The sequence below is a fragment of the Micromonospora sp. NPDC049139 genome, assembly GCF_055586845.1.
This window is the reverse complement of record NZ_JBVJHK010000020.1, coordinates 53788-110324: the sequence shown is the minus strand read 5'-3', so window position 1 is coordinate 110324 and position 56537 is coordinate 53788. Positions and strand designations below refer to the sequence as shown.

At 74.2% G+C, this 56537-nt stretch carries 52 protein-coding genes and 1 tRNA gene (1 of these 53 running past the window's edge); 23 read left to right on the top strand and 30 right to left on the bottom strand.

Features of this window, described 5'->3' with window-relative positions; all coding sequences use genetic code 11:
* Positions 1–504 carry the 3' portion of a DsbA family protein gene (locus tag ACZ6Q9_RS27850; RefSeq protein ID WP_393259122.1) on the top strand. 213 nt of this gene lie to the left of the window's left edge, so only the last 504 of its 717 coding nucleotides appear in the window; its start codon lies beyond the left edge, outside the window; the stop codon is at positions 502–504.
* Entirely contained in the window at positions 501–1601 is a 1101-nt protein-coding gene (locus ACZ6Q9_RS27845) for a hypothetical protein (protein WP_393456128.1), read from the top strand. The genes ACZ6Q9_RS27850 and ACZ6Q9_RS27845 overlap by 4 nt, the downstream gene beginning before the upstream one ends.
* Before the next feature lie 95 nt (positions 1602–1696).
* On the opposite strand, the gene ACZ6Q9_RS27840 is transcribed toward ACZ6Q9_RS27845, so the two are convergent.
* The 4 genes from ACZ6Q9_RS27840 to ACZ6Q9_RS27825 are packed head-to-tail and all read right to left on the bottom strand — an operon-like array spanning position 1697 to position 4360.
* Complete coding sequence (locus ACZ6Q9_RS27840) at positions 1697–2467, bottom strand: energy-coupling factor ABC transporter ATP-binding protein (protein ID WP_393259119.1); 771 nt, start codon at positions 2465–2467, stop codon at positions 1697–1699.
* A complete protein-coding gene (cbiQ, locus tag ACZ6Q9_RS27835; RefSeq protein WP_396830169.1) occupies positions 2464–3234 on the bottom strand; it encodes a cobalt ECF transporter T component CbiQ in 771 nt (256 codons plus the stop codon). Before cbiQ ends, ACZ6Q9_RS27840 begins: the two co-directional genes overlap by 4 nt.
* Positions 3235–3239: 5 nt before the next feature.
* Complete coding sequence (locus tag ACZ6Q9_RS27830; RefSeq protein ID WP_396830168.1) at positions 3240–3647, bottom strand: PDGLE domain-containing protein; 408 nt, start codon at positions 3645–3647, stop codon at positions 3240–3242.
* Complete coding sequence (locus tag ACZ6Q9_RS27825) at positions 3644–4360, bottom strand: energy-coupling factor ABC transporter permease (protein WP_393259115.1); 717 nt, start codon at positions 4358–4360, stop codon at positions 3644–3646. The genes ACZ6Q9_RS27830 and ACZ6Q9_RS27825 overlap by 4 nt, the downstream gene beginning before the upstream one ends.
* 213 nt (positions 4361–4573) lie before the next feature.
* Between ACZ6Q9_RS27825 and bcp the strand changes: the two genes are divergently transcribed.
* From bcp to ACZ6Q9_RS27810, 3 genes are all read left to right on the top strand, one after another.
* Positions 4574–5050 (top strand): thioredoxin-dependent thiol peroxidase, encoded by a 477-nt coding sequence (gene bcp, locus ACZ6Q9_RS27820; RefSeq protein ID WP_350676747.1) that lies wholly within the window; start codon positions 4574–4576, stop codon positions 5048–5050.
* A 100-nt stretch (positions 5051–5150) separates the two neighbouring features.
* Positions 5151–5233 (top strand) — tRNA-Leu (locus ACZ6Q9_RS27815).
* Between the two features lie 94 nt (positions 5234–5327).
* A complete protein-coding gene (locus ACZ6Q9_RS27810) occupies positions 5328–5867 on the top strand; it encodes a GNAT family N-acetyltransferase (RefSeq protein ID WP_393259113.1) in 540 nt (179 codons plus the stop codon).
* 43 nt (positions 5868–5910) lie between these two features.
* Here ACZ6Q9_RS27810 and ACZ6Q9_RS27805 read toward each other — a convergent pair whose 3' ends face one another.
* Positions 5911–6744 (bottom strand): class I SAM-dependent methyltransferase, encoded by an 834-nt coding sequence (locus ACZ6Q9_RS27805; protein ID WP_393259111.1) that lies wholly within the window; start codon positions 6742–6744, stop codon positions 5911–5913.
* 159 nt (positions 6745–6903) lie between these two features.
* On the opposite strand from ACZ6Q9_RS27805, the gene ACZ6Q9_RS27800 reads away from it, so the two are divergent.
* The gene (locus ACZ6Q9_RS27800) at positions 6904–7959 is read left to right on the top strand and encodes an LCP family protein (protein ID WP_466021443.1); all 1056 of its coding nucleotides are present in this window, start codon (positions 6904–6906) and stop codon (positions 7957–7959) included.
* A 60-nt stretch (positions 7960–8019) separates the two neighbouring features.
* On the opposite strand, the gene ACZ6Q9_RS27795 is transcribed toward ACZ6Q9_RS27800, so the two are convergent.
* The 6 genes from ACZ6Q9_RS27795 to ACZ6Q9_RS27770 form a co-directional block, all read right to left on the bottom strand.
* Positions 8020–9483 (bottom strand): sugar transferase, encoded by a 1464-nt coding sequence (locus ACZ6Q9_RS27795; RefSeq protein ID WP_393259234.1) that lies wholly within the window; start codon positions 9481–9483, stop codon positions 8020–8022.
* A 178-nt stretch (positions 9484–9661) separates the two neighbouring features.
* Complete coding sequence (locus tag ACZ6Q9_RS27790; RefSeq protein ID WP_393259109.1) at positions 9662–10909, bottom strand: endo-1,4-beta-xylanase; 1248 nt, start codon at positions 10907–10909, stop codon at positions 9662–9664.
* Entirely contained in the window at positions 10906–12081 is a 1176-nt protein-coding gene (locus ACZ6Q9_RS27785; protein WP_396830167.1) for a polysaccharide pyruvyl transferase family protein, read from the bottom strand. The genes ACZ6Q9_RS27790 and ACZ6Q9_RS27785 overlap by 4 nt, the downstream gene beginning before the upstream one ends.
* Entirely contained in the window at positions 12071–13492 is a 1422-nt protein-coding gene (locus tag ACZ6Q9_RS27780; protein WP_396830166.1) for a lipopolysaccharide biosynthesis protein, read from the bottom strand. Before ACZ6Q9_RS27780 ends, ACZ6Q9_RS27785 begins: the two co-directional genes overlap by 11 nt.
* Positions 13473–14360: a glycosyltransferase family 2 protein gene (locus tag ACZ6Q9_RS27775; RefSeq protein ID WP_393259104.1), complete on the bottom strand. Its 888-nt coding sequence runs from the start codon at positions 14358–14360 to the stop codon at positions 13473–13475. Before ACZ6Q9_RS27775 ends, ACZ6Q9_RS27780 begins: the two co-directional genes overlap by 20 nt.
* Entirely contained in the window at positions 14357–15778 is a 1422-nt protein-coding gene (locus ACZ6Q9_RS27770; protein WP_396830165.1) for a hypothetical protein, read from the bottom strand. The genes ACZ6Q9_RS27775 and ACZ6Q9_RS27770 overlap by 4 nt, the downstream gene beginning before the upstream one ends.
* A gap of 415 nt (positions 15779–16193) precedes the next feature.
* Here ACZ6Q9_RS27770 and ACZ6Q9_RS27765 point away from each other — a divergent pair, with 415 nt between their 5' ends.
* A complete protein-coding gene (locus tag ACZ6Q9_RS27765) occupies positions 16194–17012 on the top strand; it encodes a glycosyltransferase (protein WP_393259101.1) in 819 nt (272 codons plus the stop codon).
* Between the two features lie 59 nt (positions 17013–17071).
* Here the strand turns inward: ACZ6Q9_RS27765 and ACZ6Q9_RS27760 are convergent, their stop codons facing one another.
* Complete coding sequence (locus tag ACZ6Q9_RS27760; protein ID WP_396830164.1) at positions 17072–19033, bottom strand: trypsin-like peptidase domain-containing protein; 1962 nt, start codon at positions 19031–19033, stop codon at positions 17072–17074.
* 197 nt (positions 19034–19230) lie between these two features.
* Between ACZ6Q9_RS27760 and ACZ6Q9_RS27755 the strand changes: the two genes are divergently transcribed.
* The 6 genes from ACZ6Q9_RS27755 to hutH all read left to right on the top strand — a co-directional run bounded on the left by ACZ6Q9_RS27755 (position 19231) and on the right by hutH (position 27176).
* The gene (locus ACZ6Q9_RS27755) at positions 19231–20082 is read left to right on the top strand and encodes a MurR/RpiR family transcriptional regulator (RefSeq protein WP_396830163.1); all 852 of its coding nucleotides are present in this window, start codon (positions 19231–19233) and stop codon (positions 20080–20082) included.
* Positions 20083–20095: 13 nt separating this feature from the next.
* The gene (gene hutU / locus ACZ6Q9_RS27750) at positions 20096–21745 is read left to right on the top strand and encodes a urocanate hydratase (RefSeq protein WP_396830162.1); all 1650 of its coding nucleotides are present in this window, start codon (positions 20096–20098) and stop codon (positions 21743–21745) included.
* 11 nt (positions 21746–21756) lie between these two features.
* Positions 21757–22977: an allantoate amidohydrolase gene (locus ACZ6Q9_RS27745; RefSeq protein WP_396830161.1), complete on the top strand. Its 1221-nt coding sequence runs from the start codon at positions 21757–21759 to the stop codon at positions 22975–22977.
* Between the two features lie 106 nt (positions 22978–23083).
* A complete protein-coding gene (locus tag ACZ6Q9_RS27740) occupies positions 23084–24442 on the top strand; it encodes a formimidoylglutamate deiminase (RefSeq protein WP_396830160.1) in 1359 nt (452 codons plus the stop codon).
* Positions 24439–25641, top strand: coding sequence for an imidazolonepropionase (gene hutI, locus ACZ6Q9_RS27735; protein WP_393259093.1), 1203 nt, complete (start codon positions 24439–24441; stop codon positions 25639–25641). Before ACZ6Q9_RS27740 ends, hutI begins: the two co-directional genes overlap by 4 nt.
* Positions 25638–27176 carry a histidine ammonia-lyase gene (hutH, locus tag ACZ6Q9_RS27730; RefSeq protein ID WP_393259092.1) on the top strand — a complete coding sequence of 513 codons (1539 nt, stop codon included), beginning with the start codon at positions 25638–25640 and terminating at the stop codon, positions 27174–27176. The genes hutI and hutH overlap by 4 nt, the downstream gene beginning before the upstream one ends.
* Positions 27177–27224: 48 nt before the next feature.
* On the opposite strand, the gene rdgB is transcribed toward hutH, so the two are convergent.
* The 10 genes from rdgB to ACZ6Q9_RS27680 all read right to left on the bottom strand — a co-directional run bounded on the left by rdgB (position 27225) and on the right by ACZ6Q9_RS27680 (position 34996).
* Positions 27225–27845: an RdgB/HAM1 family non-canonical purine NTP pyrophosphatase gene (rdgB, locus tag ACZ6Q9_RS27725; protein ID WP_393259091.1), complete on the bottom strand. Its 621-nt coding sequence runs from the start codon at positions 27843–27845 to the stop codon at positions 27225–27227.
* A gap of 108 nt (positions 27846–27953) precedes the next feature.
* The gene (rph, locus tag ACZ6Q9_RS27720; protein ID WP_396830159.1) at positions 27954–28682 is read right to left on the bottom strand and encodes a ribonuclease PH; all 729 of its coding nucleotides are present in this window, start codon (positions 28680–28682) and stop codon (positions 27954–27956) included.
* Between the two features lie 72 nt (positions 28683–28754).
* Positions 28755–29477, bottom strand: coding sequence for a hypothetical protein (locus tag ACZ6Q9_RS27715; protein WP_396830158.1), 723 nt, complete (start codon positions 29475–29477; stop codon positions 28755–28757).
* A 57-nt stretch (positions 29478–29534) separates the two neighbouring features.
* A complete protein-coding gene (locus ACZ6Q9_RS27710; protein ID WP_393456074.1) occupies positions 29535–30281 on the bottom strand; it encodes an MBL fold metallo-hydrolase in 747 nt (248 codons plus the stop codon).
* A 292-nt stretch (positions 30282–30573) separates the two neighbouring features.
* The gene (locus ACZ6Q9_RS27705) at positions 30574–31539 is read right to left on the bottom strand and encodes a PLP-dependent cysteine synthase family protein (protein ID WP_357698468.1); all 966 of its coding nucleotides are present in this window, start codon (positions 31537–31539) and stop codon (positions 30574–30576) included.
* A gap of 10 nt (positions 31540–31549) precedes the next feature.
* Positions 31550–31885 carry a MoaD family protein gene (locus ACZ6Q9_RS27700; RefSeq protein ID WP_350702868.1) on the bottom strand — a complete coding sequence of 112 codons (336 nt, stop codon included), beginning with the start codon at positions 31883–31885 and terminating at the stop codon, positions 31550–31552.
* Positions 31886–31958: 73 nt separating this feature from the next.
* Complete coding sequence (locus ACZ6Q9_RS27695; RefSeq protein WP_350676806.1) at positions 31959–32447, bottom strand: M67 family metallopeptidase; 489 nt, start codon at positions 32445–32447, stop codon at positions 31959–31961.
* Between the two features lie 53 nt (positions 32448–32500).
* Positions 32501–32995 carry a DUF2017 domain-containing protein gene (locus ACZ6Q9_RS27690; protein ID WP_393259232.1) on the bottom strand — a complete coding sequence of 165 codons (495 nt, stop codon included), beginning with the start codon at positions 32993–32995 and terminating at the stop codon, positions 32501–32503.
* A gap of 2 nt (positions 32996–32997) precedes the next feature.
* Positions 32998–33288 (bottom strand): ATP-dependent Clp protease adapter ClpS, encoded by a 291-nt coding sequence (gene clpS / locus ACZ6Q9_RS27685; RefSeq protein ID WP_350702872.1) that lies wholly within the window; start codon positions 33286–33288, stop codon positions 32998–33000.
* Positions 33289–33436: 148 nt separating this feature from the next.
* On the bottom strand, positions 33437–34996 hold the full coding sequence (locus ACZ6Q9_RS27680) for a hypothetical protein (RefSeq protein WP_396830157.1): 1560 nt from the start codon (positions 34994–34996) through the stop codon (positions 33437–33439).
* A 205-nt stretch (positions 34997–35201) separates the two neighbouring features.
* Between ACZ6Q9_RS27680 and ACZ6Q9_RS27675 the strand changes: the two genes are divergently transcribed.
* From ACZ6Q9_RS27675 to ACZ6Q9_RS27660, 4 genes are all read left to right on the top strand, one after another.
* Positions 35202–37877 carry a helix-turn-helix transcriptional regulator gene (locus ACZ6Q9_RS27675; protein WP_396830156.1) on the top strand — a complete coding sequence of 892 codons (2676 nt, stop codon included), beginning with the start codon at positions 35202–35204 and terminating at the stop codon, positions 37875–37877.
* 16 nt (positions 37878–37893) lie between these two features.
* Positions 37894–39180 (top strand): nicotinate phosphoribosyltransferase, encoded by a 1287-nt coding sequence (locus ACZ6Q9_RS27670; protein WP_393456065.1) that lies wholly within the window; start codon positions 37894–37896, stop codon positions 39178–39180.
* Between the two features lie 13 nt (positions 39181–39193).
* A complete protein-coding gene (locus ACZ6Q9_RS27665) occupies positions 39194–39775 on the top strand; it encodes an isochorismatase family protein (protein ID WP_396830155.1) in 582 nt (193 codons plus the stop codon).
* A 65-nt stretch (positions 39776–39840) separates the two neighbouring features.
* Positions 39841–41058: an MFS transporter gene (locus ACZ6Q9_RS27660; RefSeq protein WP_396830154.1), complete on the top strand. Its 1218-nt coding sequence runs from the start codon at positions 39841–39843 to the stop codon at positions 41056–41058.
* 495 nt (positions 41059–41553) lie between these two features.
* Here the strand turns inward: ACZ6Q9_RS27660 and ctaD are convergent, their stop codons facing one another.
* The 5 genes from ctaD to ACZ6Q9_RS27635 all read right to left on the bottom strand — a co-directional run bounded on the left by ctaD (position 41554) and on the right by ACZ6Q9_RS27635 (position 46991).
* The gene (ctaD, locus tag ACZ6Q9_RS27655) at positions 41554–43311 is read right to left on the bottom strand and encodes an aa3-type cytochrome oxidase subunit I (protein ID WP_393259076.1); all 1758 of its coding nucleotides are present in this window, start codon (positions 43309–43311) and stop codon (positions 41554–41556) included.
* 153 nt (positions 43312–43464) lie between these two features.
* Complete coding sequence (locus tag ACZ6Q9_RS27650; RefSeq protein ID WP_393259075.1) at positions 43465–44571, bottom strand: FAD-dependent monooxygenase; 1107 nt, start codon at positions 44569–44571, stop codon at positions 43465–43467.
* A gap of 318 nt (positions 44572–44889) precedes the next feature.
* Positions 44890–45852 carry a golvesin C-terminal-like domain-containing protein gene (locus ACZ6Q9_RS27645; protein WP_396830153.1) on the bottom strand — a complete coding sequence of 321 codons (963 nt, stop codon included), beginning with the start codon at positions 45850–45852 and terminating at the stop codon, positions 44890–44892.
* Positions 45852–46016, bottom strand: coding sequence for a hypothetical protein (locus ACZ6Q9_RS27640; RefSeq protein WP_396830152.1), 165 nt, complete (start codon positions 46014–46016; stop codon positions 45852–45854). Before ACZ6Q9_RS27640 ends, ACZ6Q9_RS27645 begins: the two co-directional genes overlap by 1 nt.
* A 186-nt stretch (positions 46017–46202) precedes the next feature.
* Positions 46203–46991 carry an aldo/keto reductase gene (locus ACZ6Q9_RS27635; RefSeq protein WP_393259071.1) on the bottom strand — a complete coding sequence of 263 codons (789 nt, stop codon included), beginning with the start codon at positions 46989–46991 and terminating at the stop codon, positions 46203–46205.
* A 96-nt stretch (positions 46992–47087) separates the two neighbouring features.
* Here ACZ6Q9_RS27635 and ACZ6Q9_RS27630 point away from each other — a divergent pair, with 96 nt between their 5' ends.
* Both ACZ6Q9_RS27630 and ACZ6Q9_RS27625 read left to right on the top strand, forming a co-directional pair.
* Positions 47088–48137 (top strand): DNA polymerase ligase N-terminal domain-containing protein, encoded by a 1050-nt coding sequence (locus ACZ6Q9_RS27630; protein ID WP_396830151.1) that lies wholly within the window; start codon positions 47088–47090, stop codon positions 48135–48137.
* A 75-nt stretch (positions 48138–48212) separates the two neighbouring features.
* The gene (locus ACZ6Q9_RS27625; protein ID WP_396830150.1) at positions 48213–49406 is read left to right on the top strand and encodes a threonine synthase; all 1194 of its coding nucleotides are present in this window, start codon (positions 48213–48215) and stop codon (positions 49404–49406) included.
* A 65-nt stretch (positions 49407–49471) separates the two neighbouring features.
* Here ACZ6Q9_RS27625 and ACZ6Q9_RS27620 read toward each other — a convergent pair whose 3' ends face one another.
* From ACZ6Q9_RS27620 to ACZ6Q9_RS27610, 3 genes are all read right to left on the bottom strand, one after another.
* On the bottom strand, positions 49472–51268 hold the full coding sequence (locus tag ACZ6Q9_RS27620) for a glycoside hydrolase family 15 protein (protein ID WP_396830149.1): 1797 nt from the start codon (positions 51266–51268) through the stop codon (positions 49472–49474).
* A gap of 165 nt (positions 51269–51433) precedes the next feature.
* The gene (locus tag ACZ6Q9_RS27615; protein ID WP_387038605.1) at positions 51434–51838 is read right to left on the bottom strand and encodes a cupin domain-containing protein; all 405 of its coding nucleotides are present in this window, start codon (positions 51836–51838) and stop codon (positions 51434–51436) included.
* Between the two features lie 286 nt (positions 51839–52124).
* Positions 52125–52577 carry a septum formation initiator gene (locus ACZ6Q9_RS27610; protein WP_393259065.1) on the bottom strand — a complete coding sequence of 151 codons (453 nt, stop codon included), beginning with the start codon at positions 52575–52577 and terminating at the stop codon, positions 52125–52127.
* 103 nt (positions 52578–52680) lie between these two features.
* On the opposite strand from ACZ6Q9_RS27610, the gene ACZ6Q9_RS27605 reads away from it, so the two are divergent.
* From ACZ6Q9_RS27605 to ACZ6Q9_RS27590, 4 genes are all read left to right on the top strand, one after another.
* Complete coding sequence (locus ACZ6Q9_RS27605) at positions 52681–53373, top strand: response regulator transcription factor (RefSeq protein WP_350676845.1); 693 nt, start codon at positions 52681–52683, stop codon at positions 53371–53373.
* Positions 53370–54644 carry a sensor histidine kinase gene (locus ACZ6Q9_RS27600; RefSeq protein WP_396830148.1) on the top strand — a complete coding sequence of 425 codons (1275 nt, stop codon included), beginning with the start codon at positions 53370–53372 and terminating at the stop codon, positions 54642–54644. The genes ACZ6Q9_RS27605 and ACZ6Q9_RS27600 overlap by 4 nt, the downstream gene beginning before the upstream one ends.
* A gap of 188 nt (positions 54645–54832) precedes the next feature.
* Positions 54833–55324, top strand: coding sequence for a PepSY domain-containing protein (locus tag ACZ6Q9_RS27595; protein WP_396830147.1), 492 nt, complete (start codon positions 54833–54835; stop codon positions 55322–55324).
* 69 nt (positions 55325–55393) lie between these two features.
* Positions 55394–56530, top strand: coding sequence for a beta family protein (locus ACZ6Q9_RS27590; protein WP_466021442.1), 1137 nt, complete (start codon positions 55394–55396; stop codon positions 56528–56530).
* Positions 56531–56537 lie beyond the last annotated feature (7 nt).

The window sequence follows — 56537 nt, the reverse complement described above, 5'->3', positions numbered from 1 at the left end:
GCCGGCTCGGGCCCGGTCACGGTGGACATCTACGAGGACTTCCTCTGCCCGGCCTGCAAGCAGTTCGAGCAGGTCAGCGGACCGACGATCGACCAGCTCATCAGCGAGGGCAAGGTCCGGGTCGTCTACCACCCGGTGGCCTACCTCAACCGCTTCTCCACCACCCAGTACTCGACCCGCTCCTCGGCGGCCTCCGGCTGCGCGGCGGAGGGCGGCCGGTACCGGGAGTACGCCAAGGCACTGTTCGACCGGCAGCCGCCGGAGGGCGGCGCCGGGCTCAGCGACGACGAGCTGGTGGACATCGCGGCGGGCGCCGGCATCGACCGGGACGGGTTCGCCTCCTGCCTGCGGGAGGGCACCTTCAAGCCGTGGACGGAGCACGTGACCGACGAGGCCAGCAAGGCCGGCATCACCGGTACCCCGACCATCGTGGTCGACGGCCAGGAGGTCGCCGACCGCAGCCCGGAGGGGATCAAGGCGGCGGTGGAGGCGGCCGGCAAGTGATCCGTGACCTGCTGGCCCGCGCCGGCCTGGTGCTCGCCGCCGCGCTGGCCGCGACGCTCGCGCTCGCCGGGCCGGCGGCCGCGCACGGGGCGGACGCCCCCGACGGCACCGACTACCGCACCGAGGTGACGGCGGTCACCCCGGCGCGGGCGGGGCTGAGCGTACGGGTGGTGGAGGCGGGTGCCCGGCTGGAGCTGACCAACACCGGCGACCACGCCGTCGAGGTGGTCGGCTACTCCGGCGAGCCGTACCTGCGGGTGGGTCCCGACGGGGTGTACGAGAACGTCCGCTCCCCCGCGACGTACCTGAACCGGACCATCGCCGGGGACACCCGGCTGCCGGCCGAGGCGGACCCGGCCGCGCCGCCGGACTGGCGGCGGGTCGACGACTCGTCCACGGTGCGCTGGCACGACCAGCGGGTGCTCTGGCGCGAGTCGGCGCCGCCGCCGCAGGTGCGGGCCGCCGCAGACCGGGAGCACCGGGTGCGGGACTGGGTGGTGCCGCTGCGCGCCGGTGACGAGCCGATGGAGATCCGCGGCACCCTGGACTGGGTGCCGCCGCCGGACGCGTACGCCTGGTGGGTGGTCGCCACGGTCGGGCTGCTCGCGGTGGGCGCGCTGGGGCTGCTGCCGGCCGGGTCGGCGCCGGGCGCGCGGGCGCTGGCCGGGCTCGGCGGGCTGCTGGTGCTCGGCGGGGTGGCCGCGGTGGCGTTCACCGTGGGCCGGGAGTTCGATGCCGGGGCGCGGGGCGTCGGCGGCCTGCTGACCGGCCTGCTCGGCGGGCAGGTGTGGGCGCTGCTGACCGGGCTCGGCGCGATCGCCGCCGGGGTGTACGCGCTGGCCCGACGGCCGGCCGCCGACTTCGCGCTGGCGCTGGCCGGCGCCTGCCTGGCGCTCTTCGCCGGGGTGGCGAACGCCGCGGTCTTCGCCCGCGCCGTCGCCCCCGTCCCGTGGCCGGCGACGGCGGCCCGGATCCTGGTCGCCGTAGTCCTGATCGCGGGCGTCGGCGCTGCGGCGGCCGGCGCCCTCCGCCTCCACGCCACCTCCCGCCGCCCCTCTCCCTCTCCCACCCCCGCCCCCACGGCGCCCCGCCCCTGACACCTCCGCGATCTTGCATTTTCGGCCCTCCACATGAGAGGAAAGCCCCTTTTGCCGGGGCGGCAAGTGCAAGATCGCCGGGGGCAGGGTGGGGGTCAGTGGGGGGTGCGGGCTGTCGGGGTAAAGCCGTACGGGAGCTCGAGGCGGTGACGGGACAGGAGGTCCTGGTCGGCCAGGAGGTCCGGCGTCGCACCGTCGGCGACGATCCGGCCGGCGTCCAGGATCACCGAGCGGGCGCAGAGTTCCAGGGCGTACGGCAGGTCGTGGGTCACCATGAGCAGCGTCACCGGCAGCCCGCGCAGGATCTCGGCCAGCTCGCGGCGGGCCGCCGGGTCGAGGTTCGACGACGGCTCGTCGAGGACCAGGATCTCCGGGTGCATGGCGAGCACGGTGGCCACCGCCACCCGGCGCCGCTGCCCGAAGGAGAGGTGGTGCGGCGCGCGGTCCCGGTGTGCGCCCATCCCGACCGCGGCGAGCGCCTCGTCCACCCGGGCGGCCAGCTCCGCCCCGCGTAACCCCAGGTTGGCCGGCCCGAACGCCACGTCCTCGGCGACCGTGGGCAGGAAGAGCTGGTCGTCCGGGTCCTGGAAGACGATCCCCACCCGGCGGCGCACCTCGGCCAGCGTGGCCCGGTCCTGGCTGACGGTCAGGCCGCCGACGCTCACGCTCCCCTCGGTCGGGGTGAGGATGCCGTTGAGGTGCAGCACCAGGGTGGTCTTCCCGGCACCGTTGGGGCCGAGCAGCGCCACCCGGTCGCCGCGCGGCACGGTCAGGTCCACCCCGTGCAGGGCGACGTGCCCGTCCGGGTACGCGTACCGGACGCCACGGACGTCCAGCGAGGCAGCGGTCTGCACGTCTCCGATCATGTCAGCACGACGGCGGTGGCGGCGATGGTGGCCGCCAGGACCGGCACGGTGGCCGCGACCAGCCACTGCCCGGCCGTCGCCGCGCCCGCGCCCTGCCACACCGCCGGCATCCGGCCGGCGTAGCCGCGCGACAGCATCGCCAGGTAGACCCGCTCGCCGCGTTCGAACGCGCGCAGGAAGAGCGCGCCGATGCCGGCGGCGAAGCCGCGCAGCTGCCACAGGAAGCGCGGGTCGTCGCCGCGGGAGACCCGGGCCACCCGCATCCGGCGGGCCTCGCCGACCAGCACGTCGAGGTAGCGCAGCATGAACGTGGCGATCTGGGTGAGGATCTGCGGGCAGCGCAGCCGGTCCAGGCCGACGATCAGGTCGCGGGTCGTCGTGGTCGCGGCCAGCAGGAGCGACGCGAGCACCCCGAGGGTGCCCTTCGCGACGATGTTCCAGGCCCCGAGCAGTCCGTCGGACGACAGGCTGAGGCCGAGCACGTCGACGCGCTCGCCGGCGCCGAGGAACGGCAGGGCGACGGCGAAGAGCACGAACGGCAGCTCGATCAATGACCGGCCGAGCAGCCAGCCCGGGCCGACCCGGGCCATCGCGGCGACCACCGCGACCAGCAGGGCGTACCCGCCGAAGGCCCAGAACGCCTCGCGCGGGGTGGCCACCACGGCGAGGGTGAAGACCACCATCGCCGCGATCTTGACCTCGGGCGGGAGCCGGTGCACCGGCGAGGCGCCCTCCCGGTACAGCACGTGCGCGTGCCCGGCGCCCATCCCGGCTAGCCCCGGCCCGTCGCGCCGGTGGTGGCGCGCTCGCCGTCGACCGCCTCGCGGTCGGCCGCCTGGCCGTCTCGCGGGCCTCGGCGGCGGACCAGCCAGAAGGCCCCGCCGGCCACGGCGAAGGTGAGCAGCACGCCGAGGACGCCGGACAGGCCGGTGGAGAGGAAGTCGTTGTCGATCCCCGCGATGCCGTAGTCGGCCAGCGGGCCGCCGATCTCGTGTTCCTTCTCCTGCTGCGCCGGGCAACTGCCGCCGGTGATGTTGTCGTCGGCGTCGAACGTGCAGCCCTCGCGCAGCGACGAGTCCAGCCCGTCGGGGTGCGACGAGGCGAAGTTGCTCACCACCCCGGCGAGCAGCAGGGCCACCAGCAGCCCGCCGACGAGGAACCCCCAGGAACGCTTCCTCACCGGACACCTCCGACGGCCGGGACGGTGGGCGCGGACGCGGGCCGCAGCCCGCGCAGCGCGTAGACGAGGTCGGGCCGGACCTTGGCGACGGTGACCACCGTGGTCGCGGTGATCAGGCCCTCGCCGATGCCGATCAGCAGGTGGGCGCCGGCCATCGTGCCGGCCAGGCCGCCCAGGTTGCCGCCCAGGTCGGTGGTGCCGCCGAGCCAGTACTGGAACACGAAGCCCATCGACGCGACCACCACGCTGACCAGGGCGGAGACGAAGGCGGTCACGCCGAGGCCGGTCGGGGTGCGGGGCAGCACCCGCAGCAGCAGCGCGATCAGCAGGTACGCGGCGGCGGTGCCGATCACCGCCATGTTGGTGATGTTGAGCCCGAGCATCGCGACGCCCCCGTCACCGAAGACGAGCGCCTGCACGACGAGCACCACGGCCACGCAGAGCGCGCCGACCCACGGGCCGACCAGCATCGCGGCGAGCGCGCCGCCGAGCAGGTGGCCGCTGACGCCGGCGGTGAAGATCGGGAAGTTGAGCATCTGCACGGCGAAGATGAAGGCCGCGACGAGACCCGCCATCGGCGCCAGCCGGTCGTCCAGGTCGCGCCGGCCGCGCAGGACGCCGAGGGTCATCGCGGCCACCGCGACGGCCGCGAAGACCGCGGCGACGGGACCGTCGATGATCCCGTTCGAGATGTGCATCGCCAGCGTTTCCACACGACCTCCCACGCGTCGGCGGTCCGTCCGCGCCCCGCGGGGGTCAGCGTATTTCCCGTACATCGCTGTTGCCAATATCTGGCAACAGCGCATGGCATCGATCACCGTCCGCCGCACGGACGCCGGGCCGGCGCGCACCGGACGCCGGGCCGGTGCCGATGCCGGCGCGTCGCCCGGGGCCGGCGGGCCGGCGCCGGCGGTAGGGTCGTGGCCATGACCGCGCCCGACCGCCTCTCCCCCGGTGACCCCGCGCCCGACTTCCGCCTGCCCACCGACACCGGCGAGACGCTCTCGCTGGCCGACCTGCGCGGCCGCAAGGTCGTGCTGTACGCCTACCCGGCGGCCATGACGCCCGGCTGCACCAAGCAGGCCTGCGACTTCCGCGACTCGCTCGCCTCGCTCCAGGCGGCCGGCTACGAGGTCGTCGGCATCTCGCCGGACAAACCGGAGAAGCTGGCGAAGTTCCGCGAGCGCGACGCCATCACCTTCCCGCTGGTCGCCGACACCGACAAGTCGGTGCTGACCGCGTACGGCGCGTACGGCGAGAAGCAGTCGTACGGCCGGACGGTGACCGGCGTGATCCGCTCGACCTTCGTGATCGACGCCGACGGGAAGATCGAGCGCGCGCTCTACAACGTCAAGGCGACGGGCCACGTCGCCAAGCTGCGCCGCGACCTCGGGCTCGACTGAGGCCGGCCGCCCTCGACCGGTCGCGGGACCCGTCTCGCCGCCCGGCCGGCGAGACGGGCTCGGCACCGTCGTGACCCGACGCTCTAGACTCAGCGGGTCGGCGGGAGTGGCGTAACGGCAGCCGCGGTAGGTTTAGGTCCTATTGTCCGAAAGGACGTGGGGGTTCGAATCCCCCCTCCCGCACCTTCGGGGTCCACCCTGCCCGTGCCACCGGCTGCGCTGTCGGACGCGTCACGATCGCGGGTCGGCGCGGACCCCGCGCGGTCAGGATTGGCCGGTGACCCTGCGCTTCGTCCTCGACCCCGAACTGACCCCCGAGTTGCGCGAGGCGATCGTCGCGCTCTGGGTCGACGTCACCAACGCCGGCGGGGCGGTCGGCTTCGTGCCGCCGGTCACCGCCGCCGACGTCCGGCGCACCGCGGACCCGACGTTCACCGGCATCGCCGAGGGCCCGGACCGCCTCCTGCTCGGGTACGCGGGCGACCGCCTCGTCGCGGCGCTGATCTTCTGCGACAACCGGTTCAACCTGAAGGCGCACTGGTGCGTACTGAAGCGGGTGATGGTCCACCCGGACACCCAGGGCCACGGGTACGGCCTGACGCTGATGCGCGAGGCCGAGCGCCTCGGCCGCGAGCTGGGCCGGGAGGCGCTGCACGTGACGGTCCGGGACGGGCTGGGGCTGGACCGCTTCTACCGGCGGCTCGGTTACCGGGAGGTCGGGCGCCTGCCCGGCGCTCTGCGGGTCGCGCCCGGCGACGACCGCGACGAGATCCTCATGTGGCTCGACCTGACCGCCCCGCACGCGCCCGCGCGCTGACCGACCGCCCCGCGCGCCGAGCCGACGGCTCAGCCGCGCCCGGTCACCATGCCACGCCGATGCCGTCCCCCGGGTACCAGTGGTTGGCCGGGGTCTCCCGGTAGGCGAGGAACTTCCGGCCGGTGCGCTCGGCGTGCTCGGCGAGGACGTTGGTGGCGGTCACGTTGTCGGTGAGCAGGACCGCGCCCGGCGCGAGCTTGCCCTCGACCGCCTCGAACTCGCGCTTCTCGTGGGCCCGGCTGTGGTCGCTGTCGTGCAGGAAGAGGTCGACCGGCCGGTCCAGCGCGGCGATGGAGGCGATGGAGTCGCCGATCACCAGGTCGACCACCTCGGACCAGGGCGCGGTCCGGGCGAGGTAGCCGGCCTCGGGGTTGATGTCCAGCGAGGTGACCCGGCCGGGGTGCCCGTCGGCGGCGTTGCGCAGCAGCGCGGCGGCCAGGACGCAACTGCCGAGCCCCTTGTCGACGCCGGTCTCCACGACGTGCTGCGGTCGTGTGGCGCGGACGATCGCGTACCAGCCGATCCGGCGGGCATAGCGGACGTGCCGGTCGGCGAGGCCCCGGCGGGCCGCGCCGGCGGTGGCGGACTCGATGTGCCGGCGCAGCACGTCGTCCGACTCGATCTCGCCGAAGTACGCGCGGACCTGCTTGACGGGCACGTCGCAGACCACGCTGACGAACCAGGCGAGGTGGTGCCGGCTCAGCTTGGTCAGGTCGTACGTGTAGTTGTGGTGCTCCCGGGAGGTGACCAGCCACCGGGCCGACGTGCGCAGCACCTTGGCGTCGTGGCGGGCGACCCGGGCCAGGCGCTTGGGGAAGGCGGCGACGGGGGCGAAGGGAGTGCGGGCGATGGCTCGCCGGAGCTTCGTTGCGTCCACGAGAGGGTTCTACCAGGCGAAGGGAAACAGATGTGAGAAAAGTTTCCCCGCAACCGGGCCGCGCGGGCCGGAACCTCAGGCGAAACGGGACGAGCGGCGCGTCACCGCCGACCGGACGAGGGTACGCGGGCGCACCGCCGGGTCAGTAGCATCGCCGCCATGCCAACTCCGCAGCAGTCCGTCGAGCCGGAGCCGACGACCGACACCCCCGCGCCCGGGGAACAGGGGACGATCGCCCGGCCCCGTCGCCGCTGGCGGCGGATCGTCCTGGTCAGCATCCTGGTGGTGGCGTTGCTCGGGGTGGGCGGCGTGGTGGCCGGTGGGCTCTATCTGCGCTCGGTGGAGTCGGACATCGAACGGGTCGACGCCTTCACCGACGTGCCGGAGGAGAGCCGACCGCAGCCGGCGACCGCGGGCGCGATGAACATCCTGATCCTGGGCAGCGACACCCGTGACCCGGAGAGCACGTCGGGCTCGCGCACCGACACCATCATCCTGGCCCACCTGCCGAAGGACCGGTCGAGCGCCCAGCTCATCTCGATCCCCCGGGACACCTGGGTGGCGGTGCCACGGTCCAGGGACGGCAACCACGGCGGCCGGGACGCCAAGGTCAACGCCGCCTACGCGTGGGGCGGCGTGCCGCTGATGGTGCAGACCGTGGAGAAGTTCACCGGGGTTCGCATCGACCACGTGGCGATGGTCGACTTCGCCGGGTTCAAGGAGATCATCGACGCGCTGGGCGGCATCGAGATCGACTCGGAGAAGTCCTTCACCTCCATCCACCCGCCGTTCCGGACCTTCCCTCAGGGCCCCCAGGAGATGGACGGGGAGGCGGCGCTCGACTACGCCCGCCAGCGCAAGCAGTTCGCGGACGGGGACTTCGCCCGGATCCGCCACCAGCAGCAGGTGATCAAGGCGATCCTGGACAAGGTCTCGTCGGGCGGCATCCTGACCAATCCCGGGAAGCTGAACTCGTTCCTCCAGGCGACGTCGGACTCGGTCGCGGTGGACAAGAACCTGTCCCTGCTGGACATGGCGACGGAGATGCGGGGCCTGCGCAGCGGCAACCTCTTCTTCCTCACCAGCCCGACGAAGGGCACCGGGCGGGTCGGCAGCGAGAGCGTCGTCTTCGCCGACACCGACCGGGCGCGGTCGTTCTACGACTCCGTACGCCGGGATGCGGTCAAGGAGATCCTCAGCCGCGGCAGGACGTAGGCGCCGTACCCGGACGGGCGGTGCGCCGGTCGGCACCGCCCGTCCGGTCCGGGGCAGGGATCAGTACGCGCCCCGCCGGGCGAGCACCACGCTGACCGTGCGCCACAGGATGCCCAGGTCGTAGACGAGCGACCAGTTGTCCACGTAGTGCAGGTCGAGCCGGACCGCGTCGTCCCAGGTCAGGTCGGAGCGGCCGGAGATCTGCCAGAGCCCGGTGATGCCGGGACGCACGAGCAGGCGGCGCCGGACGTCGCCGCGGTAGTCGTCGTCCTCGGTGGGCAGCGGGCGCGGGCCGACCAGCGACATCTGCCCCATCAGCACGTTGATCAGCTGGGGCAGCTCGTCCAGCGAGAGCGCGCGCAGATGCCGGCCGATCGGCGTGACCCGGGGGTCGTCCTTGATCTTGAACAGCAGGCCGTCGCTCTCGTTCCGGTCCCGCAACGCCTCCAGCCGCTGCTCGGCGTCGGTGTACATGGTGCGGAACTTCCAGACCTTGAACGCCCGCCCCTGGTGGCCGATCCGGGTCTGCCGGAACATGACCGGCCCACGGTCCGTCAGCTTGATGGCCAGCGCGATACCGGCCAGCAGCGGGCTCAGCAGCACCAGCCCGACCAGTGCGGTGACCCGGTCGAGCACGCTCTTGACCAGCAGCGAGAGGCCGGAGATGGTCGGCTCCTCGACGTTGAGCAGGGGCAGGCCCTCGATCGGACGGACGTGGATGCGCGGACCGGTGACGTCGGTGACCTGCGGCACCACCACGAGGTCCAAGCCCGTCCCCTCCAGTTGCCAGGCCAGCTTGCGCAGCTCGTACGACTCCAGGCTGGCCGGGCCGCAGACGGCGATGGTGTCGGCGCCGAGCTGCTGGACCAGGGGCACCAGGTCCCAGCCGACGTAGACCGGCACCGGCGCGGTGACCCGCTCCCCCGGCCTGGGGTGGTGCGGCAGGTGGATGGCGATCGGACGCAGGCCGGCCCCCGGGTTCCGGGTCACCACCTCGTGCACGGCCAGCGCGTCGGAGAGCCGCCCGACGAGCAGCACCTTCTGCGACGCCCGCTGGCTGACCCGGCGGATCCGACGGAGCACGACCCGGGCGACGAACCGCGTCACCAGGGTGTAGAACAGCAGCGCCAGGATGATGGCCGCGACCGTCGCGCGGGACAGGTCCTTCTTGAAGCCGAGCGCCAGGAACGACACGGTGGCGGCCATCGCGACATTGGCCCGCACCACCCGCTTGAGCTCCTCCGTGCCGCGCCCGAGGGCACGCCGGTCGTACGCGCCAGCGCCGACGAGAATCGTCATCCACATCAGGGGCACCACGACGTTGGCCACCAGGGCGAAGGCGCTGACCGTCCCGCCGAGCACCCGCTGGTCCCAGAAGCCGGCGTCGGCCTCGTCGAGCAGGGCCACCACGCTCCGGCTGGCCGCCAGGGCGGCGACGAAGTCGATGACCACGAGGCAGGCCAGGTAGCGCCGACGCCATCGCGCCCGCGGGGCGACCGGCCGGCCGAAGACCGACCGCGGCATGCCGTTGGACGGGGGTGTGATCACCCCGAGATCGGGATCGAACCTCGGCAACTGTTGCGACGCGACAGCCGAGAGGAACTGAGTCTGCCCGGACACGGCCTTCCTTTCACCTGTGCTACTCGTCGTCACCGGAGGACGGATAGCGGGTCCCGAGAGATGCCCGCGCCGTCGCCGGTGTTCAGCCGGGGCTCGGCGTGACCCCGCGGGTCGGTCGTCGACGCAACTCGTCCAGCAGCGCGGCGTGCGCCGGCTTGGGAGCCAGGCTGCTGTCGAAGAGGCAGGCCGCCCCGTAACCGCGGTGGTAGCCCGGGATCCAGCTACGTGCGTCCGTGAAGCCCCAGACGGTGAACGACACGCAGGCGGGCAGGCCGAGGCAGGCCTGGAGCACCTGCCGGTAGAGCGTGGCCTGCCGCGCCAACCTCTCGGGCGTGGCCGGCAGCGGGACCCGCACGTCCAGTTCGGTGATGGCCACCGAGACGCCCAGTTGCGCGAACCGGCCCAGGTTCCCGGTGAGGTCCCGGGGCGGCTGGTCCCACCGCAGGTGGCTCTGGAAGCCGACGCCGTCCACCGGGACACCGGCCCGGCGCAGGTCCCGGACGAGCCTCCACAGCGCGTCGGCCTTCCGGGTCCGGCCCTCCACGCCGTAGTCGTTGATGAACAGCCGCGCGCCCGGGTCGGCCGCGTGGGCCCAACGGAAGGCGTCGGCGACATAGCCCGGGCCGAGCTTGCGCAGCCAGAGGGTGTCGCGCAGCGTCCCGTCCTCGTCCAGCACCTCGTTGACCACGTCCCAGGCCCAGACACGTCCCCGGTACCGGGAGACCACCGTGGTCACGTGCTCCTGGAGCACGGCACGGACGCGTTCCGCCGGCCAGTCCGGGGAGACCCACTTCGGCACGTCGCTGTGCCACACCAGGGTGTGGCCGTACACCTCCTGGCCGTGCTGCTGCGCGAAGTCGACGATCTGGTCGGCGCCGGTCCAGGCGTACACCCCGGGCAGCGGTTCGAGGTTCCGCCACTTCATGGCGTTCTCGGCCGTCATCGCGTTGAACTCGCTGCCGAGGAGGGCGCGGTAGGCAGGATCCAGGCTCAGCCCCCGGCCGTCCACGGCCGATCCGATCCGCACCCCCGGCGGCATCAGGTCGCGCAGGGTCTCCCGCCCCGGCGTGGCGGAAGCCGACAACGCGGGAGCCGGCCCGGCGTGGCCGCCCGCGGGCGGAGACTCGGGGGTGGACCGGACCAGCGCCATGCCGGCGGCGAGCAACGCCGCGACGACCAGCGCGACCGACACCAGCAGCGCCGGCGGACTGAGCCGACCGAAGCGGGCGCGCGGGGTGGCGTGCCACGCGGCGGCGCCGCTCCCGGCCGGGCCGGAGGCTTGCGGCAGCGACGGCGCGTCACTGTCCCGGCTGGGCAAGTCGACGATCACCGCGCCGGCTGGCCCGGTCCGTCCCGCAGCGCCCACGGCGCCCGGGTGAAGTTCCACCGGGCACGCTCGGCGAACTCCTCGCGCGGCAGCCGTGGCACCGCCTCGTCGGTGAGCAGGCCGGCGAGCGCCCGGGTCACCTCCGCCGGGTCCTCCGGGACCCGGCCGAGTCGCGAAGACTCCGGCTGGCCGATTTCGGCGAGGAAGTCGTCGCACTTCTTCTGGTACGGCACCAGCGCGAACGGGACACCCGCCAGATACGCGAAGATCGCGCCGTGCAGCCGCATGTGCAGGCCGATGTCGCAGCGCTTCATCTCGTCCCAGCACGCTCGCACGCCGTCGCGCGCGGTCACCACGCGGATGTCGCAGAGCCCGTCCAGGGAGGCCCGGAGACGGTCGCTGACCCGTTCGTCGCCGTGCACGGGGTGGGTGTTGAACACGAAGACGGTGACGTCCACCGGCTCCTTCAGGACCAGACGGCGGACGCCCTCGATCAGGGCCTCCTCCCGTTGCCGCATCTGTGGGGCCGCCGCCTCGTAGTCGACGCCGAGCAGGGTCACGCCGAGCCGGGCCCGCCCCCCGCCGGGCCGGGGCCGACGCTCCGGGACCGGTTCGCCGAGCGCCTCGGGGAGCAGCCCGGCGAGGTCGCCGGCGCGGACGAGCACCCCGGGATAGCCGGCACGTTCCAGGATCTCGGCGGAGGCGAGGTCGCGTACGCCGATGAAGTCGATCCGCCGGAGCACCTCGACGAGCCGCCGCTCCGCCGCCGGGGAGAGGAACGGGCCGACGGAGACGCCGACGGCGGCCATGGGGTGCCCGGATGCCCGGGAGAAGAGCGAGAAGAGCTTCTTCTCGCTCACCGGGCCCATGTCGCGGAAGACCGAGCCGCCGCCGAAGACGAGCATCGAGGAGCGGCCCAGCAACGCCGCCTTGTTCAGCACCCAGCCGACCCGGTCGGGCACGCTGCGCGAACGGTACCAGCGGGGATTCATGCCGGTGCTCTCCACCGGAAGGTCGACGATGGGCGGCGCGGCGAAGACGGGTTCCTGGGCACCCCAGTAGGTACGGGCGGCCCAGTCCATGACGACGCAGAAGGCGTTGTCCCCGACGTTCTCCATGCCGTAGTAGCCCACCACCAGTGGGCGGCGGGCGGCGGGACTCGGTTCAGGATGCACGCGGGGTCTCCCTCGTCAGGCGCCGACGCAGATCGTGCCACGACGGCAGGGGCGCGTCCCCGACCACCCGCCTGCGCACCGCGGTCCAGAACAGCGTGCACAGGATGACCTCGGCGACGACGGTGGCCACGGCGGTGCCCCTGACGCCCCACAGCGGGGTGGCCACCGCCAGGGCCACGAGGAACACCAGGGCTCCCACGCCCTGGTACGCCACCTTCCGGCGCAGCAGGCCGCCGCTGGTGAGCAGCGAGGCGACGGCCGCGCCCGCGAAGCGGAACGGGATGGCCAGCGCCAGCAGGGCCATGACGGTGGCGGATTCGCGGTATTCGGGGCCGAGCAGGAAGGGGAGCACCGGGAGACCGCCCAGCGCGACCAGCGCCGCCAGGACGGTGCCGAGCGCCAGCATCCCGAGACCGCCCCAGCGGTACGCGATCAGGACGGCGTCGCGGTCGGTACCGGACCACCGGTGCAACCGTGCCAGGAAGTACTGCTGGTAGACGACCCGGGGGACGAGGTAGACGGCGGTCAGCACGGACATCGGGACGGCCAGGACGGCCGCCGCCGACGGGCTGAGGAACTCGGCGGCAACCACCGTGCCCAGGTACATGCCGAGCAGATAGAAGAGGTTGCCCAGCACGAACGGTGTGGCGGCACCCGTCACCCGCGCCGCCCCGACCCGGGACGGGGATCCCGGCGGCAGGTCACGGGGATGGCCTTCGAGGGGCGCCTCACCCCGGAGGAAGGGCAGCATCACCGGCACGCAGGCAAGCACGGTCAGGACCGCCACGACGGCGTAGCCGGCCGCCGCCGCCAGCACGGACGCCCCGAACGCCCACACGGCGAGCACCACGAGCACCCGGGCCAGGTGCGGCGCGACCTGGAGCGCGGAGAGGCCCTGGTAGTCGCCGCGCAGCTGCTGCACCGTGCCGACCAGTGCCAGTGCGGCCTGCGCGACGACGACGGTCGCCAACAGCGCCCGTACGCCGGCTGCCACCGGGTCGGACCACTCGACGAGGCTCCAGGCCAGGATGCCGGCGACGGTCAGGCCGCTGCCGGCCGCCGCAACCCGCAGCGACGGGCCCACCCACCGACGCGCCCGCTCGCCCTCCCGGCCGAACCGTTGCAGCCACAGCTCGGGTACGCCGAAGACCGCCAGCGGCGCGGTCAGCGACACCACCGCCAGTGCGGCGGTGAAGGTGCCGAACGCCTCCTGGGGAAGGCTGCGGGCGAGGAGGATCTGCGTCCCGAACGCGGCCAGGGTGACTCCGACCTGGCTCAGGCCCAACATGCCGAGGTGCACCAGGACCGTGGCGACCCGCCCTCTGGCCGCCCTCGGCCGGGCCCCGCCGCCGTCACCGGCATCCCGGCCGGCACCGTTGCCGGTGTCGAGATCAGCGACCGAGGGTGACAAGCCACTTACCCGTCTCGCTCAGGGTCCGCAGTGCCTTGATGGCCGTGGCCACCCCCGGCCACCTCGAGGGCCGGTACATGTCGATCAGCCGGAACCAGAAGACCAGCCCACCGAGCCGGCCCCGGGTGACGTTCCCGTCGTGTCGTTGGAACAGCACGATCGGGTGGGCCAGATGGCACGGGTGGACGCCGGCGCGCAGGGCACGCAGCATCAACTCCACGTCCTCGAAGAGGCGGAAACTCTCGTCGTACCCCCCGAGCCGGTCGAGCAGCGTGCGGTCGATCGTGGTGCCGGAGTGCTTGAAGGGCAGGCGCGGGCGGGTCAGCACCCCGAGCAGCATGCGCCGCGCCGAGGCGTACTCGGGCAGCCGGATGATGGTGGAGGCCCCCCGGCGGATCTCCGTGTAGTCGGCGTACACCCACGATCCACCGGTGGTGGTCAGCAGGTGGTGCAGCCGGGCGAGCGCGTCGACGGTGAGTTCGTCGTCGGAGTCCAGCACGGTGACGTAGCTGCCCATGGCGGACCGCAGGCCCCGGTTGCGCGCCTCGGCGATGCCGGTCGGCGGTTGGGCGAGCACCCGCACCCGACGGTCCGCCGAGAGATGCGCATCCGCCATCACCTGAGCGACCGGTACCCGCGACCCGTCGTCGACGATGACCACCTCGAAGTCCTCGAAGGTGTTCGCCAGGACGCTGCGCACCGCGTTGACGAGCAGGACGGGACGGTCGCGCACCACGATGCAGACCGAGAAGGTCGGCCGGACGACCGGCATCGTGGGCGCGTCGCTGGCGGCGCTCGCGGTCGGGCCGGAGGACCCGTCGGCCTGCGCGGGCAGGCCGTGCAGCGACGCGGGGAACGACGAGTTCACGGTGTCGACCTGCTCTCCACGGACGGGGCCTCACCCGGGTTCTTCCCGTCGACGGCGAGGACCACCATCTGGCCGAAGAAGAAGAGCCAGAGGAAGTACGGGTAGGCCAGTGGCTTCTGCGTGAGACCGAAGACGACGAGGGTCACGAAGAGCAGCGCCAGGGCGACCCGACCCGACCGGTCGATCCGTCCCCTCACGGTCCGGTAGAGGCCCACGATGACGGCGCCGGTCACGACGACGCCGACGATCCCCCAGATGACCAGCACCCGGAGCAGGTCGTTGTGCATGTCCCACGGCTCGTAGCCGAACCCGAAGAGCCAGACGTCCACCGGGGAACGACCGAGGATCTCCGCCACGTCGTTCCAGATGGCGCCCCGACCGTGCATGAAGGTGTCGGACCGCACGTCCAGCGACCCCACCTCGGTGAGGGTGACCTCGGCCCGCCTCCAGATGGCGCCGCCCCAGAGCACCCCGACGACCGTGCCGACGACCGCCAGCGCGCCGCCGACCGCCACCGCCGCCCGGCGGTTCGTTCCGCCGGAGCGCCGCGCCGCCACCATCCCGAAGAGCCGCCGCGTCTCGAACGCGGCCACGATCAGGCCCAGGCAGAGGATCGTGAAGCGGTGCAGGGAGACCACGCCCGTGGCGACGAAGAGACCGATCAGCGCGTACCGAACGAGAGTGGGCACCCGCAGCCGGTCGCCCAGGGCATAGACCAGGAACACCGAGAACATCAGCAGCCGGCCCAGCGACATCGGGTGGTAGTAGCCACCGGAGGCCCGCCCGATCTTCTCCCAGTTGGCCAGCTCGAAGTAGAACGAGTACGGGAACAACCCGGCGACCTGGAGCCACGCCAGCAGACAGTGCACGACCGCGCCGGCCACCACCGCCCCGGCGACGAGGCCGAGCACGCGTACCGGGAACCAGTCGCGGCGCATCAGCATCAGCCCGAGCAGGGCGATCGGGGCGAAACCCACGACGAGCCGCATCGCCTCCGCCGGGATGGCGCTGGTCGCCTCCTGCAGCGGACCGTAGATCGAGTAGCGACGGACGTCGAACAGGTTCAACAGGTCCTCGCGGGCCGGGACGGCGAGGTAGCTGACCGCGGAGAGCACGAGCAGCAGCGTCAGCCCACCCGCCACAAGGAGGATGGATCGGGGCGGCAGCCGCCGGGCGCCGATCGCCACGACACCGAGCGCGACGACCATGCACGCCGCACCGAGCGCGGTGAGCAGCACCCCCAGGTCGAACCCGCCCCCGGCGTCCTTCTCACCGATGTCGAGCAGCGGCTTCACCGCGACCAGCACCAGCGCGGCGGTGGCCAGGAAGCGCGCCACCTGCTCGTGACGGGCCGGTGGCGCGGCCCGGTGCCCTCGCCGGAGGGGCGGTCGCCGCTCCGGGGTGGTCAAGGTCTCCATCGCGGGTGCGTCTCTCCCATCAGTGTCCGCCGCGGCAGCAGCCGACAACGCGGGCAGGTCGGCCGGCCGGCGGCCCCCACTGCCATTTCCTCGCCGATCCACGGGTCGGCTGTCGTGCCTGTGGCGACCGGCGGGTTGCGGAATGTCCACAGGCGCTGCCCGGCCCCGCCCCAGAAACATGAGGACGATACCAGCGGCGCAGGCCGCGCCGGTGTCCGGTTTCCGCACGACAAGGAACGACCGGAGCGGGTGTTGCGGCAGGACGTGCGGTCCGGCAAGCTGTACCGCCGTACCCGGGCCCGGTCCGAGGCGGGGTGCTGCGTGAGGTGAACCGTCCGGTCGGCCGCGGTGGGAGACACGATCCCGACCACCGCGCGGAAGTGTGGAACTGGTGTGACTGCCCCGTGAACTACCGATGATCAGCGTGGTGATGGCCGCGCACAACGAGGCCCGCGTCATCGGTGACTGCCTCGACGCGCTGCTCGCCGACGCCGCCCCCGGCGAGCTCGACATCGTGGTGGTCGCCAACGGCTGCACCGACGACACCGCCCGGATCGCCGCTGCCCGGCCCGGCGTCCGGGTCATCGAGGTGGCGCAGGCCGGCAAGTCCAACGCCCTGAACGTGGGCGACGCGGCAGCCCGCGGCTTTCCCAGGGTCTACCTGGACGCGGACGTGGTGTTGAGCCGCGGCGCGCTGCGCGCGATGGCCGCGGCGCTCGGAGCCGAGGGTGGGCCGCTGGCCGTGATGCCTCGCCGGCACATGGTGACGACGGGCCGGTCCCTGGCGGTTCGGGCCTACTACACGATCAACACCCGACTGCCGATCTTCGCGGACGCGCTCTTCGGCCGTGGCGCGATGGGCATCTCCGCGGCAGGGCGGGAACGGTTCGACCGTTTCCCGGAGCAGATCGCCGACGACCTCTTCCTGGACTCGATGTTCTCGTCGGACGAGAAGCAGGAGGTGGCCGACGCCACGTCCTACGTGCAGGCCCCTCGACGCACCCGGGACCTGGTCCGGACCTTGGCGCGGGTGCGTGCGGGCAACACCATGCTGCGGGCCAGCCACGCCGGTATTCGCGCCTCGGCGCCGTCCTCCTGGTTGCGGGACGTGGTCCTGCCCCGACCGTGGCTCGCGCCGACGGCGGCGGTGTACGTGGCCATCACCGTGGCGGCCGCGCTCAAGGCCCGCCGTCACCCGCGCGACGCCTGGGGACGGGACCACTCCACCCGTTGACCGCCCGGCGGCACGCCGAGCAGGGCGCCGCCGGGCCCGTCAACTGCCGGCGCCGACCTTCAGTAGCTGGTGCGGCGCCGCCGCACCAGCAGCACCACGGCGACGACGAGCCCGACCATCAGGGCGACCCCCGCTCCGGCGAACAGCGCGACCGGCAGCCGCGAGGACTCCGTCGAATCCCCTTCCAGCCTGGCCCGGTCCATGGCGTTCTGCCGGTAGGCCTGGGCGAGCAGGTTGGTGGGCGACGCCGTCGCCACGGTGTCGAACAGGCTGATGGCCTCCGCGTTCCGGCCGGCGAAGAAGGCGTCGAGACCGTCACGGTACGTCCGGTCCGATTCGGCCAGACCGGCCTGGACGCCACCCTCGCCGAGCAGCCCGGCGACCACCGACACCGGCACGAGGGCACGGTTGGCCCCGCCGTTGGCGGCCCGGTCGTTGTCCACCACGCCGACGACCCGACCGCTGGTGTCGATGGCGATCCCGCCGTGCGAGTAGATGCCGACATCGCCGTTGACCCGCGCGACGGTCACCGCACCCTGGTTGGCCGTGCCGGACACCTGCACCGGCTTCGCGTTCAGGGTGTAGGTGGCGGCGCGGAAGTCGGCGTCGGTCGTGCCGTAGCCGATCACGAGCAGCGACGTGCCGGAGGCGAGCGCAGCCTCCGCGTTCAGCTCGACCGTGGCGAGGTTCGTCTGGGCAAGCTTCACCAACGCCAGGTTGCCGTTGTCGGCGGGGAGGACACGCACCACCTCGACCGGCACGGCCGGGCTGGCGGTCAGGTCACCGCGCGCGACGTTGAACTGCCCGAACACCTGGTTGGTGGGTGCCGAGCCGGGCTCGCTGCCGGTGAAGCTCGTGGTGGCCATCTTCGTCCGGACGTACTGGTCGAGGGCCGACGAGCTGAGCTTCTTCTGCTCGATGAGGATCCGGCCCAGGGTGTAGAGGGCCCGCTCGCGGGCGGCCTCGGCCTCCGGCCGTACGCACTGGCCGTTGGTGAGCACGTGGCCGTCCGCGTTGACCACGAACCCGCTGCACCGCCGCTTGAAGGTGATCGGGGTGGCGCTGAGCGGGACGTTGGACTTCGTCTCCCGCAGCACGCCGGTGAAGACCGCCTCGATGAAGACCACGGAGGGCGCGGCGATGGCCAGCGCACGCTCCTCGGGGCTGTACGGAGCCGCCTGCGCCCACGGCTTGAGGCCCGGGTTCACCGGGGCCGCGCTGGGGAACGCGGAGGGTGCCACGGTCGGCGTCGCCGTGGGTTCGGCGGGCTCACCCGGGGCGAGCACCCAGACGGCGGCGCCGACGCCCAGGGCGACCACCAGGACGAGGGCGGCGAGACCCACCCACAGACCGGTCCGGCCCTTGGACGGCTTCGAGGGCTTGATCCGGGGCGCCGACGGCGCGAACGGGTCGTACGCCGGGGCGGCGCTTGTCTGGGCGGCCGGCGACAGGGGCGCGGCCGGCTGTGCGGGCGTCATGGTGGTCGGCGCGTCCCAGGACGGCGCGGGCGTGGCGGAGACCGGGTGCGGCGCCGATGCCTCGGGCTGGGTGGGCATCGGTCCGGCCTGCGCCGCCCACGGCGTGTGTGGCGGCGCCGACGTGGGCACCGGCCCGCCCGAGACCGGATACGGGGGCGCGGAAGCGGGCTGGGGCGGGGCGGACACCTGCTGGGGCGGCGCGGACACGGGTGGCGTCGCCGCCGGCCCCGCCGCCACCGGCTGGTACTCGACGCCGAGCGCGCGCAGGAGCTTCTCCGCGCCCGGACCGGCCTCCGCCGGGTACGCGACCCAGGGAGAGGGCGCGGAGAAGTCGGCGTACGTGTAGGCCTGGCCGTCCGGCGCCTGGGCGAGCGCGTCCGCCATCGCCGAGTATGCCTCCCGCCAGCGCGGATCGTTCGCCACGATCGCGTCCAGCACGGCCACTGTCACGAACCGGCCCTGCGCGTCGATGGCCGCCCATGCCTTCCCGACCGGGCAGGTGCCCAGGATGTGGGTGAACCTGTACGGGCCATCCGGCTGCATGCCAACTCCTCCGCTCAACCGCCCTGCGGATCCTACAGAGGGCACGCTCACGCGGCCGTCGGCCGGTCGGCGGACGGGCCGCGGCCCACACCGGTCGGCCCCGGCTCCGGGTGCCCGGGTCGGCGACCGGTTTGTCCAGGTTGGAGGCGGCGACGTGGGTGTTGCTTTGTGAAAGTTTTCATGCATAGAGTCAGCGTGTGAATGACGGAGCTGTCGCAGAACCCACCGAGCAGGTGCTGGACCTGTTCCAGGGGGTCCGGCTCACACCGACCCAGCGCCGGATCGCGCACTGCCTGGTGCAGCACGCGCCGACGGCGGCGTACCTGTCGGCGGCCGAGGTGGCCGAGCTGGCGGGGGTCAGCCAGCCGTCGGTGACCCGCTTCGCGGTGGCGCTCGGCCACGACGGCTACCCCGCGCTGCGCCGCCGGCTCCGCGAGCTGACCGCCGGCACGCCGGGCGGCCCCGCCAACGCGGGCAACGAACTCCAGCAGGCCGTACGCGCCGAGATCGGCAACCTCGACCGGCTCGCCGGGCAGTTGGCCGACCGGGACCGGCTCGCCGAGACCGGGAGGCTGCTGGCCGCCAGCCGCCCCCTGCCGGTGCTCGGCCTGCGGGCCGCCGCGCCGCTGGCCGCGTACTTCGCCTACTTCGCGGCCAAGGTGCACCCCGACGTGCGGGTGCTCGACGACGGCGGCAGCCTGCTCACCGACCGCCTCGAACAGGCCGCCGCGGCCGGGGCGGGCGCCCTGCTCGCCTTCGTGCTCCCCCGCTACCCCCGGGAGACCATGGACGCGCTGCGCGAGGCGCGCGCCGCCGGCCTGCGTGTGGTGGCCATCACCGACTCGCCGGTCAGCCCAGCCACCGAGCACGCCGACGTGGTGCTGCCCGCCGCGGTCGGCGCGCAGCTCGTCTTCGACCTGCACACCGCCCCGATGACCCTGGCCATGGTGCTGCTCCAGGCCATCTGTGACGCCGACCCCGCCGACACCCAACGCCGGCTGGAGGCCTTCGAGGCGTCCGCCGCCCGCCGCCAGTTGTTCCTCGGCTGAGAGGAGACCCGAGATGTCCCAGCCCGTCCGCGCCGCGCGCGGCACCGAACGCACCGCCCGTGGTTGGCCGCAGGAGGCCGCACTGCGGATGCTGATGAACAACCTCGACCCGGAGGTGGCCGAGCGCCCCGAGGACCTGGTGGTCTACGGCGGCACCGGGAAGGCCGCGCGGGACTGGCCGTCGTACCACGCGCTGGTGCGCACCCTGACCGACCTGCGCGACGACGAGACCATGCTGGTGCAGTCCGGCCGGCCGGTGGGCGTCATGCGCACCCACGAGTGGGCGCCCCGGGTGCTGCTGGCCAACTCCAACCTGGTGGGCGACTGGGCCACCTGGCCGGAGTTCCGCCGCCTGGAGCAGCTCGGCCTGACCATGTACGGGCAGATGACCGCCGGCTCGTGGATCTACATCGGCACCCAGGGCATCCTCCAGGGCACCTACGAGACGTTCGCCGCCGTCGCCGCCAAGAGGTTCGGCGGCACCCTGGCGGGCACGCTGACGCTGACCGCCGGATGCGGCGGGATGGGCGGGGCGCAGCCCCTCGCGGTCACCATGAACGGGGGCGCCTGCCTGATCGTCGACGTGGACCGGAGCCGGCTGGACCGGCGGGTGCACGACCGCTACCTCGACGAGGTCGCCGACTCCCTCGACGACGCCGTCGAGCGGGCGCTCGCCGCGAGGCGGGACCGCCGCGCGCTGAGCGTCGGCGTGGTCGGCAACGCGGCCACGGTCTTCCCGGAGCTGCTGCGCCGGGGCGTCGCCATCGACATCGTCACCGACCAGACCAGCGCGCACGACCCCCTGTCGTACCTGCCCGAGGGGGTGGAGCTGGCCGACGCCCGGGACTACGCGGCGGCGAAGCCGGCCGAGTTCACCGACCGGGCGCGGGCGTCGATGGCGAAGCACGTCGAGGCGATGGTCGGGTTCCTCGACGCCGGGGCGGAGGTCTTCGACTACGGCAACTCGATCCGGGGCGAGGCGAAGCTCGGCGGGTTCGAGCGGGCCTTCGACTTCCCCGGCTTCGTGCCCGCGTACATCCGGCCGCTGTTCTGCGAGGGCAAGGGCCCGTTCCGGTGGGCGGCGCTCTCCGGCGACCCGGCCGACATCGCCGCGACCGACCGGGCCATCCTCGAGCTGTTCCCCGAGAACGAGTCGCTGGCCCGGTGGATCCGGATGGCCGGCGAGCGGGTCGCGTTCCAGGGTCTGCCGGCGCGGATCTGCTGGCTCGGCTACGGCGAGCGCGACAAGGCCGGCGTGCGGTTCAACGAGATGGTCGCCTCCGGTGAGCTGAGCGCGCCCGTGGTGATCGGCCGGGACCACCTGGACTGCGGCAGCGTGGCCAGCCCCTACCGGGAGACCGAGGCGATGGCCGACGGCTCCGACGCGATCGCCGACTGGCCGCTGCTCAACGCGCTGGTCAACACCGCCAGCGGGGCGTCCTGGGTGTCGATCCACCACGGGGGCGGGGTCGGCATCGGGCGGTCGATCCACGCCGGGCAGGTCTGCGTCGCCGACGGCACCGCCCTGGCCGGGCAGAAGATCGAGCGGGTGCTCACCAACGACCCGGCGATGGGCGTGATCCGGCACGTCGACGCCGGCTACGACACCGCCCGCGAGGTCGCCGCGCGCACCGGCGTCCGCACCCCCATGGCCGAGGCGTGAGGCGGGGCACCTTGTTAACGGATTTGGTAGAGGAAGGGTCCCTTCCTTACAGGTTCCGGGCGCTGTGGGACGAGATCGCGCCGATCGGGCGGGACGACCGCAGCGGCGGCTACCTGCGGTACGCGCTGACCGAGCCGGAGCTGCGGCTGCGGGAGTGGTTCCGCGACCAGGCCGGCCAACGCGGCATGCCGGTCACCGAGGATGGCAACGGCAACCTGTTCGCCTGGTGGGGTGAGCCGGCGGCCGGCGGCGCGGTGCTGACCGGCAGCCACTTCGACTCGGTGCCGCACGGCGGGGCGTACGACGGGCCGCTCGGCATCGTCAGCGCGTTCCTCGCCGTGGACGAGCTGCGCGCGGCCGGTGTCGCGCCGGCCCGCCCGCTGGTGGTCGGCGCGTTCGTCGAGGAGGAGGGGGCGCGGTTCGGCGTACCGTGCCTCGGGTCGCGGCTGCTCACCGGGGAGATCGCGGTGGACCGCGCGGCCGGGTTGCGCGACGCCGCCGGGGTGAGCTTCGCCGAGGCGCTGGGCGAGCGGCCGGCGGGCGCCCGGCCGGAGCTGGTCGGCAGCTTCGCCGCCTTCGTGGAGCTGCACGTCGAGCAGGGCCGCGCGCTGGTCGAGGGCGACGCGCCCGTCGCGGTCGCCAGCGCGATCTGGCCGCACGGCCGTTGGCGCTTCGAGTTCAGCGGCGAGGGCAACCACGCGGGTACGACCCGGATGGTCGACCGCCGCGACCCCATGCTGACGTACGCCTTCACGGTGCTGGCGGCGAACAAGGAGGCCCGGCTGCGCGGCGCCCACGCCACCGTCGGCCGGGTGTCGGTGGAGCCGAACGCGACCAACGCGATCCCGTCAAAGGTGACCGGGTGGCTGGACGCCCGCGCCGCCGAGCCGGACACGCTGACCGGGCTGGTCGACGCGGTGCACGCCAAGGCCGCCGAGCGGGCCCGCCGGGACGGTACGGAGGTGGCGCTGACCGAGGAGTCGGCCACCCCGCTGGTCGCCTTCGACGGCGGCCTGGCCGGCCGGCTCGCGGCCCTGCTCGACGCGCCGGTGCTGCCGACCGGGGCGGGCCACGACGCCGGGGTGCTCGCCGCGCACGTGCCCACGGCGATGCTCTTCGTGCGCAACCCGACCGGGGTCTCGCACTCCCCGGCGGAGTCGGCCACCGACGCCGACTGCGCCGCCGGGGTGACCGCCCTGGCCCGGGTCCTGGAGGAGCTGACATGCCGCTGAACATCCTGCCGGCGGCGGTGCGGCCCCGCCGGGACGCGCGATGGACGGCCGGGACGCCGGGGCTGGTGGTCTCATGGACGGGGCAGCTCGACAGGGGGCGAACGAGATGACCGCGACCCGCTGGCTGGCCGAGTACGCCTGGCTGCCCGACCACGCCGAACCGACCGCCGACGTGCTGATCGAGACGGCCGACGGGCGGATCACGGGCGTCACGCCGTTGACTGCCGGGAGCGACCCACCCGCCGGCGTGGAGGTGCTCGGCGACGCCGAGCGGCTGCCCGGGCTGACCCTGCCCGGGCTCGCGAACGCGCACTCGCACGCCTTCCACCGGGCGCTGCGCGGGCGTACCCACGGCGGGCGCGGCGACTTCTGGACCTGGCGCGACCGGATGTACGCGGTCGCCGCCCGCCTGGACCCGGACTCGTACCTGGCCCTGGCCCGGGCGGTCTACGCCGAGATGGCGCTGGCCGGCATCACCTGCGTGGGCGAGTTCCACTACCTGCACCACAACCCGGACGGCACCCCGTACGCCGACCCGAACGCGATGGGCGGGGCGCTGGTCGAGGCCGCCGCGCACGCCGGGATCCGGATCACCCTGCTGGACACCTGCTACCTCACCGCCACCGTCGACGGGCAGCCGCTCACCGGGCCGCAGCGGAGGTTCGGCGACGGCGACGCGCTGCGCTGGGCGGAGCGGGTCGCCGCGTTCACGCCCACCGGCGACCACGCCCGGGTGGGCGCCGCGATCCACTCGGTGCGCGCCGTGCCGGCCGGGCAGCTCGCCACCGTGGCCGGGTGGGCGGACCGGCGGGGCGCGCCCCTGCACGTGCACCTGTCCGAGCAGCCCGCCGAGAACGACGCCTGCCGGGCCGTGCACGGCCACACCCCGACCCGGCTGCTCGCCGACCACGGGGCGCTCGGCCCGCACACCACGGCCGTGCACGCCACCCACCTGACCAGCGGCGACCTCACGCTGCTCGGCGACGCCGGCACCGGCGTCTGCCTCTGCCCGACCACGGAGCGGGACCTGGCCGACGGGATCGGCCCGGCCCGGCGGATGGCCGACGTCGGGCTGCCGCTCAGCCTGGGCAGCGACAGCCACGCCGTGGTCGACCTCTTCGAGGAGGCCCGCGCGGTCGAACTGGACGAGCGGCTGCGTACCCGCCAGCGTGGCCACTTCAGCCCCGCCGAGCTGCGCGACGCGGCCACCGTGGGCGGTCATGCCGCGCTGGGCTGGCGCGACGCCGGGCGGATCGCCGTGGGAGCCCGCGCCGACCTGGTGACGGTACGGCTGGACAGCCCGCGCACGGCCGGCGTACCGCCGGTGGGGGCCTGGTTCGCGGCGGGCGCCGCGGACGTCGCGCAGGTCGTGGTGGACGGCCGGGTGGTGGTACGCGACGGCCGCCACCTGACGGTCGACGTGCCGGCCGAGCTGGCCGCGGCCATCGAGGAGGTGACGTCTTGAGCAGTCTGCTGGTCGACGACATCGGCGAGCTGGTGACCAACGACGGCGGCGGCGAGGGCGGCCCGCTGGGCATCCGCCGCGACGTCGCCCTCCTGGTCGAGGAGGGGCGGGTGGCCTGGATCGGGCCGGCCCGCGACGCGCCGGCCGCCGACCGGCGCGTCGACGCCGGGGGCGCCGCGGTGCTCCCCGGCTTCGTGGACAGCCACGCCCACCTGGTCTTCGCCGGTGACCGGGCCGCCGAGTTCGCGGCCCGGATGGCCGGGCAGCCGTACACCGGCGGCGGCATCCGGACCACGGTCGGCGCCACCCGGGCCGCCTCCGACGACGAACTGCGGGCCACCGTGCGCCGGCTGCGCGACGAGGCGATGCGGCAGGGCACCACCACCATCGAGATCAAGAGCGGGTACGGGCTCACCGTCGCCGACGAGGCCCGCTCCCTGGCGATCGCCGCCGAGGTCAGCGAGGAGACCACCTTCCTCGGCGCCCACGTGGTCCCCGCCGAGTACGCCGACCGTCCCGACGACTACGTGGGCCTGGTCTGCGGGCCGATGCTGGCCGCCGCCGCCCCGCACGCGCGCTGGATCGACGTGTTCTGCGAGCGGGGCGCCTTCGACGCCGACCACACCCGGGCGATCCTGACCTGCGGCCAGGCCGTCGGGCTGGGCGTACGGGTGCACGCCAACCAGCTCGGCCCGGGGCCGGGCGTCCAGCTCGGCGTCGAGCTGGGCGCGGCGAGCGTCGACCACTGCACCCACCTGACCGACGCCGACGTCGACGCGCTGGCCTCCAGCCGGGTCGACTGCATGTGCGCCGAGGGCGGGCACACCGCCACCGTGGCGACCCTGCTGCCGGGCGCCGAGTTCTCCACCCGCTCGCCGTACCCGGACGCCCGCCGGTTGCTCGACGCCGGCGTCACCGTGGCGCTGGCGACCGACTGCAACCCCGGCTCGTCGTACACCTCGTCGATGCCGTTCTGCGTGGCGCTCGCCGTACGCGAGATGCGGATGACCCCGGCGGAGGCCGTCTGGGCCGCGACCGCCGGCGGCGCGCGGGCGCTGCGCCGCGACGACGTCGGGGTGCTCAGGCCCGGGGCCCGGGCCGACCTGATGATCCTCGACGCCCCGTCCCACCTGCACCTGGCCTACCGGCCCGGTGTGCCACTGATCCGCCAGGTCCTGCACAACGGAGTGCCGCAATGACGTCTGTTTCCATTCTGCCCACCGGGATCTCCCCCGCCGACGTGCTCGCCGTGGCGCGCGGCACCGCCAAGGTCGTGCTCGACCCGGCCGCCGTGGACGCGATGACCGCCAGCCGGTCCATCGTGGACGGCATCGAGGCCGCCGGCCGGCCGGTCTACGGCGTCTCCACCGGCTTCGGGGCCCTCGCCAACACGTTCGTCGCGCCGGAACGGCGGGCCGAGCTCCAGCACGCGCTGATCCGCTCGCACGCCGCCGGGGTGGGCGCGCCGATGCCGCGCGAGGTGGTGCGGGCGATGATGCTGCTGCGGGTCCGCTCGCTGGCGCTCGGCCGCTCCGGGGTCCGGCCGCTGGTCGCCGAGGCGCTGGTCGACCTGCTCAACCACGACGTGACGCCGTGGGTGCCGGAGCACGGCTCGCTGGGCGCCTCCGGCGACCTGGCGCCGCTGGCGCACTGCGCGCTGGTGCTGCTCGGCGAGGGCTGGGTGCTGGGCCCCGCCGGCGAGCGGATCCCCGCCGCCGACGCGCTGCGCCGGGCCGGTCTGCAGCCGGTCGAGCTGGCCGCCAAGGAGGGGCTGGCGCTGATCAACGGCACCGACGGCATGCTCGGCATGCTGCTGCTGGCGATCCACGACGCCGCGCACCTGTTCACCATGGCCGACGTCACCGCCGCCCTCGCGATCGAGGCGATGCTCGGCTCGGAGCGGCCGTTCCTGCCGGAGTTGCACGCCATCCGGCCGCACCCCGGGCAGTCGGCCTCGGCGGCGAACATCCACCGGCTGCTCCAGGACTCCCGGGTGATGGACTCGCACCGCGACGACCTGGCCCACGCCGTGCAGGACGCGTACTCGATGCGCTGCGCCCCCCAGGTGGCCGGGGCGGCCCGGGACACGCTGGACTTCGTCCGCACGGTGGCCGACCGGGAACTGGTCTCGGTGGTCGACAACCCGGTGGTGCTGCCGGACGGCCGCGTCGAGTCGACCGGCAACTTCCACGGCGCGCCCCTCGGCTTCGGCGCGGACTTCCTGGCCATCGCCGCCGCCGAGGTCGGCGCGATCGCCGAGCGTCGGGTCGACCGGCTGCTCGACGTCACCCGGTCCCGGGAGCTGCCGGCGTTCCTCTCCCCCGACGCCGGGGTCAACTCCGGGCTGATGATCGCCCAGTACACGGCGGCCGGGATCGTCGCGGAGAACCGTCGGCTCGCCGCGCCCGCCTCGGTGGACTCGCTGCCCACCAGCGGCATGCAGGAGGACCACGTCTCGATGGGCTGGGCGGCGGCCAAGAAGCTGCGCACCGTGCTGGACAACCTGACCAGCCTGCTCGCGGTCGAGCTGCTCGCCGCCGTACGCGGTCTCCAGCTGCGCGCCCCGCTCGACCCGTCGCCGGCCGGTCGGGCGGCCGTCGCGGCCCTCGGCGGGATCGCCGGGGAGCCGGGGCCGGACGTGTTCCTCGCCCCGCTGATGGAGGCCGCCCGGGCCGTGGTGGCCGGGCCCGAGCTGCGCGCCGCCATCGAGCGCGAGACCGGCCCCCTCGCCTGAACCCGGGGAACGGACGGACGGGCGGGCCGGCGGCCCGCCCGTCGGCGTTCAGGCGGTGGCCGGGGGCAGCACCTTCGCCACCAGCTTGGCCAGCTCGCGCAGCGCCTTGCCGCGGTGGCTGACCGCGTCCTTCTCCTGCGGCGTCAGCTCGGCGTTGGTCCGCTCCTGCCCGTCGCCGAGGAAGATCGGGTCGTAGCCGAAGCCGCCGTCGCCCCGCGGCGAGCGCAGCAGCCGACCGGTCTGCCGGCCGTCGACCAGGTGCTCCTTGCCGCCGGGCAGCACCAGCGCCACCGTGCAGACGAAGGAGGCCCCCCGGTGCTCGTCGCCGAGGTCCGCGATCTGGTCCAGCACCAGCTGGAGGTTGGCCTGGTCGTCGCCGTGCCGGCCGGCCCAGCGGGCGCTGAACACCCCCGGCATGCCGTTCAACGCGTCGACGGCGAGGCCGGAGTCGTCGGCGATCGTCGGCATGCCGGTGCGCCGGCAGCCCTCCCGCGCCTTGATCAGGGCGTTCTCGCCGAAGGTGAGGCCGGTCTCCGGCAGCTCCGGATATGCCTCGACGTCGTCCAGGCCGACCAGGGCGACGCGGTGCGCGCCGAGCGCGCCGTCGAGGATGCGCTGCAGCTCGATGAGCTTCTTGCGGTTACGGGTGGCGAGCAGCACCTTGTTCATCAGACCTCACCTTTGTTCGCGACTGCGGGGCTCGCAAGCTCACTCCTCGCGCTCACCGGACCTCACCTTTGTTCGCGGCTGCGGGGCTCGCAAGCTCACTCCTCGCGCTCACGGCTCGAGAGCCTTCCGCTGGGCTTCGGCCAGTTCCACGCAGCCGGCGACGGCCAGGTCGAGCAGGGCGTCGAGCTGCTCGCGGGCGAACACGCCCGCCTCCCCGGTGCCCTGCACCTCGACGAACTCCCCGGCACCGGTGCAGACCACGTTCATGTCGACCTCGGCGGTCACGTCCTCGGCGTAGTTGAGGTCCAGCCGAGGCTCGCCGGCGATGACCCCGACGCTGACGGCCGCCACCGAGCGGTGCATCACCTTCTCCGGCTTGCCGGCCAGCGCCTTGCGCCCCGCCAGCCAGGTCACCGCGTCGTGCAGCGCCACGTACGCGCCGGTGATCGCCGCGGTCCGGGTGCCGCCGTCGGCCTGGAGCACGTCGCAGTCGAGCACGATGGAGTTCTCGCCGAGCGCCTTCAGGTCGATCGACGCCCGCAGGCTCCGGCCGATCAGCCGGGAGATCTCGTGCGTACGCCCGCCGACGCGCCCCTTCACGCTCTCCCGGTCGGAGCGGGTGTTGGTGGCGCGGGGCAGCATCGCGTACTCGGCGGTGACCCAGCCGAGCCCGGAGCCCTTGCGCCAGCGGGGCACCCCCTCGGTCACGCTGGCGGTGCAGAGCACCCGGGTGTCGCCGAACTCCACGAGCACCGAGCCCTCCGGATGGGTGCTCCAGCCCCGGGTCAGCGTCACAGGTCGGAGTTCGTCGGGTCGCCGCCCGTCAGGTCGTGCCATGCCTGCACCCTATGCGGTGCGATGGCCGGCCCGTTGCGGGGTGCCCGGTGCCCGCCGTGAGCGCGTCCCTCCTCAGTCGCACTCACGGATGCGGACGTTGAGCACGAGCGGCCGGTCCCAGCCGACCGGCACCTTGTCCAGCCCGGTCGTCGTCGCCGTCGCCCGGCACGCCTTCACCCGCCACGTCCACGTGCAGGTGGGGCCGCCGTACTGGAAGCCGTTCGCCACGCAGCGCGTCACGTCCTCGATCTTCGCGTCCTGCGCGCCGGCCGCGACGAGCCACTCGTGCACCCGTTCGCCGAGGTCCACCGGGCACCGCCCCTGCGGGCAGGTGAACCGGTACACCTGCAGCGTCGCGTCGTCGCCCTCGACGAGCCCGTCCGAGGTGAAGCTGTGCGGCCGCCCCCAGTCCGCGAAGATCGCCCGCCGCTCCGCCATGTCCTGCCGGGGCGCCCACCAGCCCACGTACCCCGCGATGCCGCCGCCGGCGCAGAGGCCCATCGCGAGCAGCCCGGCGAGCACCACGAAGAACACCCGCAGCCCGGTGGAGCGGCGCGGCGGCGCCGGGGCGGGCGCGGCCGGCGGGAAGGTGGTCGCCGCCGGGTATGCGACGGGCTGACCGGCCGGCGGGTACGGTCCGGCGGCGAACGGCGCGGGCCCGGGAACCGGACCGGCGGCGGGCGACGGCGCGCCTTGCGGGAACGGGCCGGGCGGGTACGGCGCGCCGGGCGGACCCGTCGGAGGGGTCGGCGGGTGGGGCTGCCAGCCGGCCGGCTGGACGGGGGAGTTGCTCACCGGCGAGATCCTAGGCGGACGGTCCCGTTTCCGAGGCCCCCGGTACGCCGGCGCGGCTCAGACGTCGTACGTCGCGCCGGCGCGGACCACCTCGAGCGGCCCTGCGTACGCCGCCCCGGCCGCCTCCACGGTCATCGCCTCGCTGCCCCAGGCGGCCACGAGGTGGGTCAGCAGCAGCCGGCCGACGCCCGCCTTGGTCGCCGCCTCGCCGGCCTCCCGGCCGGTCAGGTGCAGGTCCGGCGGGTTGTCCACGCCGTCGAGGTAGCTCGCCTCGCAGAGGAAGACGTCGGCGTCCTGGGCGAGCCGGAGCAGCGCGTCGCAGGGCGCGGTGTCCGAGGAGTAGCAGAGCACCCGGCCGCCGTGCTCCAGCCGGACGCCGTACGTCTCGACGGGGTGGTTGACCCGGTCGACGGTGACGCTGAACGGGCCGATGGGGAAGGTGCCGGGCTGGAGGGCGTAGAACTGGTAGACGTCCTCGACCGTGCTGTCCTCCTGCCCGTACGCGGCCGCCAGCCGGTCGGGCGCGCCGGACGGCGCGTAGACCGGCAGCGGCGGGTAGGGGCCGTCCGGGGCGTAGCGGCGGACCACCACGTAGGACGCGGCGTCGAGGATGTGGTCGCAGTGCAGGTGGGTCAGCAGGATGGCGTCGGGGGCGTGCAGCCCGGCGTAGCGCTGAAGGTTGGACAGCGACCCGGAGCCGAAGTCGACCAGGAGTCGGAAGCCGTCCGCCTCGACCAGGTAGGCAGAGCAGGGGGACTCGGGGCCGGGAAAACTGCCGGCACAGCCCAGCACAGTCAGGCGCATCGAGCGATCTCGCTGTCACGCTGCGTAGCGATCGCGCCGACGGTCGCTCTCTCGATGATCTTTACCGACGCGTGCGCCACGCTGCGCAGCCTACGCCGGCACGCGGGGCGGCAAGAATCATCCACAGGAAGTTGTCACCAACGTGACACCCGCCCCGGGCCCGCCGCGCCACCCGCGACCGATGCGTGACGAGCCGAGATCCGACGGTAGCGCTGAGTGAGCAGGGCGCCCACCGCGGCCGGCAGCCGCCCGCAGGGCCACCGCGCCTGACGGTGACCCTGCGGCGACGTCCTCAGGCCCAGAGCTGACCCTCCAGCGCCGCCTCGGCGTCGGCGAGGGTGCCGCCGTACGCGCCGGTGGAGAGGTATTTCCAGCCGCCGTCGGCGACCACGAACGCCACGTCGGCGCGGCGGCCGTCGCGGACCGCCTCGTGCGCCACCGCCAGGGCGGCGTGCAGGATCGCGCCGGTGGAGAAGCCCGCGAAGACACCCTCGACCTCCACCAGCTGCCGGGTCCGCAGCACGGCGTCCCGCGTGCCGACGGAGAAGCGCCGGGACAGCACGGTGGCGTCGTAGAGCTCCGGGACGTACCCCTCGTCGATGTTGCGCAGCCCGTAGACCAGCTCGCCGTACCGTGGCTCGGCCGCGACGACCTGGATCCCGTCGACCTTCTCGCGCAGGTAGCGCCCGGTGCCCATGAGCGTCCCGGTGGTGCCGAGGCCGGCCACGAAGTGCGTGATGGTGGGCAGGTCGTGCAGCAGCTCGGGGCCGGTGGTCTCGTAGTGCGCCCGGGCGTTGGCCTCGTTGCCGTACTGGAAGAGCATCACCCAGTCGGGGTGCTCGGCCGCGATCTGCTTCGCCGTGGCCACCGCCTGGTTCGAGCCGCCCGCGGCCGGCGAGAAGATGATCTCCGCGCCGTACATCCGGAGCAGCTGCACCCGCTCGGTCGAGACGTTCTCCGGCATCACGCAGACCAGCCGGTAGCCGCGCAGCTTCGCCACCATGGCCAGCGAGATGCCGGTGTTGCCGCTGGTCGGTTCGAGGATGGTGTCGCCCGGGCGGAGCCGGCCGGCCTCCTCGGCCGCACGGACCATGAACAGGGCCGCCCGGTCCTTGATGCTGCCGGTCGGGTTGCGGTCCTCGAGCTTGGCCCAGAGCCGCACCGGCGGCGCCCCCGCGGGCACCGTCGGAGAGAGCCGGGGCAGGCCCACCAGGGGCGTGCCCCCACAGGCGTCGAGGAGGCTGTCGTACCGCGTCATCGCGGCCGCCTCAGCCGGCGGCGACGGACGCGCGGTGGCCGGCGATCGCCGCGGCGGCGGCGAAGCCGAACGCGCCGCCGGCGACGGCCGGCAGGATGGTCACGCTGTCGCCGTCGTTGAGCTTGGCGTCGAGCGCGCCGAGGAAGCGGACGTCCTCGTCGTTGACGTAGACGTTGACGAAGCGGTGCAGCGCCCCGGTGTCGGTGACCAGCCGGGCCCGGAGGCCGGCGTGCCGGGAGTCCAGGTCGGCGAGCAGGTCGCCGAGCGTGTCGCCGGCGCCCTCGACGACCTTCGCGCCGCCGGTGTAGCTGCGCAGGATGGTGGGGATGCGAACCTCGATGGCCATGATGTCGTGCTCCTCGGTGATGATCGGGTGTGCCGGAAGGTGACGGGACGTGGACGGGTGGTGCGGCGCTGGGTCAGCGGCCGGAACACTCGTAGTCGACCGTCGCCGGGCTCTGCCCGAACATGTAGGACTGCACGGCGTGCGGGTCCACCCCCGCGTCGAGGATGCGCACCGGCTCCTCGGTCACCACGCCGTCGACGATCCGGAACGAGCGGATCTCCTCCGTGTCGGGCTCCCGGGTGGAGACCAGCAGGTAGTGCGCGCCCGGCTCGCCGGCGAAGGAGATGTCCGTCCGGGACGGATAGGCCTCCGTGGCGGTGTGCGAGTGGTAGATGACGACGGGCTCCTCGTCCCGGTCGTCCATCTCGCGCCACACCCGCAACTGCTCCATCGAGTCGAACTCGTAGAACGTCATGGAGCGGGCGGCGTTGTCCATCGGGATGTGCCGGGTGGGGGTGTCGCTGCCGGCGGGACCGGCGACCACGCCGCACGCCTCGTCGGGGTGGTCCCGACGCGCGTGGGCGACGATCGCGTCGACGATCGACCGGTCGATGCTCAGCACGTGCTCCAGCCTAACGCGTACGGGGCACCAGCTTAAGGTGGTGCCGGTCACCCCTAGTCGATCAAGGCGTTGAGCAGGGACTCCTGGAGATACCCGAGGTATGCGTAGACCGACAGTTGGAACACCCGGCTGGAGGTCGGATCCTCGGCGACGGCGTCGTCGAGCTCCTCGCCGAGATCCGTGCCGTCCTTGATCTCCAGCCGCACGCCCATCGCCAACCGGGCGTCGTTGAGCGCCCGCAGCCACGCCTCGGCCGCCTCCGCGTCGAGGCGCACCTCGCCGCCGGCGGAGTCGGGCAGCGCGGCGAGGATCGCGCCGGCCTGGTCGATCTTGCCGGTCTTGAGGTCGCCCTCGGTGTAGCGGCGGAACTCGGCGGTGCCGGACGGGTCCTCCGGGTAGACGTCGGGGAAGAGCCGGCCGACCACCGGGTCGGAGTGGTCGAAGCCGTCGGTGAGCAGGCCGACCACCTCGGAGGCGACCTTGCGCAGCACCCGGACCTCGTCGACGGCGAAGGTGGCGACGTAGCAGTCGCCCTGGCGACGGAACATGCTCACGACCGGTCCACCGTCGCCCACAGCCCGTACGCGTGCAGCTGCGACGCGTCGTGCTCCATCCGCTCCCGGGCACCGCTGGAGACGACGGCGCGCCCCTTGTGGTGCACGTCGAGCATGAGCTGCTCGGCCCTCTCCCGGCTGTAGCCGAAGAGCTTCTGGAACACCCAGGTCACGTAGGTCATGAGGTTGACCGGGTCGTCCCACACGATCGTCACCCACGGCCGGTCGGACGCCGGCACCTCATCGGTGTCCGGCGTCTCGACCGGTGCAACCTGCGGAGCCGCCATGCCCCCCATCGTGCCACCGGATCCGGCGAACCGAGGAACCGGAACGCCGGCCCGTCGTGGAACACCGCGTCCGGCCTGGCCGGGCGCGTCGGAGGCAGCCCGCGGCGGCCCCGGCGCGGGGCCGGCGGCGCGGACGACGCGGTCGCCGTCAGGCGAGCAGGATGCCGTGGTCGACAGCATCGGAGAGCACCCCGTCCAGCGAGAGGCGGACCACCTCGATCCGCCGGGACACCTCCCGGGACAGCTCCAGCTCGATCTCGCGCAGTGCGCGCTGTGCCCAGGCGCGGGCGGCGTTGGGATCGTGGTTGCCGGGGCTGCGCCAGTGCTGCCAGCAGGCGCCCGAGAGGGCCACCGCGACGGGCGGGAGCACCTCCTCGCGCTCGGCGCCCGGGCAGCTCGCCAGCGCGTCGGTGGCGCCGGCACCGGTCAGCCCGGCCACGCCGCCGGTGCTGGTCACCAGCAGCACGCGGTCCAGCTCGTGGCCGGCCCGGTGGTCGGCCAGCCCCCAGCGCACCGCGAAGAAGAGGCGCCGGCGCACGCCCGCGGACAGCGGCGCGCCGAGGACGCGGCCGGCGGCCTCCTCGACGAGCCGGCGGACCGCGTGGTCGCACTGGGCGGTGGCCAGCAGTGACAGCGCCTCCATCTCCCGGTCGAGCAGCTGCGGCAGGCCGGCGCAGCCGACGCCGAAGACGATCTCCTGCACCACGCGCAGGTGGGTGTTGGCCAACTCCAGGGCGAGGTGCTGGCGGATGCGCTGGGCCCAGGAGCGGGCCTGGCCGTCGAGCCGCTCGGACCAGTCGCCCGGGTCGGCGGCCACCGGCACCCGGCCCTGTGCCCCGGGCAGCACCGGCGGGTCGGCGCTGGCCCGCCGCAGCCCCTCGTCGGCGGCCCAGCCCACCAGGGCCCGGCGCAGGTCCGCCCCGTCGCCGTCGCCGTCGGCGACCGCGAACCAGCGGGCGCGGGCGAGCCCCGGAACGGCGGCGAGCAGGGCTGCCCGGTGCGCCTCGACGGTGACCGCGACCGGGTCCACCGGGGCCGGCGCGGGAGCCGACCCGACCGGCGCGACGGACGCCCCCGTGCCCTCCGTCGCCGCCGGGACCTCGGGCACCGGCGCCCAGCCGGCCGCGCCCGGGGTGACCGCGAAGAAGACCTCCACGCGGGCACGGGCCACCTCGGCGAGCAGGTTCAGCTCGACGGCGGTGAAGGCCTGGTCGGCGGCGGTGACGAAGAGCACCGCCCCGGCCCGGCCCGCGGCGTCGAACAGCAGCCGGGTGCCGGCCGCCCCGAGGGCGCCCGTGTCCGGCGTGTCGACGAGGCTGAAGTGCCGCAGCAGCGGCTCGGGCACGCTCAGCTCGACGCGGCGCGGCGGACGGGCCAGCGCCGGGCCGGCGGCCAGCAGGTCGGCGCCGTACGCGTGCGGCTGGCGGTAGCCGGGCACGTAGGCGGCCCGGGTCGGCACCCGGGAGTGCCGGACCACCAGCCAGCTCCCGGCCGGCACGGCCAGCATGCCGGGATCCAGCCGGAGCACGCCGGCGAGCACCTCGGGCCGACCCGCGCCGGCCGGGCCGACGGCGACGACGGCCAGCGTTTCCTCCGGCCCCGGCTCGGTCACCCCGAGCCTGGTGGGCAGGGGACCACGGTAGGGCAGCTTCGCGGCGCCGGCCGTGTCGTCGGGCACGTCGACCGCGGGGAGAGGACCGGGCTTCATTCGAGGGCGGCCTCCCGTGGCAGGCGACCGGCGGTGGCAGGCCGCGTGGAATCGTCCGGGTCACACCCCCCGGATGGCGAAAAGACTACGGGCGACCAGGGCCCCTGCCCGAACACCTCGGATACTTAGGAGTAATCACGAGATTACTCAACTTCGCTGCGTGACGATGCGAGCGCGGACGGATTTCGATGGATATGCTGCCTCGATGAGTCGGTGGAGTTTCGTCGGCAGGAGGGATGAGCTCAGCCGCCTGCTGTCGGCGGTGACCGGCGCGGAGGGGCGGGGCCTCTTCTTCAGCGGGAGCGCCGGCATCGGCAAGAGCCGCCTGCTGCGCGAGGGGGTGGCGGCGCTGCCCCGCGACGGGTACGCGGTGTGGTGGATCGCGGCCAGCGCCACCACCGCCGCGCTGCCGTTCGGCGGGCTGGTCCAGGTGCTCCCCGCCGAGCAGCCGCAGGGCCTGTCCCCCGCCGGCATCCTGCGCTGGGCGGTGGACGTGCTGCAACAGCAGGCGGCCGGCCGCCGGATCGTCCTCGCGATCGACGACGCGCACCTGCTCGACCCGCCCTCGGCCGCGCTGGTGCACCTGGTCGCCCGCGCGGAGAACGCCACGGTCATCGGCACGCTGCGCGACAGCGAGCAGCTCCCGCTGCCCATCCGTGCGCTGTGGACCGACGACCTCGTCGACCACGTCGAGCTGAACCCGCTGGCACCGGCCGAGACCACCCGGCTGCTCTCCGAGATCCTCGACGGCCCGGTCGACGCCACCTCCGCCGACCGGCTGGGCCGGCTCTCGGCGGGCAACCCGCTGCTGCTGCGCGAGCTGGTGTTCGCCGCCGACCGCGGGGAGCTGACCCGCACGTACGGGATCTGGAAGTGGACCGGCCGGCTGGAGCTGGCGCCCAACCTGACCGACCTGATCGACACCCGGATCGGGCAGCTCACCCCGGGCGTACGCGCGGTGGTCGAGCTGGTCGCCTTCGGCGAGCCGCTCGGCCTGCACCTGCTCAACCAGGCCGTGGACCCGGCAGACGTGGAGTACGCCGAGGAGCGCGGGCTGATCGTCGTGGTGCGCGACGACCGGCGCGCCAACGTGCGGCTGGCGCACCCGCTCTACGGCGAGGTGATGCGCCGCCGCTGCCCGGTCAGCCGGACCCGCCGCCTGGAGGCCCGCCTCGCCGAGCTGCTGGAGCAGATCGGCAAGCGGCGCCGTGACGACCTGCTCCGGGTGGCGGTCTGGCGGCTCGACTCCGGTACCGCCCAGGACCCGACCCTGCTGCTCGACGCGGCCGGGCAGGCGTTCGCCCGCTACGACGTACCGCTGGCGACCCGGCTGGCCCGCGCGGCGCTCGACGCCGGCGGCGGGTTCGACGCCGCGGAGCTGCTGGCCACCATCCTGATGTTCGCCGACCGGCCGGAGGAGGCGATCGCGGTCCTCGACGCGGTCTCCGCCGAGATCCGCGGCGACCGGCGGCTCAGCCGCTGGCTGACCGTGCGGGGCATGGTCGGCTACTGGGGCCTGAGCCGGGAGTCCACGGTGGAGGAGATCGCGGCCCGCGGCTCGACGCTGGAGGACTCCGCCGACCAGGCCCGGGTGCTGGCCTTCGAGGGCATCATGCGGCTGCACCGGCTGGACACCGGCCTCGCGCTGCGGCTCGGGCAGACGGTGCTGGACCGGCCGGCCGCCAGCGTCTCCGCCCGGGAGCTGGCCCGCAGCACCATCGCGTACCTCCAGGCGGCGCAGGGGCAGCTGCACCGCAGCGCCGCCGCGATCGACCAGGTGCAGGCCGAGGCGGGCCGCTGGCGGGCCGACATGCCGTACCTGCAACTGGCCCTGGAGCTGGCCCGCGGCACCCGGCTGGCGCTCGCCGGCGACCTGCCCGGCATCGACGCGATCGTGGCCGACGAGTTCGCCGACCTGGCCGGCGCCGGGGACTTCCGGCTCGGCACCGGCTACCTGGCCATCCTCCAGGCGTACGCGGCCCGGCTTCGCGGCCAGAGCGACGCGGCGCTGCGGACCAGCCTCGAGGCGTGCGCGGTGCTCGCGACCAGCCGGGTCTACGCCGGGCTGGCCCAGGCCGAACGGGCCCAGGCGGCGGCCCTGCGCGGCGACGCCGCGCAGGCGGCCGAGGCGATGGCGGAGGCCGACCGCACCCACGCCCCGGGCATGGTCGTGCTGTATCCGTGGCTGGAGCAGGCGCGCGGCGCGGTGCTCGCCGCCGGCGGCGACGTGCCCGGCGCCGCCAAGCACCTCGTCCAGCTTGCCGACCGGCTCCGGGCGGACGGCTTCGCCGGCCACGAGGTGCACGTGCTGCACGATCTGGTCCGGCTGGACCGGGCGACCGCCCCGATCGGCCCGACCTGTTCCGACGGCAGCCGGCGCACGGTCGCACAGCGGCTGGCGGAGCTCTCCGAACGGGTCGACGGGCTGCTGCCGCCGCTCCTGGCCCGGCACGCCCGGGCCGCCGCGGCGGGCTCCGCCGACGACCTGCTGGCGGTGGCCGACGGCTTCGAGGCGCTGGACCTGGCCGTCTACGCGGCGGAGGCGGCCGCCGCCGCCCTGGACCGGCTGCGCCGGCAGCGGTCCCCGGCGGCGGGCGCGGCCCGGGAGCGCCTGGCCGCGCTGCTCGGCCGCTGCGACCTGATCCGCACGCCGGCGTTGCAGGCCGGGGCGCCCGCGCTGAGCGAGCGCGAGTGGCAGGTGGCCCGGCTCGCGGCGGACGGGGTGACCAGCCGGGTCATCGCGGAGCGGCTCTATCTCTCCGCCCGCACCGTGGAGAACCACCTGCAACGGATCTACAGCAAGCTCGGCGTGACCGGCCGGGCCGAGCTGCGGGCCGCGCTGCGGGCGATCCCGGGCCACGAGGGCGGCCTGCCGGAGTGAACTCTAGGCTGGGGCGGTGAGCACCCTTCGCCCCGCGCTGCTGACCGACCACTACGAGCTGACGATGGTCAGTGCCGCCCTGCGGGACGGCACCGCCGACCGCCGCTGCGTCTTCGAGGTGTTCAACCGCCGGCTGCCCGCCGGCCGCCGCTACGGGGTGGTCGCCGGCACCGGCCGGCTGGTCGAGATGATCCGCGACTTCCGCTTCGACGCCGACGAGATCGACTTCCTGCGCCGCACCGGGGTGGTCGACGAGCGGGCCGCCGACTGGCTGCGCGACTACCGCTTCACCGGCGACGTCGACGGCTACGCCGAGGGCGAGCTGTGCTTCCCCGGCTCGCCGATCCTCACCGTCACCGGCGGCTTCGCCGAGTGCGTCGTGCTGGAGACGCTGGTCCTCTCGGTGCTGAACTACGACAGCGCCGTGGCGGCGGCCGCCGCGCGGATGGTCACCGCGGCCCGCGGCCGGACGCTGATCGAGATGGGCTCCCGGCGGGCGCACGAGGAGGCGGCCGTGGCCGCGGCGCGGGCCGCGTACCTGGCCGGGTTCCGGTTCACCTCCAACCTCGCCGCCGGGCAGCGGTACGGCATCCCGACCGCCGGCACCGCCGCGCACGCGTTCACCCTGCTGCACGACGACGAGCGGGCCGCGTTCGCCTCGCAGGTCGCCACGTTCGGCAAGGAGACCACGCTGCTGGTCGACACGTACGACATCAGTGAGGGCATCCGCAACGCGATCGCGGTGGCCGGGCCCGACCTGCGGGCCGTCCGGATCGACTCGGGCGACCTCGCCGTCATCGCCCAGCAGTCCCGCGAACTGCTCGACTCGCTCGGCGCCACCGAGACCAAGATCATCGTCTCCGGCGACCTCGACGAGTACGCCATCGCCGCGCTCGCCGCCGAGCCCGTCGACATGTACGGCGCGGGCACCGCCGTCGTCACCGGCTCCGGCGCGCCCACCGCCGGGCTCGTCTACAAGCTGGTCGAGGTCGACGGCCGCGCGGTGGTCAAGCGCTCCGAGCGCAAGGGCACCATCGGCGGCCGGAAGGTGGCCGTACGCCGGCACAAGCCGACCGGCACCGCCACCGAGGAGGTCATCGTGCCGCAGGGCGTGCCCGACCGGCAGCCCAACGACCGGCTGCTCCAGCGGCCGTTCCTGGTCGGGGGCGAGCCGGTGGACCTGCCGACCCTGGACGAGTCGCGGGAGCACCTGCGGCAGTGCCTCATCTCCATCCCCTGGGAGGGGCTGAAGCTCTCCGGCGGTGACCCCGCCATCCCCGTCACGGTCGTACCGGCCGACTGAAAGGAGCCCTCCGGTGGGCAACGCGCTGATCATCGTGGACGTGCAGAACGACTTCTGCGAGGGCGGCTCGCTGGCCGTGGGCGGCGGGGCCGGCGTGGCGGCCGGCATCACCCGACTGCTCGCGGCCGAGCCGGACCGCTGGGACCGCGTGGTGGCGACGAAGGACTACCACGTCGACCCGGGCGCGCACTTCGGCGACCCGCCGGACTTCGTCGACTCCTGGCCCCGGCACTGCGTGGTGGGCACGCCCGGCTCCGAGTTCCACCCCGAACTGGCGACCGACCGGATCGAGGCGATCTTCCACAAGGGCGAGCACGCGGCGGCGTACTCGGGCTTCGATGGGCACGCCGACGACGGCGAGTGCCTGGCCGACTGGCTGCGCCGGCACGGGGTGGACACGGTCGAGCTGGTCGGCATCGCCACCGACCACTGCGTCCGGGCCACCGCCCTGGACGCCGCCCGGGAGGGCTTCGCCACCACCGTGCTGCTGGACCTGACCGCCGCCGTCGCCCCGGAGACCACCGACGTGGCGCTGCGGGCCATGGAGGGCGCCGGGGTCACCATGCGCGGGCGGCCTGTGATCAGGGCCGCATGAGGCGGTAAATCGTTGGCGGGTGTCGTACCCCGAGCCGAGGATGTCCGGCGGAGGTACGCACCGACATGAACCTGAAGCCTTACCGGGAGGCGCTCGCCCTGCCCGGTCTCCGGTCGTTGCTGCTGGTGTCGGTGCTCGCCCGCGTCCCGCTCACCGCGACCGGGGTGACCCTGACGTTCTACGTCGTGTTCGACCTCGGGCGCGGCTACGGGGCGGCCGGTCTCGTCGGCGCGGCCATCACCGTGGGCGCCGCCATCGGCGGCCCGCTGCTCGGCCGGCTGGTCGACCGGCGCGGCCTGCGGCCGGTGCTCGTGCTGACCGGGATCGCCGAGGCGCTCTTCTGGTCCACCGCCCCGATGCTGCCCTACCCGCTGCTGCTGCCGGCCGCGTTCCTGGCCGGCTCGCTGGCCCTGCCGATCTTCTCGGTCGTCCGGCAGTCCATCGCCGCGATGGTGCCGCCGGAGCGGCGCCGCCCCGCGTACGCGCTGGACTCGATGTCGGTGGAGCTGTCGTTCATGGTCGGCCCGGCGCTGGCCGTGGCGGCGGTCACCGCGATCTCCGCCCGGACGACCCTCTACCTGGTCGGCGCCGGGATCGTCGCCTCCGGCATCGCGTTCTGGCTGCTGAACCCGCCCGTCCGGGGCGGCGGTGAGCCGACCGGGCCGCAGCCGAGGGTGCCCCGTCGGGCGTGGCTCACCCCGCGGCTGCTCGCCGTGCTGGCGATCAGCGCCGCCGGCACGCTGGTGCTCGGCGGCACCGACGTGGCCGTGGTCGCCGTGCTGCGGGAGAGCGGCGACGTCGGGTGGACGGGCGCCGTACTCGCCGTGTGGGCGGTCGCCTCGCTGGTCGGCGGCTTCGCGTACGGGGCCGTCAGCCGCTCCTTCTCGCCCCTGGCCCTGATGGCCGCGCTCAGCCTCTGCACCATCCCGGTCGGGCTGGGCGGGGCGCACTGGTGGCTGCTCTGCCTGGCGCTGATCCCCGCCGGGGCGCTCTGCGCGCCGACCCTCGCGGCCACCGCCGACGCGGTGAGCCGGCTCGTACCCGCGTCCGTCCGCGGCGAGGCGATGGGCCTGCACGGCTCGGCGGTCACCGTCGGCATCGCGGTGGGCGCCCCGCTCGCCGGCGCCGTGATCGACGCCTCCGCCCCGGCCTGGGGCTTCGCGGTCACCGGCGCGATCGGCGCGCTGGTGGCGCTGGCCGTGCTCCCGATCGAGCTGCGCCGCCGCCGCGCCACTACCCCGGCCACCCCCGAGCCCGACCTGGCCCCGCTCGCCACCACCTGACCCTCGCCCTCGCCGCCGTCCCTCGCCCGGCGATCTTGCACTTTCGTCCCTCGGTATATGACCCTTTGTTCGGCTTCGCCGGGGCAGCAAGTGCAAGATCGCGCCGCGGTTGGCTGAGGGCCGGGGATCCTGCCGTGGGCGGTGTGGGCGGCTCGGGTTTCGGCTACGGGCCGTCGGACCGGATGCCTGGCGGCCAGCGCCGAACTCGGCGTCGACGCACCTGACGTCCATCCGGCCGGTGCCGCCTCGATCTCGTCAGTGGATCGATGCGGCCTGCCGGCGGCCCGGCCCGCCTGTCCCGTCCCGCCGTCGGACGGCGCTGCGAGCCGTCGGGCGGGCGCTGCGAGCCGTCGGGCGGGCGCTGCGAGCCGTACCGCTGTCCGGTCGGCTGTCCGCGCCCCTGTCGGAGGGCGACCGGGCGACGTCACCTCCGACAACGGCGACGGGCGCCGCCCCTTGTGGGGGGCGGCGCCCGTCGTACGTGGTACGTGAGCGTCAGCGGCGGTCGACGTCGGAGGCGACGTCCTCCTGGTAGCTCGCGCCGCCGTCGGACTCGCTGGTCAGCGGCTTGGCGCCGCCCTCCGGCGGGCCGGCCAGCGTCTGCCCGGCGGCCAGCTCGGGGAACTTGAGGTCGAACGCGGGCCGCTCGGAGCGGATCCGCGGCATCCGGTCGAAGTTCCGCAGCGGAGGCGGCGAGGTGGTCGCCCACTCCAGCGAGTTGCCGTGGCCCCACGGGTCGTCGACCTCGACGACCGGCCCGGCCTTGTACGACTTCCAGCAGTTCCAGATGAACGGCAGCGTCGAGATACCGGTGAGGAACGCGCCGATCGTGGAGACCGTGTTCAGGAAGGTGAAACCGTCCTCGGGCAGGTAGTCGGCGTACCGACGCGGCATGCCCTCGTTGCCCAGCCAGTGCTGCACCAGGAACGTGGTGTGGAAGCCGATCATGGTCAGCCAGAAGTGCACCTTGCCCAGCCGCTCGTCGAGCATCCGGCCGAACATCTTCGGGAACCAGAAGTAGATGCCGGCGAAGACGGCGAACACGATCGTGCCGAAGAGCACGTAGTGGAAGTGCGCCACCACGAAGTACGAGTCGTGCAGGTGGAAGTCGAGCGGCGGGCTGGCGAGCAGCACACCGGTGAGACCACCGAAGAGGAAGGTCACCAGGAAGCCGAGCGAGAAGAGCATCGGCGTCTCGAAGCTGACCTGGCCCCGCCACATGGTGCCGATCCAGTTGAAGAACTTCATACCGGTCGGCACGGCGATCAGGTAGCTCAGGAAGCTGAAGAAGGGCAGCAGCACCTGGCCGGTGGCGAACATGTGGTGCGCCCAGACGCTCATCGACAGGCCGGCGATGGCGATGGTCGCGGCGACCAGGCCCTTGTAGCCGAAGATCGGCTTACGGGAGAAGACCGGGATGACCTCGCTGACGATGCCGAAGAACGGCAGCGCGATGATGTACACCTCGGGGTGGCCGAAGAACCAGAAGAGGTGCTGGTAGAGCATCGGCCCGCCGGTCGCGGGGTCGTAGACGTGGGCGCCCATGATGCGGTCCGCGGCCAGCGCCAGGAGCGCGGCGGCCAGCAGCGGGAAGACCAGGATCACCAGGAGGCTGGTGACCAGCATGTTCCAGGTGAAGATCGGCATCCGGAACATGGTCATGCCCGGCGCGCGCAGGGTCAGGATCGTGGTGATCAGGTTGACCGCGCCGAGGATCGAACCCAGACCGGAGATGACCAGGCCGATCACCCACAGGTTGGCGCCGACGCCCGGGGAGTGCTCGACGCCGCTCAGCGGCGCGTAGGCGGTCCAGCCGAAGTCGGCGGCGCCACCCGGGGTAATGAAGCCGACCATCGTCATCGAGCCGCCGAAGAGGAACAGCCAGTAGGCGAAGCTGTTCAGCCGGGGGAACGACACGTCCGGCGCGCCGATCTGCAGCGGCACCACGTAGTTCGCGAAGGCGAACACGATCGGCGTCGCGAAGAACAGCAGCATGATGGTGCCATGCATGGTGAAGAGCTGGTTGTACTGCTCGGGCGACAGGAACTGCAGCCCGGGTCGGGCCAGCTCGGCCCGCATGATCAGGGCCATCAGGCCGCCGATCATGAAGAACACGAACGCGGTGACCATGTACATGATCCCGATCTGCTTCGCGTCCGTGGTCCGCAGCAGCCGCGCGATGGCCGACCCCTTGACCGGCGCTCGGACCGGCCAGGGCCGGGTCACGACCGGCTTGGGTGCGACGGTGGTCACGAGTGGCCTCCGGTTCTGGGTTGTCCCGCTCGGCACGCGCTGGTTATCTGCGGGCCGTCATCCGCAAGGAGGATAGTCCCCGGCAGGTGGCTGCGCCGCGTGGGGTGGTCGGGTAACCTGCGCCACCTGCTCTGGTGGGCGGCTCGCCGCGACCTACAGCGGGCCGAGCAGCAGTCGGTAGTGCTCGCCGAAGATCCGACCGCCGCGCCCGCGCAGCAGCGGGTCGCGCAGCGCCGGCGGCACGTCCCGGGTCCGGTTGCGGTCGCGGGTCCGGTCCCGCACCCATCGCGTACGGGGGCGACGACGACTCTCGTACGCGGCCAGCGCGGCCTCGACGCCGCCGGCCGCGCGGAGCGACTCGGCGAGCACGACGGCGTCCTCCAGTGCCATCGCCGCGCCCTGGGACAGCGTCGGGGCGGTGGCGTGCGCGGCGTCGCCGACGAGCAGCACCCGCCCCCGGGACCAGCGTCCCAGCTCCACCTCCTCGGTGACCCCGACGTGCACCCGGTCCAGCGCCTCCAGCACCTCCGGCACCGGCCCGCCGTAGTCGCCGAACAGCTCGCGCAGCCGGGCCACCGGGTCGGCCGGCGGGACCGTGCCGGCCTCGTCGGCGTAGCAGTGCAGCCGCCCGGCGCCGAGCGGCACGGCCAGGAAGCCGGCGCGCTGGCCGAGCAGGGCGGTCCACTCCGCGAGCCGGGGGCCGCCGCGCACCACGCTGCGGTAGACGACCTGGCCGGCGGGCTGGGGCGGACCGCCCAGCGCGGCGAGGGCACGGACGGTGGAGCGCAGCCCGTCGGCGCCGATCACCAGGTCGTACTCGGTCGCGGTGCCGTCGACGAAGGTGACGCCGACCGACCGCGGCAGCAGGTCGAGGGTGCGCACCTCGGCGCCGTGCCGGACGGCGCCGCCGGCCCCGGTGAGCAGCACCCGGTGCAGTTCCGACCGGGGCAGGGCCCGGCACTCGCCGACGCCGGCCCAGAGCGCGTCGAGGTCCACCTCGCACAGCGGCGCCCCGGCCGCGTCGAGGAACCGCTGGCGGTGGATGACCTGCCCGAGCGGGCGGACCGGCCCGTCGAGGTCCAGCCGGCGCAGCGCCCGGGCGGCGTTGCCGGGCAGGTAGAGCCCGGTCTCGGCGTTCTCGCCCGGGGGCAGCTTCTCGGTGACGTCGGGCCGGAGGCCCACCATCCGCAGCGCCCGGGCCACGGACAGGCCGGCGATGCCCGCACCGACGACGAGGATGCGCAGGGGGAAGCCACCCATGGTGGTGTACGCCTCCGGAGGGGTGCGGAACGCGTTGGAGGCAAGACACTACTCGGCGCAATCGGCACACACCAGAGTCAATCGTCCCACTCCAAAACATTCCTCGGCGGGCGCATCACGTTGCACGGGGGATCACCTGCCCACCGCGCGGCCCGGTCGTGACAAACCTCACCAATCTCCCCAATACCCCGGGCCGTTACGCAGGGGTTTCAGAGATGTGGACGGGTCGCGGAGAAACGACGAACCGACTGGGCGGCTGTCGAACGTAGGGCGGCTCCGGTGACCCGGAGCCGCCCTACGCGACGTACCGTCGAACGGTCAGACCCGGGTGAGTCGGACGGCGTCGGCGATGACCAGACCGCTGGCGGAGCTCCACCGGCTGACGGCGACCCGGTTGGCGTCGCCGGCCGGCAGGGTGAAGGTGCCGAGCGTGCGCCACTGCCCGCCGGTGATCCGCTGGTCGACGATGACCGTGCGGTTGCCGGTGGTGGTGGAGATGATGTACGGCGCCGCGGCGTTGTAGCCCGCGTTGGCCGGCCACCAGGCGTCGACCCGGTAGTTCGCGGTCGCCGGGACGTTGAACTTGTACCAGGCGGCGTCGCTGGCGGCGACCGGGTCCGCGAAGCGGTAGTCGGCCCCGTAGCGCTGGCCCGAGTACGTCGAGGTGCCCCAGCTGGAGCTGGCGGTGAACCGGCCGGCGGTGGAGTTGTCCACCACGGAGCTCCAGGCGGTGCCGCCCGCCATCTTCGCGGCGACGTCGGAGCGCATCTTGTCCAGGTCGATGAACGACGGGTCGATCTTGCCGGTGGTGCTCGTCTCCCGGTGCCCGCGCGCGTAGCTGGCGTCCCGGCCCAGCCGCTTGAGCACGGCCGCGGTGGCGGCGATCGACGCGTTGTACTGCGCCGCCGTCATCTGCTGGCTGACCCCGTTGTAGTCGATCTCCCAGCCGATCATGAGGGTGTTGCCGTCCCCGGCCGGGATCGGCCCGCTGCCGCCGCTGACGCCCGCGTGGTTGCAGCGGCCGGCGGAGATGACGTGGAAGACGCCGTGGTAGTCCACCAGGGCCTGGCAGAGCGGGCCGGGCAGGTCGGACCGGCCGTTGATGCAGACGTTGAGCGCCGGGTGCGGGTTGGTGGCGCTGGAGGTCGCGGCGGTGTGGTGCCACAGCACGCCGATCGGGTTGAAGTCGCCCGGGCGCATCCGGTTGAGCCAGTCGCCCTCGACGACGACCTGGACGCCCGCCCCCCGCAGGACGTCCACCAGCCAGGGAATGGTGGCCATCAGGACTCCCCGAACAGGTCGGCGAGGCACTCGGCCTTCGGCGCGGCGATCGGCGCGGCGCTGGCCGCGGCGGGCTTGGCGGCGACGACCACCGCGGTGGCCGCCAGGGCCGACATGCCCAGGAGCCTGCGGCGGCGCAGGCGGGCGGATCGTGGCGCGTTCATGGGGGCTCCTTCAGCGAGGGCGGAGGGGTTCCGACTGACCGATGAACTGGTGACGCGCACGCTATATCGTCACGAGCATCTATGTCGATACCCTTCATCGCCCCTATTCAGGCTGAAGGAATTTGGCAACGCCGACCGCTGTCCGGGCCCCGCCGACCCCCTGACCAAGGGTCGCCGAGGGGGCTGTCAGGGGTTGCCGAGGGCGTCGATGTCGCGCATCTCCTCGGCGGTGAGCGAGAAGTGGAAGATGTCGGCGTTGGCGCGGATCCGGTCCGGGGTCACCGACTTGGGGATGACCACGATCTCGTGGTCGACGTGCCAGCGGAGCACCACCTGGGCCGGGGAGACGTCGTGCGCGGCGGCGATCCGGGTCAGCACCGGATCGGCGAGGTCACTGGTCTTGAACGGGCTGTAACCCTCCAGCACCACGCCCCGGTCCCGGTGCTCCCGGTGCCGCTGCCGGTCGTACAGCGACGGGCTCCACCGGATCTGGTTGACCGCCGGGTTCTCCTCCGTCGCCTGGATCAGCTCGTCGATCTCGGCGGTGCTGTAGTTGCTCACCCCCACCGCCCGCGCGAGCCCCTCGTCCCGGGCGGCGAGCAGCTCCCGCCACATCGGGATGCTGTCGCCCGGGTTCGCCGGCGGCCAGTGCACCAGCCACAGGTCGACGCAGTCGGTGCCGAGCGCGGTCAGGCTCGCCTCGAGGGTCTCCCGCTCCCGGCCGACCCGGTCCGGCGGCAGCTTCGTGGTGACGAAGACGTCCTCGCGGCGCAGCCCGCTCTCCTGCACCGCCCGGCCGACCTCGTCCTCGTTGCCGTACATGGTGGCGGTGTCGACGTGCCGGTAGCCGGCGTCCAGCGCAGCGAGCACGGCGTCGTACCCGGCCTGGCCGGTGGCCTGCCACGTGCCGAAGCCGAGCAGAGGCATCCGCACCTCGCCCGGGAGCGGAACCGTCGGCTGCTCCTGGTGGTCCATGCCGACGGGTCTACCCGTGCTGGTCCCCGACATGCTCCGCCGATCCGGACAACCGGGCGCCCAGCGGGCCGGCGCGGTTTGCCGGAGAATGCGGGGGTGGCTGACCGGCTGGAGGAGTACCGGCGCAAACGGGACGCGGCGCGCACCCCGGAGCCGGTGCCGAAGCGGCCCCCACGGCGGAAGAAGCCGGCCGAGGGGACGGCCCGGTTCGTCATCCAGCAGCACCACGCCCGCAGCCTGCACTGGGACCTGCGGCTGGAGCACGAGGGCGTACTGGCCTCCTGGGCGGTGCCGCGCGGGCTGCCCCGCGACACGGGCCGCAACCACCTCGCCGTGCACACCGAGGACCACCCGATGGAATACCTGGACTTCCACGGCGAGATCCCGGCGGGCGAGTACGGCGGCGGCCGGATGACCGTCCACGACCGGGGCACGTACCGCTGCGAGAAGTGGCGCGACGACGAGGTCGTCGTGGTGCTCGACGGGGAACGCACCGCCGGGCGGTACGTGCTCTTCGCCACCGGCGGCAAGGGTGGCCGGGACTGGATGGTGCGGCGCACCGACCCGCCGCCGGAGGGCTGGACGAGCATGCCGGAGCTGGTCCGCCCCATGCGTCCCACGCCGGCGGCGAAGCTGCCGAGGGACCAGGCGGAGTGGGGCTACGAGCTGCGCTGGGACGGGGTGCGCGCGGTCGCGTACGTCTCCGGGGGACGCCTGCGGCTGCTCTCGGAGGACGACGACGACATCTCGGGGACGTACCCCTGGCTGCGCGAGATGGCCGAGGAGCTGGCCCCGGCGGAGGCCGTGCTGGACGGCGTCCTGGTCCGCATCGACACCGCCGGGAGGGTACGCCCCGCCCGTGGCGGGCGCCGGACCCCGGACGCGCAGTACCTGATCTTCGACCTGCTCTGGCTGGAGGGCGTGACCAGCACCGACCTGCCGTACGCGCAGCGCCGGGAGCTGCTCGACGGTCTGGCGCTCGCCGGCCCGCACTGGCAAACTCCGCCCTGGTTCCCCGGTGCCGGCCCCGAGGCGCTGCGGGCCGGGCGGGAGCAGGGGCTGCCCGGGGTGGTGGCGAAGCGGCTGGACTCGACCTACGAGCCCGGCCGCCGCAGCCGGCGCTGGCTGAGCATCGACGCGGGCTGAGGAACGGGGCGGCCGGAAGCCGGGACACGAGCGGGACCACGATCCGCGACACGAGTCGAGACGGCGAGGAGCAGCGTGTACCTGACCCACCTGGAGTGCCCGCGCTGCGGGCGGGAGCACGACGCCGGCAAGCTGGTCAACCTCTGCGACTGCGGCTCGCCGCTGCTGGCCCGCTACGACCTGGCCGCGGTGGCGAAGGTGCTCACCCCGGAGCGGTTTCCGCTGCGCCCGGCCGACCTCTGGCGCTACCGGGAGCTGCTGCCGGTGGCCGACCCGCGGCACACGACCACGCTGGGCGAGGGCTGGACGCCGCTGCTGCGTACCCCGGCCTACGGCGCGGAGATCGGCATCCCGGACCTGCTGGTCAAGGACGAGGGGCTGACGCCGACCGGCTCGTTCAAGGCGCGCGGCGCGGCGGTGGGCGTCAGCCGGGCCCGCGAGCTGGGCGTGCGGCGGATCGCCATGCCGACCAACGGCAACGCGGGCGCGGCCTGGGCGACGTACGCCGCGCGGGCCGGGCTGGGCGCGACGATCGTCATGCCGCTGTCCGCGCCGGCCGTCTGCCGGCGGGAGTGCGTGGCCGCCGGGGCCGACCTGCGCCTGGTCGACGGGCTGATCGGCGACGCCGGCCGGCACGTCGCGCGGCTGGTCGCGGACTCCGGCGGCGCGGTCTTCGACGCCGGCACGCTGCGCGAGCCGTACCGGCTCGAGGGCAAGAAGACGATGGGGTACGAGATCGTCGAACAGCTCGGCTGGCAGGTGCCGGACGTGATCGTCTATCCCACCGGGGGCGGGGTCGGCCTGATCGGCATCCACAAGGCGCTGCACGAGCTGCGCGAGCTGGGCTGGATCGAGGACAGGCTGCCCCGCCTGGTCGCGGTGCAGTCGACCGGCTGCGCCCCGATCGTCCGGGCCTTCGCCGCCGGGGAGGAGCGGGCGCGGCCCTGGGCCGACGCGCACACCGTGGCGTTCGGCATCACCGTGCCCGCCCCGCTCGGCGACGAGCTGATCCTCGACGCGCTGCGGGCCAGCGCCGGCACCGCGGTCGCGGTCGACGACGCCGAGATCCTGGCCGACCTGCGGGACTTCGCGGCGCGGGAGGGGCTGTTGCTCTGCCCAGAGGGGGCCGCCTGCCTGACCGCCGTGCGGCACCTGCGTGCCGGCGGCTGGATCCGGGCCGGCGAGCGGGTGGTGGTGCTCAACACCGGGTCCGGGCTGAAGTACCCGGAGACCGTGGACGTCGCCGACGTGCCGGTGCTGCCGGTCTGACGGTGTAAGGAAGGGCCCCTTCCTCTACAAAATGCGATAGGAGGGGGCCCTTCCTCACACCGCCGTCAGTCGGTGGTGGGGTCGGTGAGGCGCCAGGCGGCGCTGACCAGGCCGATGTGCGACAGTGCCTGCGGGGTGTTGCCGAGCTGCGCGCCCGTACGCGGGTCGATCTGCTCGCTGAACAGGCCGACGTCGTTGGCGTGCCCGAGCACCCGCTCGAAGAGCGCCTCGGCGCGCCCTCGCTCGCCGGCCATCACCAGGCATTCCACCAGCCAGAACGAGCAGAGCACGAAGCCGGCCGGGTCGGTGCCCCAGCGCCGCAGGAGACCGTCGCCGGCGCCCAGCTCGCGTTCGACCGCCTCGATGGTGGCGCGCATCCGTGGGTCGGTCGCCGGCAGGAAGTGCACCAACGGCAGCAGCAGCGCGGAGGCGTCCAGCTCGGGCGAGCCGAACGCCCCCGTGTACGCGCCGACCCGCTCGTCCCAGCCCTCGCGCAGCACGGCGGCCCGGATCTCGTCGCGGGTGCTCGCCCAGCGCCGCGGGTCGGCCCGGCCGCCGAGCCGGGGCGCGAGCCGCACCGCGCGGTCGATCGCCACCCAGCACAGCACCTTCGACGACAGGTAGTGCCGGTCGGCGTCCCGGGTCTCCCAGATCCCCCGGTCGGGCAGGTGCCAGGTGGCCGCCACCTGCTCGGTCAGGCCGAGCACCATCTCGCGCAGTTCCTCGTCGAACGTCTCGCCCAGGTGGTCCCGCATCCGCCAGACCGCCGAGATCACCTCGCCCGGCACGTCGAGCTGGCGCTGCCGCCAGGCGTCGTTGCCGACCCGGACCGGCAGGCTGTCGGCGTAGCCGCGCAGGTGGTGGCACTCGTACTCGGAGATGTCCCGTTCCCCCTCCAGCCCGAAGAGCACCGGCACGGGAGCGGGGCCGATCCGGCCGATCGACCGGGCCGCCCAGGCGAAGAGGCGGGACGCCTCCGACGGGCACGCGGCCACCCAGAGGGCACGCATGGTCATCGCGAAGTCGCGCAGCCACGAGTAGCGGTAGTCGTAGTTGCGGTCGCCGCCGATCCGTTCCGGCAGCGACGTGGTCAGGGCCGCGGCGACCGCGCCGCTGCGGGCGTACGTGAGGCCGGTGAGCACGGTCGCGCTGTGCCGGACCTGGCCCGGGTAGCGGCCGTCGTAGTGGTGCGCCTCCCGGTACGCCTGCCACGCCCGCACCGTCTCGGCAAGCGCGGTCACCGGGTCCAGCCGGACCGGCACCGCCCCGTACGCCCGCCCGTACGCCACGTCGAAGCCGACCACCTGCCCGGCGGCGATCTCGAAGTCCTGCCGGACGCGGTCCCGCTCGACGGTCAGCGGGACCCCGCCGGCGCGCAGGCTCAGCACCACCGGGCCGGCCGCGGCGAGCACCCCGCCGTCGGGCCGCTCGTGCAGGTAGGGGGTGAGCAGGCCGTACTCCGGGCGGGGGCGGAAGTCCAGCGACATCCGCACCCGCCCGGTCAGTCCCTCGACCACCCGCAGCAGCACCGCCGGCGAGTTCATCCCCAGCTCGTGGCCCCGGGCGCCGAGTTCGGCGGCGAGCGCGTCGGTGACCGCCACGCTGCCCTCCGGGGTGTGGTGCACGGTGCGCAGCACCAGCGTGTCGGCGAGGTACGTCCGCTCCGTGCGGTGCCCGGGCAGCCCGGCCGCGACGGGCGCCAGCCGCCAGTGGCCGGCCGCCGGGTCGAGCAGCCGGCCGAAGACCGACGGGGCGTCGAACCGGTCCGGGCACCACCAGTCGATCGATCCGTCCCGGCCGACCAGTGCGCCCGAGCGGCAGTCGGAGAGGAATCCGTAGTCGGAGATCGCCGGCTGGTCCACCCGCTGCGGGTACCCCGTTCGGCCCGCCTCAGGCAGCCCCGCCGGGGGCACCGATCGGGCCGACCAGGAGGACGGCAGCGCGGGCGGGCGGTCAGGCGGCGGCAGCGCCGGCAAGCGGTCAGGCGGTCAGGCGGTCAGGCGGGCGGCACCGCCCGGTGGACGGGGTCAGGAGGTGGGCGGCTCGTCCTCGCCGGCCTCCTCCGCCGCGTCGGCCTCCTCCTTCGTCCGGTGCACCGCCTGGTCGGCGTGCTCCGGCGGGCCGTAGACGGTGTAGAGCACCAGCGGGTTGGGGCCGGTGTTGACGAAGTTGTGCTTCGTACCGGCCGGCACCACCACCAGGTCGCCCTGGACGACCTCGCGCTTCTCCCCCGCCACCCGGGCCTCGCCGGTGCCGCTGACGAAGGTGAGAATCTGGTCGATGTCCTCGTGGACCTCCTCGCCGATCTCACCACCCGGCGGGATCGTCATGATCACCAGCTGGGTGTGCTCACCGGTCCACAGCACCCGCCGGAAATCCGGGCTCTTCTCGGCGACGGTCGCGATCGTGTAATGCTCCATGCCGACGCACATACCCGCTCGGGCGCGACGCCACGCCGAGACGTGCAGATGGTGGAATTCCCCACTGATCCCAGGTTTGGCGCCCCCGTGGGCGGGGATCGAGACAGGGACGGGCGCACGGCGCCGGTCGAGCCAGGTCCCCGCTGACGTACCGCCGTACGGCTGCGGTGGTGGGAGACGGCCAGAGCGCGGCGACGTTCCGATCCCGAGGGATCCGAGCGGCGCCGCGCGCTCATGTCCCGCGCCAGGGCGGCGGAACGCCCGTCGTCGCGCGCGCTCCTCGATGGCCGTCGCGCGCTCAGTCGTCGTCGGCGGCCGCCACGGGCTCCCGGCCGACGCAGCGCACCTTCAGCTCGAACTCGCCGGCCGGGCCGGCGAACGCGACCTCCACGTCGTCGTCCGGCCCCCGGTCGACGTCGGAGACGCGGTAACCCTGCGCCGGCGCCCAGGAGACCAGCCGCACCCCGTCCGGCCCGCACTCGGCCACGGCCGTGCCGCCCGCCGTGACGAAGGCCCGGCGCTCGCCGTGCGGAGCGGAGCCGGTCGGTGCCGGGGACGACGGCCCCACGCCGGTGGCGGTCGGCTCGGGCGAGGCCAGCGCGCGCTCGACCTCCTCCTGGCTCAGCACGACGCCGCCCGGGGTGCCGGCGATGCTCTCCCCCACCCACCGGATCGCGGCCACCCCGATCAGGGTGGCGACGGCGGCGGTGGCCAGCCAACCGGCGACAGCGAGGAACGAACGGCGGCGCATCCACCGAGTGTCCCCGATTCCGGGTTGGGCCGAGCCCTGGCCGAGGCTAAGGGACGGTTAAGGACCCGGGTCGGCGCGTCCGGCGGCGGCTACCCTGCCCCCTGTGGCCCGCCTGCTGCTCATCGAGGACGACCTGACGATCCGTACGCCGCTGCTGCGGGCGCTGCGCGAACGGGGGCACGCGGTGGCCGCCGCCTCGACGGCGATGGCCGGCCTGCGCGACGCGCTGGACGACCGGCCCGACCTCGTCGTGCTGGACCTGGGCCTGCCCGACCTGGACGGCCGGGAGCTGCTGCGGATGCTGCGCGCCGTCAGCGTCGTGCCGGTGATCGTGGCCACCGCCCGCGACGACGAGACCGAGATCGTCCGGGTGCTCGACGCCGGAGCCGACGACTACGTGGTGAAGCCGTTCACGGCGGCGCAGCTCGACGCGCGGATCCGGGCGGTGCTCCGGCGCGGGGCGGGGTCCGTCCCCGAGGACCCGGCGCTGGTGGTCGGCGGGCTGCGGGTGGACCCGAGGTCGCGGCAGGTCACCCTGGACGGCGAGCCCGTCGAGCTGACGCCGCGCGAGTTCGACCTGCTGCACCACCTCGCCGGCCGGCCGGGCCAGGTGGTCACCAAGCGGGAGCTGCTCGCCGAGGTGTGGCAGATCCCGTACGGCGGCGCCGACAAGACCGTGGACGTGCACCTGTCCTGGCTGCGCCGCAAGCTCGGGGAGAGCGCCCAGGCGCCCCGCTACCTGCACACGGTGCGGGGCGTCGGGGTGCGGCTCGAAGCGCCCGGGAGCGCCGGATGAGGGCGCGGCTGGCCCTGCTGGTCGCCGCCGTCAGCGTGCTCACCCTGGTCGCCTTCCTGGTGCCGCTGGCGCTGCTGGTGCGGACCGTCGCCGAGGACCGGGCCACGGTGCGGGCCACGGCCGACGCGCAGAGCCTCGTCACCGTCGTCGGCACCGCCGACACCGCGACGATCCGGTTGACGGTGGAGCAACTGGCCGCGGAGTCCGACCGGCCGGTCAGCGTCTTCCTGCCCGACGGCACCGTGCTCGGCACCCCGGCCCCGCGGACGCCCGCGGTGGCGCTGGCGGCGCGGGGGCAGAGCCTCACCGCGGAGTCGGGGCGGGGGCGCGAGGTGGTGATCGCGGTGCAGGGCCGCCCCGACGGCACCGGGGTGATCCGCACGGTGGTCCCGCCCGAGGAGCTGACCGCCGGGGTGACCCGCTCCTGGCTGGTCCTGGCCCTGCTCGGCGTGTTGCTGGTGCTGATCGGGCTGGCCGTCGCCGACCGGCTGGCCCGCACCCTGGTCCGGCCGATCGGTGAGCTCTCCGCGGTGTCGCACCGGCTGGCGAACGCCGAACTGGACGCGCGCGTCACGCCCGCCGGGCCGCCGGAGCTGCGTGAGGTGGCCGGTGCCCTCAACCACCTCGCCGGTCGGATCCAGGTGCTGCTGGCGCAGGAGCGGGAGGAGGTCGCCGACCTGTCACACCGCCTGCGCACCCCGCTGACCGCGCTGCGGCTGGAGGCCGAGTCGCTGCGCGACCCGGAGGACGCGGCCCGGGTGACCGCGGCGGCGGACGGGCTGGAGCGGGCGGTCACCGGCCTGATCCGGCAGGCCCGCTGGCGGGCGCCGACAGCCGGGGCGGCCAGCGCGGACGCGGCCACGGTGGTGGCCGAACGGGTCGCGTTCTGGTCGGTGCTGGCCGAGGACACGGGGCGCGCGGTCACGCTGGACCTGGTGCCGGGACCGCTGCCGGTGGGCGTACCCGCCGACGAGTTGGCGGCGGCCGTGGACGCCCTGCTCGGCAACGTCTTCGCGCACACCCCGGACGGCACGGCGTTCGCCGTCCGGCTGACGGCCCGGGCGGGCCGGGCCGTGCTGACCGTGGCGGACGAGGGGCCGGGCATCGCGCCCGACACCGTCGACCGGGGCGCCAGCACCGCCGGTTCCACGGGACTCGGCCTGGACATCGCCCGGCGCGCCGCCGAGGCCGCCGGCGGCCGCCTCACCCTGCACACCGCGCCCTCCGGCGGCGCCGTGGTACGCCTCGAACTCGGCCCGCCGACGCCCTGACCGGGCAGCTCGCGCCACGCCGGGCGGTGCGGTCGGGGTCCCGGCGACCGGACGCGACGACCGGACGCGGCGACCGGGCAGAGCGGCCGAGCGCGGCGACCTTAACCCGGGCTTAGCGTTCGGGCAGCGTGCCGCTATCCGGCCGGACGCGATCCTCGTGGTCAGGAACCGAGGAAAGGCGAACCGAGATGAAGCGCAACCCCCTGATCCTGGCGTCGGTCGGCGGCATGGCCGTGCTCGCCGTAGCCGGCGCGACCCTCGGCGTCGCGGCCGCCGACAGCGGTCCCGCCCAGGCGACCACCCTGGCCGCCGCCACGACCACCCCGACCCCGGACAACAGCACGACCAGCGCCCCGGCGACCGGCGGCACCTCGGCGGCCCCCGGCACGCCGTCGGGCAGCGGAGCCCCGGCGACCGGCGGGGACGCCGTCAGCGAGCAGCGGGCCCGCGAGATCGCGCTCGCCCGGGCGGGCGGCGGCCAGGTCGTCGAGATCGAGGCCGAACAGGAGCACGGACGTCCGGTGTGGAGCGTGGAGATCGTCTCCGGGCAGACGGAGCACGAGATCGACGTCGACCGGGAGAACGGCACCGTGGTCAAGGCCGAGCAGGAGCCCGTCGACGACGACGACGACCACGACCACGACCACGACGACGACGATGACGACTCCGACGACGACTGACCCTGGTGCCGCCGCTTCCCGCGTCAGGGGGGCGGCGGCGCGTCGGTCGGGTCGCGTCCGATCGACCCTGTGACCGACACCGATGTCTGGCTACATTGGGGTATGGTGCCCGCCCACGGAGGCCGGGCGGCGGAACCGGTCTACCGCCCCATCCTCGCCACTCGGCGGGGCGAGCTGGAGGCGCTCGGTCATCTCGACGACGTCGTCACTTCCCTGCTCGCCCCGGTTCTCCAGGTGTCCATCCTGGACTCGTACACACTGGACGTTCTCGGTCGGCTGCCCACCGGGCTGCTCCCGGCCGTCGACGTCACCGGTCTGCCCGACACTCCGGAGACCGAGCTGGCCCGCTGGGGCGTACCGCTGGTGCCGGTGATCGGGCTCGCGGACAGCGACCGGCGCCTGGTGGCGCACGGCGCGGCGGCGCGGGGCCACGCCCACCGGGCGGTGGTCCGGCTGCGGGTCGGCCAGGACCGGGCCGGCCCGGACGCGACCACGGCGGCGGTGGAGCGCGTCTGGCGCCTCACGCGCCTCGTCCCGGAGCAGTGCGACCTGCTCCTCGACGCCGGGGACGTGTGCTGCGCGGCCGACGTTCGGCTCGCCGAGCCGCGGCTGCGCCGGCTGCTGGAGTGGGCCCGTCGGCACGCCTGGCGGTCGGTGAGCGTGGCGGCCGGCGGGATGCCGCCCACGGTGTCCCGCCTCCCCACCGACGAGCCGGTACGCCTCGACCGCTGGGACTGGCGGCTCTGGCAGCGGCTGGCGGACCTCGGCGTCGGGTACGGCGACTACGGCGTCGGCTCGGCGGTGCCCGGCGCCGACCAGCCGGGCGACCGGCTGCCCACCGTGCGCTACACCACCGACGACGCCTGGTGGGTGTACCGCTGGTCGCGGCGGGGTGGGCGGGGCGACGACCGGTTCGCGGACCTGTGCCGCGCGCTGGTCTCGGCGCCGCACTGGCCCGCCGCCGGGGCCGACTTCTCCTGGGGCGACCACGAGATCGTCCGGCGCGCCCGGCGGGGCGCCGGTGCGGGCTCGGCCAGCAACTGGGCGGCGTGGAGCACGTCGCACCACCTGGCGCACGTGCTGGCGACGCTGGCGCGCCCCGGGCGGGAGGCCCGGCCGGGGCCGTGGCGTTCCGGTCAGCCGGCCGCCGAGCGGGGTCGGCCCGCCCGGCCGCATCGGGGCGGGGAGACCCGCCGGGCCGGCTGACCCGCTA

Excerpts from the sequence above, each read along its gene's own strand:
- ACZ6Q9_RS27840 (WP_393259119.1), bottom strand. The coding sequence starts at position 2,467 with ATGATCGGAGACGTGCAGACCGCTGCCTCGCTGGACGTCCGTGGCGTC.
- ACZ6Q9_RS27740 (WP_396830160.1), top strand. The coding sequence starts at position 23,084 with ATGACCGCGACCCGCTGGCTGGCCGAGTACGCCTGGCTGCCCGACCAC.
- ACZ6Q9_RS27675 (WP_396830156.1), top strand. The coding sequence starts at position 35,202 with ATGAGTCGGTGGAGTTTCGTCGGCAGGAGGGATGAGCTCAGCCGCCTG.
- ACZ6Q9_RS27795 (WP_393259234.1), bottom strand. The coding sequence starts at position 9,483 with ATGCCGCGGTCGGTCTTCGGCCGGCCGGTCGCCCCGCGGGCGCGATGG.
- ACZ6Q9_RS27635 (WP_393259071.1), bottom strand. The coding sequence starts at position 46,991 with ATGGACCACCAGGAGCAGCCGACGGTTCCGCTCCCGGGCGAGGTGCGG.
- ACZ6Q9_RS27595 (WP_396830147.1), top strand. The coding sequence starts at position 54,833 with ATGAAGCGCAACCCCCTGATCCTGGCGTCGGTCGGCGGCATGGCCGTG.
- ACZ6Q9_RS27690 (WP_393259232.1), bottom strand. The coding sequence starts at position 32,995 with ATGTTCCGTCGCCAGGGCGACTGCTACGTCGCCACCTTCGCCGTCGAC.
- rph (WP_396830159.1), bottom strand. The coding sequence starts at position 28,682 with ATGGCACGACCTGACGGGCGGCGACCCGACGAACTCCGACCTGTGACG.
- ACZ6Q9_RS27760 (WP_396830164.1), bottom strand. The coding sequence starts at position 19,033 with ATGCAGCCGGATGGCCCGTACAGGTTCACCCACATCCTGGGCACCTGC.
- ACZ6Q9_RS27615 (WP_387038605.1), bottom strand. The coding sequence starts at position 51,838 with ATGTGCGTCGGCATGGAGCATTACACGATCGCGACCGTCGCCGAGAAG.
- ACZ6Q9_RS27645 (WP_396830153.1), bottom strand. The coding sequence starts at position 45,852 with ATGGCCACCATTCCCTGGCTGGTGGACGTCCTGCGGGGGGCGGGCGTC.
- ACZ6Q9_RS27680 (WP_396830157.1), bottom strand. The coding sequence starts at position 34,996 with ATGAAGCCCGGTCCTCTCCCCGCGGTCGACGTGCCCGACGACACGGCC.
- ACZ6Q9_RS27640 (WP_396830152.1), bottom strand. The coding sequence starts at position 46,016 with ATGAACGCGCCACGATCCGCCCGCCTGCGCCGCCGCAGGCTCCTGGGC.
- clpS (WP_350702872.1), bottom strand. The coding sequence starts at position 33,288 with ATGGCGGCTCCGCAGGTTGCACCGGTCGAGACGCCGGACACCGATGAG.
- ACZ6Q9_RS27705 (WP_357698468.1), bottom strand. The coding sequence starts at position 31,539 with ATGACGCGGTACGACAGCCTCCTCGACGCCTGTGGGGGCACGCCCCTG.
- ACZ6Q9_RS27700 (WP_350702868.1), bottom strand. The coding sequence starts at position 31,885 with ATGGCCATCGAGGTTCGCATCCCCACCATCCTGCGCAGCTACACCGGC.
- hutU (WP_396830162.1), top strand. The coding sequence starts at position 20,096 with ATGTCCCAGCCCGTCCGCGCCGCGCGCGGCACCGAACGCACCGCCCGT.
- rdgB (WP_393259091.1), bottom strand. The coding sequence starts at position 27,845 with ATGAACAAGGTGCTGCTCGCCACCCGTAACCGCAAGAAGCTCATCGAG.
- ACZ6Q9_RS27770 (WP_396830165.1), bottom strand. The coding sequence starts at position 15,778 with ATGGAGACCTTGACCACCCCGGAGCGGCGACCGCCCCTCCGGCGAGGG.
- ACZ6Q9_RS27800 (WP_466021443.1), top strand. The coding sequence starts at position 6,904 with ATGCCAACTCCGCAGCAGTCCGTCGAGCCGGAGCCGACGACCGACACC.
- cbiQ (WP_396830169.1), bottom strand. The coding sequence starts at position 3,234 with ATGGGCGCCGGGCACGCGCACGTGCTGTACCGGGAGGGCGCCTCGCCG.
- ACZ6Q9_RS27600 (WP_396830148.1), top strand. The coding sequence starts at position 53,370 with ATGAGGGCGCGGCTGGCCCTGCTGGTCGCCGCCGTCAGCGTGCTCACC.
- bcp (WP_350676747.1), top strand. The coding sequence starts at position 4,574 with ATGACCGCGCCCGACCGCCTCTCCCCCGGTGACCCCGCGCCCGACTTC.
- ACZ6Q9_RS27650 (WP_393259075.1), bottom strand. The coding sequence starts at position 44,571 with ATGGGTGGCTTCCCCCTGCGCATCCTCGTCGTCGGTGCGGGCATCGCC.
- ACZ6Q9_RS27765 (WP_393259101.1), top strand. The coding sequence starts at position 16,194 with ATGATCAGCGTGGTGATGGCCGCGCACAACGAGGCCCGCGTCATCGGT.
- ACZ6Q9_RS27660 (WP_396830154.1), top strand. The coding sequence starts at position 39,841 with ATGAACCTGAAGCCTTACCGGGAGGCGCTCGCCCTGCCCGGTCTCCGG.
- ACZ6Q9_RS27610 (WP_393259065.1), bottom strand. The coding sequence starts at position 52,577 with ATGCGCCGCCGTTCGTTCCTCGCTGTCGCCGGTTGGCTGGCCACCGCC.
- hutH (WP_393259092.1), top strand. The coding sequence starts at position 25,638 with ATGACGTCTGTTTCCATTCTGCCCACCGGGATCTCCCCCGCCGACGTG.
- ACZ6Q9_RS27710 (WP_393456074.1), bottom strand. The coding sequence starts at position 30,281 with ATGCGCCTGACTGTGCTGGGCTGTGCCGGCAGTTTTCCCGGCCCCGAG.